This window comes from Streptomyces sp. NPDC057697 (assembly GCF_042799335.1).
Taxonomy (GTDB): Bacteria; Actinomycetota; Actinomycetes; order Streptomycetales; family Streptomycetaceae; genus Streptomyces.
In genome coordinates, this window is record NZ_JBHVJA010000005.1 from 1 (window position 1) to 57,671 (window position 57,671).

44 protein-coding genes, 1 tRNA gene and 1 rRNA gene (1 of these 46 running past the window's edge) are annotated in these 57,671 nt (G+C 71.2%); 29 read left to right on the plus strand and 17 right to left on the minus strand.

Translation table 11 applies throughout. The features are described 5' to 3' along the window. Nucleotides 1–149 precede the first annotated feature (149 nt). Both rrf and ACFVFH_RS15590 read left to right on the plus strand, forming a co-directional pair. Nucleotides 150–266: ribosomal RNA gene (rrf, locus tag ACFVFH_RS15585) — 5S ribosomal RNA — on the plus strand. A gap of 265 nt (nucleotides 267–531) precedes the next feature. Then, nucleotides 532–604: transfer RNA gene (locus tag ACFVFH_RS15590), tRNA-Thr, on the plus strand. A 53-nt stretch (nucleotides 605–657) separates the two neighbouring features. Here ACFVFH_RS15590 and ACFVFH_RS15595 read toward each other — a convergent pair. Continuing rightward, complete coding sequence (locus ACFVFH_RS15595) at nucleotides 658–3,303, minus strand: SpoIIE family protein phosphatase (protein WP_383768056.1); 2,646 nt, start codon at nucleotides 3,301–3,303, stop codon at nucleotides 658–660. A gap of 402 nt (nucleotides 3,304–3,705) precedes the next feature. On the opposite strand from ACFVFH_RS15595, the gene ACFVFH_RS15600 reads away from it, so the two are divergent. From ACFVFH_RS15600 to ACFVFH_RS15645, 10 genes are all read left to right on the plus strand, one after another. Then, a complete protein-coding gene (locus ACFVFH_RS15600) occupies nucleotides 3,706–9,135 on the plus strand; it encodes a HAMP domain-containing protein (RefSeq protein ID WP_383768059.1) in 5,430 nt (1,809 codons plus the stop codon). Nucleotides 9,136–9,380: 245 nt separating this feature from the next. Next, entirely contained in the window at nucleotides 9,381–10,055 is a 675-nt protein-coding gene (locus ACFVFH_RS15605) for a two-component system response regulator (RefSeq protein WP_383768062.1), read from the plus strand. A 239-nt stretch (nucleotides 10,056–10,294) separates the two neighbouring features. Beyond that, entirely contained in the window at nucleotides 10,295–13,063 is a 2,769-nt protein-coding gene (locus ACFVFH_RS15610; RefSeq protein ID WP_383768065.1) for a DNA translocase FtsK, read from the plus strand. A 203-nt stretch (nucleotides 13,064–13,266) separates the two neighbouring features. Beyond that, nucleotides 13,267–14,067, plus strand: a complete 801-nt coding sequence (locus ACFVFH_RS15615; protein WP_383768068.1) for a helix-turn-helix domain-containing protein — start codon at nucleotides 13,267–13,269, stop codon at nucleotides 14,065–14,067. Nucleotides 14,068–14,214: 147 nt separating this feature from the next. Then, a complete protein-coding gene (gene rimO / locus ACFVFH_RS15620) occupies nucleotides 14,215–15,684 on the plus strand; it encodes a 30S ribosomal protein S12 methylthiotransferase RimO (protein WP_383768071.1) in 1,470 nt (489 codons plus the stop codon). Then, nucleotides 15,681–16,376: a CDP-diacylglycerol--glycerol-3-phosphate 3-phosphatidyltransferase gene (gene pgsA, locus ACFVFH_RS15625; RefSeq protein ID WP_383768074.1), complete on the plus strand. Its 696-nt coding sequence runs from the start codon at nucleotides 15,681–15,683 to the stop codon at nucleotides 16,374–16,376. Before rimO ends, pgsA begins: the two co-directional genes overlap by 4 nt. After that, nucleotides 16,373–16,882: a CinA family protein gene (locus ACFVFH_RS15630; RefSeq protein ID WP_383768077.1), complete on the plus strand. Its 510-nt coding sequence runs from the start codon at nucleotides 16,373–16,375 to the stop codon at nucleotides 16,880–16,882. Before pgsA ends, ACFVFH_RS15630 begins: the two co-directional genes overlap by 4 nt. A 109-nt stretch (nucleotides 16,883–16,991) precedes the next feature. Next, entirely contained in the window at nucleotides 16,992–17,375 is a 384-nt protein-coding gene (locus ACFVFH_RS15635; RefSeq protein ID WP_093539383.1) for a helix-turn-helix domain-containing protein, read from the plus strand. A gap of 230 nt (nucleotides 17,376–17,605) precedes the next feature. Beyond that, nucleotides 17,606–17,797 carry a CsbD family protein gene (locus ACFVFH_RS15640; RefSeq protein ID WP_383768080.1) on the plus strand — a complete coding sequence of 64 codons (192 nt, stop codon included), beginning with the start codon at nucleotides 17,606–17,608 and terminating at the stop codon, nucleotides 17,795–17,797. Nucleotides 17,798–18,203: 406 nt separating this feature from the next. Continuing rightward, nucleotides 18,204–18,539 carry a hypothetical protein gene (locus ACFVFH_RS15645; protein ID WP_383768083.1) on the plus strand — a complete coding sequence of 112 codons (336 nt, stop codon included), beginning with the start codon at nucleotides 18,204–18,206 and terminating at the stop codon, nucleotides 18,537–18,539. Here ACFVFH_RS15645 and ACFVFH_RS15650 read toward each other — a convergent pair. The 3 genes from ACFVFH_RS15650 to ACFVFH_RS15660 all read right to left on the minus strand — a co-directional run bounded on the left by ACFVFH_RS15650 (nucleotide 18,487) and on the right by ACFVFH_RS15660 (nucleotide 25,113). Further along, on the minus strand, nucleotides 18,487–19,251 hold the full coding sequence (locus ACFVFH_RS15650) for an SDR family NAD(P)-dependent oxidoreductase (RefSeq protein WP_383768086.1): 765 nt from the start codon (nucleotides 19,249–19,251) through the stop codon (nucleotides 18,487–18,489). The two genes, ACFVFH_RS15645 and ACFVFH_RS15650, sit on opposite strands and share 53 nt — an antisense overlap. Nucleotides 19,252–19,331: 80 nt before the next feature. After that, nucleotides 19,332–20,132 carry a DNA-formamidopyrimidine glycosylase family protein gene (locus ACFVFH_RS15655; RefSeq protein ID WP_383768089.1) on the minus strand — a complete coding sequence of 267 codons (801 nt, stop codon included), beginning with the start codon at nucleotides 20,130–20,132 and terminating at the stop codon, nucleotides 19,332–19,334. Nucleotides 20,133–20,445: 313 nt separating this feature from the next. Next, nucleotides 20,446–25,113 (minus strand): DEAD/DEAH box helicase, encoded by a 4,668-nt coding sequence (locus tag ACFVFH_RS15660; RefSeq protein WP_383768092.1) that lies wholly within the window; start codon nucleotides 25,111–25,113, stop codon nucleotides 20,446–20,448. An 81-nt stretch (nucleotides 25,114–25,194) separates the two neighbouring features. Here ACFVFH_RS15660 and ACFVFH_RS15665 point away from each other — a divergent pair, with 81 nt between their 5' ends. The 3 genes from ACFVFH_RS15665 (at nucleotide 25,195) to ACFVFH_RS15675 (ending at nucleotide 27,378) form a co-directional block, all read left to right on the plus strand. Next, nucleotides 25,195–26,064, plus strand: coding sequence for an AraC family transcriptional regulator (locus tag ACFVFH_RS15665; RefSeq protein ID WP_383768094.1), 870 nt, complete (start codon nucleotides 25,195–25,197; stop codon nucleotides 26,062–26,064). Between the two features lie 142 nt (nucleotides 26,065–26,206). Then, nucleotides 26,207–27,076 (plus strand): AzlC family ABC transporter permease, encoded by an 870-nt coding sequence (locus tag ACFVFH_RS15670; protein WP_383768098.1) that lies wholly within the window; start codon nucleotides 26,207–26,209, stop codon nucleotides 27,074–27,076. Continuing rightward, complete coding sequence (locus ACFVFH_RS15675; RefSeq protein ID WP_072488388.1) at nucleotides 27,073–27,378, plus strand: AzlD domain-containing protein; 306 nt, start codon at nucleotides 27,073–27,075, stop codon at nucleotides 27,376–27,378. The genes ACFVFH_RS15670 and ACFVFH_RS15675 overlap by 4 nt, the downstream gene beginning before the upstream one ends. Before the next feature lie 163 nt (nucleotides 27,379–27,541). Here the strand turns inward: ACFVFH_RS15675 and ACFVFH_RS15680 are convergent, their stop codons facing one another. Then, nucleotides 27,542–28,456 (minus strand): hypothetical protein, encoded by a 915-nt coding sequence (locus ACFVFH_RS15680; RefSeq protein WP_383768102.1) that lies wholly within the window; start codon nucleotides 28,454–28,456, stop codon nucleotides 27,542–27,544. Nucleotides 28,457–28,536: 80 nt separating this feature from the next. Between ACFVFH_RS15680 and ACFVFH_RS15685 the strand changes: the two genes are divergently transcribed. After that, the gene (locus ACFVFH_RS15685; protein WP_093539374.1) at nucleotides 28,537–28,731 is read left to right on the plus strand and encodes a DUF3046 domain-containing protein; all 195 of its coding nucleotides are present in this window, start codon (nucleotides 28,537–28,539) and stop codon (nucleotides 28,729–28,731) included. 261 nt (nucleotides 28,732–28,992) lie between these two features. After that, entirely contained in the window at nucleotides 28,993–30,165 is a 1,173-nt protein-coding gene (locus ACFVFH_RS15690) for an AI-2E family transporter (protein ID WP_383769017.1), read from the plus strand. Nucleotides 30,166–30,217: 52 nt separating this feature from the next. Here the strand turns inward: ACFVFH_RS15690 and ACFVFH_RS15695 are convergent, their stop codons facing one another. Further along, nucleotides 30,218–31,144: a hypothetical protein gene (locus ACFVFH_RS15695; protein WP_383768104.1), complete on the minus strand. Its 927-nt coding sequence runs from the start codon at nucleotides 31,142–31,144 to the stop codon at nucleotides 30,218–30,220. Nucleotides 31,145–31,554: 410 nt separating this feature from the next. Here ACFVFH_RS15695 and recA point away from each other — a divergent pair, with 410 nt between their 5' ends. Beyond that, complete coding sequence (recA, locus tag ACFVFH_RS15700; RefSeq protein WP_383768107.1) at nucleotides 31,555–32,679, plus strand: recombinase RecA; 1,125 nt, start codon at nucleotides 31,555–31,557, stop codon at nucleotides 32,677–32,679. Between the two features lie 3 nt (nucleotides 32,680–32,682). Further along, on the plus strand, nucleotides 32,683–33,414 hold the full coding sequence (recX, locus tag ACFVFH_RS15705; protein WP_383768110.1) for a recombination regulator RecX: 732 nt from the start codon (nucleotides 32,683–32,685) through the stop codon (nucleotides 33,412–33,414). A gap of 358 nt (nucleotides 33,415–33,772) precedes the next feature. On the opposite strand, the gene ACFVFH_RS15710 is transcribed toward recX, so the two are convergent. Next, nucleotides 33,773–34,495, minus strand: coding sequence for a hypothetical protein (locus ACFVFH_RS15710; protein ID WP_383768114.1), 723 nt, complete (start codon nucleotides 34,493–34,495; stop codon nucleotides 33,773–33,775). A gap of 356 nt (nucleotides 34,496–34,851) precedes the next feature. Between ACFVFH_RS15710 and ACFVFH_RS15715 the strand changes: the two genes are divergently transcribed. After that, the gene (locus ACFVFH_RS15715; protein ID WP_383768117.1) at nucleotides 34,852–37,665 is read left to right on the plus strand and encodes an FtsX-like permease family protein; all 2,814 of its coding nucleotides are present in this window, start codon (nucleotides 34,852–34,854) and stop codon (nucleotides 37,663–37,665) included. Nucleotides 37,666–37,927: 262 nt separating this feature from the next. On the opposite strand, the gene ACFVFH_RS15720 is transcribed toward ACFVFH_RS15715, so the two are convergent. The 8 genes from ACFVFH_RS15720 to ACFVFH_RS15755 all read right to left on the minus strand — a co-directional run bounded on the left by ACFVFH_RS15720 (nucleotide 37,928) and on the right by ACFVFH_RS15755 (nucleotide 44,560). Next, entirely contained in the window at nucleotides 37,928–38,335 is a 408-nt protein-coding gene (locus tag ACFVFH_RS15720; RefSeq protein ID WP_383768120.1) for a rhodanese-like domain-containing protein, read from the minus strand. Then, a complete protein-coding gene (locus ACFVFH_RS15725; protein WP_383768122.1) occupies nucleotides 38,332–38,877 on the minus strand; it encodes a cysteine dioxygenase in 546 nt (181 codons plus the stop codon). The genes ACFVFH_RS15720 and ACFVFH_RS15725 overlap by 4 nt, the downstream gene beginning before the upstream one ends. A 268-nt stretch (nucleotides 38,878–39,145) precedes the next feature. Beyond that, on the minus strand, nucleotides 39,146–39,232 hold the full coding sequence (locus tag ACFVFH_RS15730) for a putative leader peptide (protein ID WP_311605579.1): 87 nt from the start codon (nucleotides 39,230–39,232) through the stop codon (nucleotides 39,146–39,148). Nucleotides 39,233–39,264: 32 nt separating this feature from the next. Further along, entirely contained in the window at nucleotides 39,265–40,878 is a 1,614-nt protein-coding gene (locus tag ACFVFH_RS15735) for an FAD-dependent monooxygenase (RefSeq protein WP_383768124.1), read from the minus strand. Nucleotides 40,879–41,206: 328 nt separating this feature from the next. Further along, a complete protein-coding gene (locus tag ACFVFH_RS15740; protein ID WP_383768126.1) occupies nucleotides 41,207–42,067 on the minus strand; it encodes an amino acid ABC transporter permease in 861 nt (286 codons plus the stop codon). After that, nucleotides 42,064–42,711, minus strand: a complete 648-nt coding sequence (locus ACFVFH_RS15745; RefSeq protein WP_383768128.1) for an amino acid ABC transporter permease — start codon at nucleotides 42,709–42,711, stop codon at nucleotides 42,064–42,066. Before ACFVFH_RS15745 ends, ACFVFH_RS15740 begins: the two co-directional genes overlap by 4 nt. Nucleotides 42,712–42,818: 107 nt before the next feature. Then, nucleotides 42,819–43,742, minus strand: a complete 924-nt coding sequence (locus tag ACFVFH_RS15750) for a glutamate ABC transporter substrate-binding protein (RefSeq protein ID WP_383768130.1) — start codon at nucleotides 43,740–43,742, stop codon at nucleotides 42,819–42,821. Nucleotides 43,743–43,774: 32 nt separating this feature from the next. Continuing rightward, nucleotides 43,775–44,560 (minus strand): amino acid ABC transporter ATP-binding protein, encoded by a 786-nt coding sequence (locus ACFVFH_RS15755; protein WP_383768133.1) that lies wholly within the window; start codon nucleotides 44,558–44,560, stop codon nucleotides 43,775–43,777. Between the two features lie 358 nt (nucleotides 44,561–44,918). On the opposite strand from ACFVFH_RS15755, the gene ACFVFH_RS15760 reads away from it, so the two are divergent. After that, on the plus strand, nucleotides 44,919–45,611 hold the full coding sequence (locus ACFVFH_RS15760; RefSeq protein ID WP_383768135.1) for a response regulator transcription factor: 693 nt from the start codon (nucleotides 44,919–44,921) through the stop codon (nucleotides 45,609–45,611). Nucleotides 45,612–45,626: 15 nt separating this feature from the next. Further along, entirely contained in the window at nucleotides 45,627–47,021 is a 1,395-nt protein-coding gene (locus ACFVFH_RS15765; RefSeq protein WP_383768138.1) for an ATP-binding protein, read from the plus strand. 270 nt (nucleotides 47,022–47,291) lie between these two features. Here ACFVFH_RS15765 and ACFVFH_RS15770 read toward each other — a convergent pair whose 3' ends face one another. After that, the gene (locus ACFVFH_RS15770) at nucleotides 47,292–48,290 is read right to left on the minus strand and encodes a TAXI family TRAP transporter solute-binding subunit (RefSeq protein WP_383768140.1); all 999 of its coding nucleotides are present in this window, start codon (nucleotides 48,288–48,290) and stop codon (nucleotides 47,292–47,294) included. Nucleotides 48,291–48,420: 130 nt separating this feature from the next. Here ACFVFH_RS15770 and miaB point away from each other — a divergent pair, with 130 nt between their 5' ends. Both miaB and ACFVFH_RS15780 read left to right on the plus strand, forming a co-directional pair. Continuing rightward, a complete protein-coding gene (miaB, locus tag ACFVFH_RS15775; RefSeq protein ID WP_383769020.1) occupies nucleotides 48,421–49,914 on the plus strand; it encodes a tRNA (N6-isopentenyl adenosine(37)-C2)-methylthiotransferase MiaB in 1,494 nt (497 codons plus the stop codon). A 137-nt stretch (nucleotides 49,915–50,051) separates the two neighbouring features. Further along, nucleotides 50,052–50,765, plus strand: a complete 714-nt coding sequence (locus ACFVFH_RS15780; protein WP_383768143.1) for a class III extradiol dioxygenase subunit B-like domain-containing protein — start codon at nucleotides 50,052–50,054, stop codon at nucleotides 50,763–50,765. Between the two features lie 74 nt (nucleotides 50,766–50,839). On the opposite strand, the gene ACFVFH_RS15785 is transcribed toward ACFVFH_RS15780, so the two are convergent. After that, nucleotides 50,840–51,097 (minus strand): antitoxin, encoded by a 258-nt coding sequence (locus ACFVFH_RS15785; RefSeq protein WP_383768146.1) that lies wholly within the window; start codon nucleotides 51,095–51,097, stop codon nucleotides 50,840–50,842. Nucleotides 51,098–51,309: 212 nt separating this feature from the next. Here ACFVFH_RS15785 and miaA point away from each other — a divergent pair, with 212 nt between their 5' ends. The 5 genes from miaA to ACFVFH_RS15810 all read left to right on the plus strand — a co-directional run. Further along, on the plus strand, nucleotides 51,310–52,248 hold the full coding sequence (miaA, locus tag ACFVFH_RS15790; RefSeq protein WP_383768148.1) for a tRNA (adenosine(37)-N6)-dimethylallyltransferase MiaA: 939 nt from the start codon (nucleotides 51,310–51,312) through the stop codon (nucleotides 52,246–52,248). Between the two features lie 107 nt (nucleotides 52,249–52,355). Next, nucleotides 52,356–52,793 (plus strand): hypothetical protein, encoded by a 438-nt coding sequence (locus ACFVFH_RS15795; RefSeq protein WP_383769023.1) that lies wholly within the window; start codon nucleotides 52,356–52,358, stop codon nucleotides 52,791–52,793. A 136-nt stretch (nucleotides 52,794–52,929) separates the two neighbouring features. Further along, complete coding sequence (gene dapF, locus ACFVFH_RS15800) at nucleotides 52,930–53,802, plus strand: diaminopimelate epimerase (RefSeq protein ID WP_383768151.1); 873 nt, start codon at nucleotides 52,930–52,932, stop codon at nucleotides 53,800–53,802. Nucleotides 53,803–53,976: 174 nt separating this feature from the next. Next, nucleotides 53,977–56,154 carry a RelA/SpoT family protein gene (locus tag ACFVFH_RS15805; protein ID WP_383768153.1) on the plus strand — a complete coding sequence of 726 codons (2,178 nt, stop codon included), beginning with the start codon at nucleotides 53,977–53,979 and terminating at the stop codon, nucleotides 56,152–56,154. A gap of 129 nt (nucleotides 56,155–56,283) precedes the next feature. After that, nucleotides 56,284–57,671 carry the 5' portion of a M1 family metallopeptidase gene (locus tag ACFVFH_RS15810; protein WP_383768155.1) on the plus strand. 67 nt of this gene lie beyond the right edge of the window, so 1,388 of the gene's 1,455 nt are visible here — the first part of the coding sequence; its start codon is at nucleotides 56,284–56,286; its stop codon lies beyond the right edge, outside the window.

Below are 57,671 nucleotides of genomic sequence, written 5' to 3' on the forward strand. Positions count from 1 at the left end.
GTTGATAGGCCAGATGTGGAAGCCTGGTAACGGGTGGAGCTGACTGGTACTAATAGGCCGAGGGCTTGTCCTCAGTTGCTCGCGTCCACTGTGTTAGTTCTGAAATAACGAACGGCCGTGTTGTTCCGGTGTTGTTTATTTCATAGTGTTTCGGTGGTCATTGCGTTAGGGAAACGCCCGGTTACATTCCGAACCCGGAAGCTAAGCCTTTCAGCGCCGATGGTACTGCAGGGGGGACCCTGTGGGAGAGTAGGACGCCGCCGAACTCCTTTTGTTGAAAAGCCCCGTGCCTTTGTGGCACGGGGCTTTTCTGCGTTTGCGGGGCCTTTCGGGCCGGCGTCACCAGGCCGGCGTCAGCGGAGTCGTCCGGCCGGGGTTCCGGCTGATCGAAGCCGGTACCGACCAGCCGGAACAGCCCTCGTGGGAGGGTGGCGCAGCTGCTGTGAGAGCCCGTCAGAGTCTCCTGCGGTCAGTGGTTTTGAGCATCCCCGAGTTCGGGGTATGCTTTACCTCGTTGCCACAGCGCAGCAGGCCCCAATAGCTCAGTCGGTAGAGCGTCTCCATGGTAAGGAGAAGGTCTGCGGTTCGATTCCGCATTGGGGCTCAGAAGAAGGAAAGGCCCCCGCCAGCAGGCGGGGGCCTTTTTCGTTGTGCCGATTATGCGGCGGGCGGTTCGGGCACGCGCATGGCGAGGATGGCCATGTCGTCCGAGGCGGGCTCGGCGGCGAAGCGTTCCACCGCCCGCAGAATGCGAGCCGCCACCGCGCCCGCCGTGAGGCCGGTACAGGTCGCCAGGACATCCGCCAGACCGTCGTCGCCCAGCATGCGAGTGCCCTCACGGCGTTCCGTGACGCCATCGGTGACACACAGCAGGACATCGCCGGGGGCCAGGGTGAACGACTGCTCGTACAGTTCGAGTTCCTCGATGACGCCCAGCAGCGGCTGGGGCTCGGCCGCCGCCTCGACCGAGCCGTCCTGACGCAGGCGCAGCGGCAGCGGGTGTCCCGCACAGACCACCTTCAGAAGCGCGCTGCCGTCCTCCTGGGGCCACAGCTCGCCGTACAGAAGGGTCAGGAAGCGGCTGCGGGCGCCCTCGTCCAGGATCGCGGCGTTGAGCCGCTCCAGGACGGCGGGGCCGCCGAAACCCTCGCGGGCGAGCAGCCGCAGGGCATGGCGGGCGAGGCCCGTGACGGCCGCGGCCTCCGGACCCGTACCGCACACGTCGCCGATGGCGAAGCCGTAGGCGCCGTCACGGATCGGGAAGACGTCGTAGAAGTCGCCGCCCACCTCGTTGCCCTCGCCCGCCGCGCGGTAGATGACCTCGATCTCGACGTTGGGGACCTCCGGCAGCCCCGGCGGCAGCAGGCTGCGCTGGAGGGACTGGCTGATCGCCATGCGTTCCGAGTAGAGGCGGGCGTTGTCGAGAGCGAGCGCGGCACGGCGGGACAGGTCCTCGGCCAGTTCCAGGATCTCCTGGCGGAAATGGTCGTCGGAGGGCTTCCCGAGCGTGAGCATGCCGATGACGCGGTTGCGGGCCACGAGCGGGAGGACCACCGTCTCCCCGCCCACGGCGGCCGCGGTGGCCAACGTCGTCCGGATACCGGAGCCGAGCCTCGCCGGTTCGCCGAGCCTGCCGCTCTCACCGAGACCGAGCGTGCGCATCGAACTGCGCAGGGCAGCCTGGTGGGCGGCCTCGGACGGAGCGGTCCAGACGCGGGCGCCGGGGGTCGGCACGGGGTCCGGCGGCGCGATCTTGGAGAGCAGCGCCTTCAGGCCGTCGATGCGCTCCTCGTCCTCGTGCAGGACGTAGGAGAGGTACGGCTCGGACGCCTGGTCGGCGATGGTGTACACCGCGCACCAGGTGGCGAGGGTGGGGACCGTCATCTGGGCCATCAGCGCCAGCGTCTGGTCCCGGTCGAGGGTGCCCGCGAGCAGGTCGGAGGCCTCGACGAGGAAGGAGAGGGAACCGCGGCGGAGACGTTCCAGCTCGCCCAGGCGGGCCGACTCGACGGCCAGCGCGATCCGGTCCGCGGCGAACTGGAGGCGCAGGGCCTCCTCGTTCGTGTAGCGGCCGGCGGCCTCGGCGGCGACGCCCAGGGAGCCGGTGAGCCGCCCCTCGACCTTCAGCGGGACAGTGACGACGGAACGCATGCCGGTCCCGCCGAGCAGCGGGACGGCGCCCGGGACGTTGTCGAGGTCCTCGTGGACGGCGGGCATCCGGGCGGAGCCGTACCGTCCGGTCCCGGCTTCCACCGGGACGCGGGCGAAGCGCTGGCGGGCGGAGGGCAGGCCCGTGGTGGCCCGTACCTCCAGTTCCGTCTCGTCGTCCGTGGCCAGCAGCAGGAAGGCCGCATCGGCGTCGAGCATGTCGCGGGCCCGCTCGACCGTGCGCTGGAGCAGGCCGTCGAGGTCGTCGGGGGCGGGGGAGCCGATGAAGATCTCGAACGGGTCCGTCTTGCCGCTCTCGGCGGCCGAGTCGGAGACCGGTGCGCGGGCCGGGGACTGGAGCACAGCCCGTTCGTAGTCACGGACGAGCAGACAGACGGTCGAGGGCTCGCCATGGGTGTCGCGAACCCGCAGGTGAGAGGCGTAGACCGGGATGGTCCGGCCGTCGGCGCCCCGGATCCCGTAACTGCCCTCCCAGCGGGAGAGCTGGAGGGCGTCGACGATGCCCGTGTTGGTGCCGGGGGTCTGGGGCCAGGCGGTGAAGTCGGTGAGCTGCTTCCCGATGACCTGATCAGCGGTGTGGCCGAAAAGGAACGAGGCGTCCTCGTTCCAGGCCGCGATGGAGCCGGTGCCGTCGATCTGGACGACCGCCACCCGGACGCGCTCGTCGGCGACGGGGAGCAGACCCACCGGCAGCAGCGGGCCCGCGGAGCGGATGCCCACCGGGCGCTCGGGGAGATCGAGCTGGAACCAGACATGTTTGCGGGTGGGTGAATACTCGACGCCCCAACGGGTGGCGAGCGCCGCGCAGAGCAGCAGCCCGCGGCCGTTCTCGCGGTCCGGGCTGCCGAAGTCCGGACCGCTGCTCTGGAGCGGTACCTCGCGTTCCGGGTAGTGGTCGGAGACCTCGATCCGGACGCCGTCCTCCGTGCGCAGACACAGCACGTCCGCGGCGGTGCCCGCGTGGACCACGGCATTGGTCACCAGCTCGCTGGTGAGGACGACCGCGTCGTCGGCGACGTCCGTGTAGCCCCACCCCTGGAGGGTGTCGCGGACGAAGGCGCGGGCGGTCGCGACGGAGCGTCCGACCGGGTCGAAGGTGGCGGCCGCGCGCGCGGTGATCACAGCACTCCCCATATGGTGTCTCGTCGCTTCCCCGAGTCCTGTGCCCGTTTCTCGCCGCTTCGATTCGCCTGCCAGGCTAGACGCTCGGTCTCGGTGCCGGATACACGAGGGGCGACTTCGGGCAGGAGCGACCAGGAACGGGCGTGTGACCGGACAAGTGTGGGCTTCTCCACAGAGGGATGTGGGACAACCTCTGGAGGTTGCACCCCGGCTGCGTCGGGCCTGGTACGTTTCAACGATTTGACGTCCGCATGGTCACCCGTCGACGGTGGGCTGTGGCGGTGAGCCAAAGAAGAACTGGGCAAGCTCCCAGATAAGACCCGAGCGATACGGTCAACCCCTGCGGGAGGGATCACGGTGGAGTCTGGCGTGGCGGCGCGGGGAACAGGCACGCGCACAAAAGGCGGACAGTCCGTGAAGAAACAGCGCAATGGAACCATCGACGTCGATGCGGCGGCCCTCAACAGACTGCTGGCGGGTCTGGTGGCGATGCGCGACGGGAACTTCCGCAGGCGTCTGACCGTCTCGGGCGACGACGTGATGGCGGAGATCGCGGCGGTCTTCAACGAGGTCGCCGACCGGAATCTCCACCTCACCGGGGAGCTGGCCCGGGTGCGGCGGGTGGTCGGACGCGAGGGCAAGCTCACCGAGCGGCTGGAGACGGGAGCCTGCGAGGGCTCCTGGGCCGCCGCGATCGACGCCTCCAACGAACTGGTCGACGATCTGGCCCGGCCGGTCTCCGAGGTCGGGCGGGTGCTGTCGGCGGTGGCCGACGGCGATCTCGAACAGCGGATGGAACTGCGCTCGCACACCTCCGACGAGACGGTACGGCCGCTGCGCGGCGAGTTCCTGAAGGTCGCCCGTACGGTCAACAGCCTCGTCGATCAGCTGTCGGCCTTCACCGAACAGGTGACGCGGGTCGCGGTCGAGGTGGGCACCGAGGGCAAGCTGGGCGGGCAGGCCCAGGTGCGCGGCATGTCCGGGTCCTGGAAGGACCTCACGGACTCCGTGAACACCATGGCGTACCGGCTGACCGCGCAGGTGCGCGACATCGCACTGGTGACGACGGCGGTCGCCAAGGGGGACCTGTCGCGGAAGGTCACCGTCCATGTGGCCGGCGAGATGCTCCAGCTGAAGAACACCGTCAACACGATGGTCGACCAGCTGTCGTCGTTCTCCTCCGAGGTGACGCGCGTCGCCCGTGAGGTGGGTACGGAGGGCGAGCTCGGCGGGCAGGCGACCGTGCCGGGCGTGGCAGGCGTGTGGAAGGACCTCACCGACTCCGTCAACACGATGGCCGGGAACCTCACTTCCCAGGTGCGCGGGATCGCCGAGGTGACCACGGCCGTCGCCAACGGCGACCTGTCCCAGAAGGTCACGGTGAGCGCCCGCGGCGAGGTCGCGCAACTGGCCGAGACCATCAACCAGATGACCGACACGCTTCGGCTCTTCGCGGACGAAGTGACCCGGGTGGCCAGCGAGGTCGGTGGCGAGGGCCTGCTCGGCGGCCAGGCGAAGGTGCCGGGCGCGGCGGGAACCTGGAAGGACCTCACCGACTCGGTGAACACGGTCTTCCGGAACCTCACGACCCAGGTGCGCGACATTGCGCAGGTGACCACGGCGGTGGCCAACGGTGACATGACGCAGAAGGTCACCGTGGACGTGGCCGGAGAGATGCTGGAGCTGAAGAACACCGTCAACACGATGGTGGACCAGCTCCAGTCCTTCGGTTCGGAAGTGACCCGGGTGGCCCGGGAGGTCGGCCTCGAAGGCCGGCTCGGCGGCCAGGCCGAGGTGCCGGGCGCGGCGGGGACCTGGAAGGACCTGACCGACTCGGTGAACGCGGCGTTCCGCAACCTCACGGGGCAGGTGCGCGACATCGCCCAGGTGACGACCGCGGTGGCCAACGGCGATCTGTCGCAGAAGGTCACCGTGGACGTCGCGGGCGAGATGCTGGAGCTGAAGAACACCGTCAACACCATGGTGGCGCAGCTGTCCAGCTTCGCGGACCAGGTGACGGGCATGGCGCGTGACGTGGGCACGGAGGGCCGCCTCGGCGGACAGGCCCGGGTGGACGGCGTCTCCGGCACCTGGAAGGAGCTCACCGACTCCGTCAACTTCATGGCCGGGAACCTGACTTCGCAGGTGCGGCAGATCGCCCAGGTGACCACCGCGGTGGCCCGTGGTGATCTGTCGCAGAAGATCGACGTGGACGCGCGCGGCGAGATCCTGGAGCTCAAGAACACCATCAACACCATGGTCGACCAGCTCTCCGCCTTCGCGGAGCAGGTGACCAGGGTGGCCCGCGAGGTCGGCACCGACGGGCGGCTCGGCGGGCAGGCGCAGGTGCCCGGCGTGGCCGGGGTCTGGCGTGATCTGACCGATTCGGTGAACGGCATGGCGGGAAACCTCACCGCTCAGGTCCGTAACATCGCGCAGGTCGCCACGGCGGTGGCGCGCGGTGATCTGTCGCAGAAGATCGACGTGGACGCGCGCGGCGAGATCCTGGAGCTCAAGAACACCATCAACACCATGGTCGACCAGCTCTCGAACTTCGCCGAGCAGGTGACCCGGGTCGCCCGCGAAGTGGGTACGGAGGGCATGCTCGGCGGCCAGGCCGAGGTGCAGGGCGTGTCCGGAACGTGGAAGGACCTCACCCAGTCCGTCAACGGCATGGCGAACAACCTGACCCTCCAGGTCCGCAACATCGCGGAGGTCACCACCGCGGTCGCCAACGGCGACCTCTCCAAGAAGATCACCGTCGACGCCAGGGGCGAGATCCTCGAACTGGTCACGACCGTCAACACGATGGTCGACCAGCTGCTCAACTTCGCCGACGAGGTGACGCGGGTCGCCCGCGAGGTGGGTACCGAGGGCATCCTCGGCGGTCAGGCCCGGGTGCCGGGGGCCACCGGCATCTGGAAGGACCTCAGCGACAACGTCAACCTGATGGCCAACAACCTGACCAGTCAGGTGCGGAACATCTCCCGGGTCTCGTCGGCGGTCGCCAACGGCGACCTGCGGAAGAAGGTGACCGTCGAGGCGCGCGGCGAGGTCGCCGAGCTCGCGGACACCGTCAACACGATGGTGACGACGCTGTCCTCGTTCGCGGACGAGGTGACGCGCGTCGCCCGCGAGGTGGGTACGGAGGGCGAGCTGGGCGGTCAGGCCCGGGTGCCGGGGGTCTCCGGCACGTGGAAGGACCTCACCGAGTCGGTGAACTCGATGGCGTCCAATCTGACCGGGCAGGTGCGGCAGATCGCGGCGGTCACGACCGCCATCGCCAAGGGCGACCTCACCAAGAAGATCGACATCGACGCGCGGGGCGAGATCCTCGAGCTGAAGAACACCATCAACACGATGGTCGATCAGCTGTCCTCCTTCGCCGAGCAGGTGACCCGGGTGGCCCGCGAGGTGGGCACGGAGGGGCAGCTGGGCGGTCAGGCCCGGGTCCGGGACGTCGACGGCACCTGGCGCGACCTCACCGAGTCGGTGAACGAGATGGCCGGGAACCTCACCCGTCAGGTGCGGGCCATCGCGGCCGTGGCCACCGCGGTGACCCGCGGCGATCTCAACCTGAAGATCGATGTGGACTCGGCCGGCGAGATCCAGGCCCTCCAGGACAACATCAACACCATGATCGCCAACCTGCGCGACACCACGGCGACCAACAAGGAACAGGACTGGCTCAAGGGCAACCTCGCCCGGATCTCCGGTCTGATGCAGGGGCGCCGCGACCTGGACGACGTGGCCTCGCTGATCATGAGCGAGCTGACGCCGGTCGTGTCCGCGCAGCACGGTGCGTTCTTCCTGGCCATGCCGGTCGGGGAGACCGGGGCGGTGGGCGCGGACAGCGACAAGGACGCCTCGTACGAACTCTGCATGCGGGGCAGCTACGGATACTCGGCGGGCTCCATGCCGACGTCCTTCCGGCCGGGCGAGACGCTCATCGGCACGGCCGCCGAGGAGAAGCGGACCATTCAGGTGGACAACGTTCCGCCGGGTTATCTGAAGATCTCCTCCGGTCTCGGGGAGGCTCCGCCCGCGCATGTGATCGTGCTGCCGGTGCTTTTCGAGGGCAAGGTCCTCGGTGTGATCGAGCTGGCGTCGTTCCAGCCGTTCACCCATATCCAGCGGGACTTCCTCAACCAGCTCGCCGAAATGATCGCGACGAGCGTCAACACCATCAGCGTCAACACGAAGACCGAGAAACTCCTCGAACAGTCGCAGGAACTGGCCGCGCAACTGCGCGACCGGTCGCAGGAGTTGGAGAACCGGCAGAAGGCACTCCAGGCGTCCAACGCCGAGCTGGAGGAGAAGGCCGAACTGCTGGCCCAGCAGAACCGCGACATCGAGGTCAAGAACACCGAGATCGAAGAGGCCCGGCAGGTCCTGGAGGAGCGTGCCGAACAGCTCGCGGTCTCGATGCGCTACAAGTCCGAGTTCCTGGCGAACATGTCGCACGAGTTGCGCACCCCGCTCAACTCGCTGCTCATCCTGGCCAAGCTGCTCGCGGACAATGCCGAGGGCAATCTCTCGCCGAAGCAGGTGGAATTCGCCGAGACGATCCACGGGGCCGGTTCCGACCTGCTTCAGCTGATCAACGACATTCTCGATCTGACGAAGGTCGAGGCGGGCAAGATGGACGTCAGCCCGACCCGGATCGCGCTGGTCCAGCTGGTGGACTACGTGGAGGCGACGTTCCGCCCGCTCACCGCGGAGAAGGGGCTCGACTTCTCCGTCCGGGTCTCGCCGGAACTGCCCGCGACGCTGCACACGGACGAGCAGCGGCTCTTGCAGGTGCTGCGCAATCTGCTCTCCAACGCGGTGAAGTTCACCGACAGCGGGGCGGTCGAGCTGGTGATCCGGCACGCCAACGAGGACGTGCCCAACGCCATCCGTGAGCAGCTCCTGGAGGCGGGCTCGCTGCGGGACGCGGACGCCGATCTGATCGCGTTCTCGGTCACCGACACCGGTATCGGGATCGCGTCCAGCAAGATGCTGGTGATCTTCGAGGCGTTCAAGCAGGCGGACGGCACGACCAGCCGGAAGTACGGCGGTACGGGGCTCGGGCTGTCCATCAGCCGGGAGATCGCCCGGCTGCTGGGCGGCGAGATCCACGCGGCCAGCGAGCCGGGTCGCGGCTCGACGTTCACGCTGTATCTCCCCCTGCACCCCAGCGAGTTGCCGCCGCAGGGCTACCCGCAGATCGGCCCCGGGGCGATCGAGGCCCATGGCGCCACGGTCGAGGAGGGACGCCTGCCGGAGGCCGGCGCGGGTGCCGATCCGGCGGCCGCGGCGTCGGACCAGGCCGGTGCCTCCGGTCTGACGCGGCGGCGCCGCAAGAGTCTGGGAAGCGCGGAGCGGCGGCCCGCGCTGCCGCCCCGGAGCACCGCGCCGTCCGCTCCGCAGGAGCCGTGGGCGCTCGCCGGGCAGGAGGAGCCGGAGGTCCGCAGGACGTTCAGGTTCCGTGGCGAGAAGGTGCTCATCGTCGACGACGACATCCGCAATGTCTTCGCGCTCACCAGCGTGCTGGAGCAGCACGGTCTCTCGGTGCTGTACGCGGAGAACGGGCGTGTGGGCATCGAAGTCCTGGAGCAGCACGACGATGTGACGGTCGTGCTGATGGACATCATGATGCCGGAGATGGACGGCTATGCCACGACGGCGGCGATCCGCAGGATGCCGCAGTTCGCCGGGCTGCCGATCGTCGCGTTGACGGCGAAGGCGATGAAGGGCGACCGGGAGAAGGCGATCGAATCCGGTGCTTCCGACTATGTCACCAAGCCGGTCGACCCTGATCATCTTCTTTCCGTGATGGAACAGTGGATGCGTGGAGAATGATCATTTGGTCGAGGAAGTCGCGATGAGTTGTTGATCGACTGTGCACACCCGGGTGTGAGAGGGCGTCATACGGGGAACCTTCTGGTCTCCCGCCGCGTTTCCGGTGTGTGCACAGTGACATCGCAGTGACAGGGTGTGTCGACGGGCGGGGTGCGGCTACGATGACCGGCACAAGGACGGACGGCGTAAGGGAGTCGTCCCCTGGGGCGGCGCCCGGTGCAATTCCGGGGCGAGGAGGACGGGCCATGGTGCAGAAGGCCAAGATCCTCCTGGTCGATGACCGGCCGGAGAATCTGCTGGCGCTGGAGGCCATCCTCTCTGCGCTCGATCAGACACTGGTCCGGGCATCGTCAGGGGAGGAAGCGCTCAAAGCGCTGCTCACGGATGACTTCGCGGTCATTCTGCTGGACGTCCAGATGCCAGGCATGGACGGTTTCGAAACCGCCGCGCACATCAAGCGGCGGGAACGGACCCGGGACATCCCGATCATCTTCCTCACCGCGATCAATCACGGTCCGCATCACACCTTCCGGGGATATGCGGCGGGCGCGGTGGACTACATCTCGAAGCCGTTCGACCCGTGGGTGCTGCGGGCCAAGGTCTCGGTCTTCGTCGAGCTGTACATGAAGAACTGCAAACTGCGCGAGCAGGCGGCGCTGCTGCGGCTCCAGCTGGAGGGCGACGGAAGCGGCCCGGACCACGACAAGGAGCCCGCGGGGCTGCTGGCCGAGCTCTCGGCGCGGCTCGCGGCCGTCGAGGAACAGGCCGAGGCGCTCTCCAAGCAGCTCGACGACGAGTCGGCGGACGCCGCGGCGGTGGCCACGGCCGCCCATCTGGAGCGCAAGCTGACCGGGCTGCGCCGAGCGCTCGACGCCCTGGAGCCCGGTACCGGAAGCGGCCCGGCCACCCTCTCCTCGTAAACGGTGGCGGCCGCGCCGCCACGCCGCAGGGGCGCTCCGGCGGTGTGAAGTCTTGCCGGGGGCGGGCGGTTGTCCGGCGCTCAGGTCCAACTGCCCCGTACGCCGGGCCGTTCGTCGGCCTGCGCGCCGCGCGCCCGGTCATGAGGTCGCGTCAGTTTGCCGCCTCCGGACAGCGACACGGACGGGTGAAGCGGCAGGCGCACGTGTTAACAGCCGTCGTCACCGGTAACCTCGGCACCATGGCCTCACGTACGTCCGGCAAGGGTTCCCAGGGCACGGCGGGCACCGCGAAGCGCGTCGGCCGTACCGCGGGGCCGGCCAAGAAAGCCGCGCCCGCGAAGAAGACCGCTGCCAAGAAGACCGCGCCCGCGAAGAAGGCTCCCGCCAAGAAGGCGGCGGCGAAGAAGGCGGCCCCGCCCAAGCCCGCCCCGTCGCCCACCGGCGGTGTCTACCGGCTGGCGCGCGCCGTCTGGCTCGGCACCGCCCACGCGGTCGGCGCCACGTTCCGCGGCATAGGACGCGGTGCCAAGGGGCTCGACCCGGCCCACCGCAAGGACGGCGTCGCGCTGCTGCTGCTGGGGCTCGCGCTGATCGTCGCCGCGGGCACCTGGTCGAATCTGCGCGGGCCCGTCGGTGACCTCGTCGAGATGCTCGTCACCGGGGCCTTCGGCCGGCTCGACCTCCTCGTGCCGATACTGCTCGGTGCCATCGCCGTGCGGCTGATCCGCTACCCGGAGAAGCCCGAGGCCAACGGCCGCATCGTCATCGGACTCTCCGCCCTCGTCATCGGGATCCTCGGACAGGTCCACATCGCGTGCGGATCGCCCGGCCGCGAGGACGGCACCACGGCGATGCAGAACGCGGGCGGGCTCATCGGCTGGGCGGCCTCCAAGCCGCTGATCTACACGATGGGCGAGGTCCTCGCCGTACCGCTGCTGCTGCTGCTCACCGTCTTCGGGCTGCTGGTCGTCACCGCCACCCCGGTGAACGCCATCCCGCAGCGGCTCCGGCTGCTCGGCACCAGGCTGGGCCTGCTCCACCCGGAGCCGGACTTCGACGCGGACGAGGAGAACGACGACGAGCGCTACGAGGAGCAGTGGCGCGAGCAGCTTCCCGCCCGCTCCCGCCGCCCCTCGGCCCGCCGCTCCGAGGCGCCCGACGCGTACGACCCCGACCAGGCCGAGGCCGAGGCGCTCTCCCAGCGCCGCCGGCCGCGCAGAACCTCCGCGCAGCCCGCGACGAACCGCACCATGGACGCGGTGGACGTGGCGGCCGCCGCTGCCGCCGCCCTCGACGGGGCCGTGCTCAACGGCATGCCGCCCTCGCCGATCGTCGCCGACCTCACCCAGGGCGTCTCCGTCGAGCGCGAACGCCAGGGCACACCGGTCCCGGGCGCCCGGGAGGGCGGGGCCTCCGCCGGGGGAGGGAAGCGGCCCGCGCCCTCGGGCGGCGTACCCGACCTGACGAAGCCCGTGCCCGACTCGCAGTCCCAGCCACTGCCGGCCCGCGCCGAACAGCTCCAGCTCTCCGGCGACATCACCTACTCGCTGCCCTCGCTGGACCTGCTGGAGCGCGGTGGCCCCGGCAAGACCCGCAGCGCCGCCAACGACGCGATCGTCGCCGCGCTGACGAACGTCTTCACCGAATTCAAGGTCGATGCCGCGGTCACCGGCTTCACCCGCGGACCGACGGTCACCCGGTACGAGGTGGAGCTCGGCCCCGCCGTGAAGGTCGAGCGGATCACCGCGCTCGCCAAGAACATCGCCTACGCCGTCGCCAGCCCCGACGTCCGGATCATCTCCCCGATCCCGGGCAAGTCCGCGGTCGGCATCGAGATCCCCAACACGGACCGGGAGATGGTCAACCTCGGCGACGTGCTCCGCCTGGCGGACGCCGCCGAGGACGACCACCCGATGCTGGTCGCGCTCGGCAAGGACGTCGAGGGCGGCTATGTGATGGCCAACCTGGCGAAGATGCCGCACGTGCTGGTGGCCGGTGCGACCGGCTCCGGCAAGTCGTCCTGCATCAACTGCCTGATCACCTCGGTCATGGTCCGGGCGACCCCGGACGACGTACGGATGGTGCTGGTCGACCCCAAGCGCGTCGAGCTGACCGCGTACGAGGGCATCCCGCACCTGATCACGCCGATCATCACCAACCCGAAGCGCGCCGCCGAAGCACTCCAGTGGGTCGTGCGGGAGATGGACCTGCGCTACGACGACCTCGCCGCGTTCGGGTACCGGCACATCGACGACTTCAACCAGGCCGTCCGCCAGGGCAAGGTCAAGCCGCCGGAGGGCAGCGAGCGCGAGCTCTCGCCCTATCCGTACCTGCTGGTGATCGTCGACGAGCTCGCCGACCTGATGATGGTCGCTCCGCGCGACGTGGAGGACGCCATCGTCCGGATCACCCAGCTGGCCCGCGCCGCCGGTATCCACCTGGTGCTCGCGACCCAGCGGCCCTCGGTGGACGTCGTCACCGGACTGATCAAGGCGAACGTGCCCTCCCGGCTCGCCTTCGCGACCTCGTCGCTGGCCGACAGCCGGGTCATCCTCGACCAGCCCGGCGCCGAGAAGCTCATCGGAAAGGGTGACGGGCTGTTTCTGCCGATGGGTGCGAACAAGCCCACCCGTATGCAGGGGGCCTTTGTCACCGAGGACGAGGTCGCGGCCGTCGTCCAGCACTGCAAGGACCAGATGGCGCCGGTCTTCCGCGAGGACGTGGTGGTCGGCACCGCGAAGAAGAAGGAGATCGACGAGGACATCGGCGACGATCTGGATCTGCTCTGCCAGGCCGCTGAGCTGGTCGTCTCCACCCAGTTCGGGTCCACCTCGATGCTCCAGCGCAAGCTGCGCGTCGGTTTCGCCAAGGCCGGCCGTCTGATGGACCTGATGGAGTCGCGGAACATCGTCGGACCCAGCGAGGGATCCAAGGCCCGCGACGTCATGGTGAAACCCGACGAGCTGGACGGGGTGTTGGCTCTGATCCGCGGGGAATCCGCCCCGTAGGTGAAGAGGGGCAACCCTTTCGCCGGGTCGGACGTCAACTTGGGGGAAGGGGCGGCAGAATTGTCCTTCCCGGGACGGTCCGGCGAATCGGACGGTGTTCGAGTCCGATGGAGGACAAAGTGCTTCCTCCCGGTTGCCCCACCCTTTCGTAACCCCCCTAGACTGAACACCCAGCAGGTGGCTCACGCTCGAAAGGCGCCCCCGTGTCCATCGGCAACTCCCCCGAAGACGACCGGCCTTCGATCGGTCGAGTGCTCCAGCAGGCTCGCATCGCCGCAGGTCTCACGGTCGAAGAGATCAGTTCGTCCACCCGGGTGCGCATCCCCATCGTGCACGCGATCGAGGAGGACGACTTCTCCCGCTGCGGCGGCGACGTGTACGCGCGCGGTCACATCCGTACGTTGGCGCGTGCCGTCGCGCTCGATCCGGAACAGCTGATCTCGCAGTACGACGCGGAACACGGCGGCCGCCCCGCACCCACGCCCGCGGCGCCGCTGTTCGAGGCCGAGCGAATCCGTTCCGAACCCCGTCGGCCCAACTGGACGGCGGCCATGGTCGCGGCGATCGTCGCCGTCGTCGGTTTCGTCGGCTTCACCTTCCTCAAGGGCGGCGACGACACGCCCCCGGCCACCCAGCTCGCCGAAGGCTCGGCACCCAGCACCAAGAGCCCCGAGCCGAAGACCCGGAAGCCCGTCGACCCCAAGCCGGCGCCTTCCGACAGCGCCATCGCCGCGGCCCCCAGGGACAAGGTGACGGTGCGGCTCGACGCCAGCCAGGGCAAGAGCTGGATCTCCGCCAAGGACCACAACGGGCGGCTGCTCTTCGACGGTCTGCTGCAGCAGGGCCAGACCAAGACCTTCCAGGACCAGGAGCGCGTCGACCTCGTCCTCGGGGACGCCGGTTCGGTCGAGCTCTTCGTGAACGGCAAGAAGGTCGAGGACAAGTTCCAGCCCGGCCAGGTCGAGCGGCTCTCGTACACGAAGGGCGACCCGGCGGTCGGCTGACCCGTACACGCACCGTTTCCCCCGGCCGCACGGCCCACACGGCGAACGCCCGGCAGATCCGCCGGGCGTTCGCCGTATTCGTTACTCGGTGTAACGGTGGAACCCTGCGCGGCAGGGCGAGTGCCGGGACAAAGTAGTCTTGAGCCCATGCCCGAACGCCGTACCGTCGCCCTTGTCACTCTTGGCTGCGCCCGTAACGAGGTGGACTCGGAGGAGCTCGCAGGCCGCTTGGCAGCGGACGGCTGGGAGCTCGTCCAGGACGCCTCCGACGCGGACGTCGCCGTCGTCAACACCTGTGGATTCGTCGAGGCCGCCAAGAAGGACTCCGTCGACGCCCTGCTCGAAGCCAATGATCTGAAGGACCACGGCAGGACCCAGGCCGTGGTCGCCGTCGGCTGCATGGCCGAGCGCTACGGCAAGGACCTCGCCGAGGCCCTGCCCGAGGCGGACGGCGTCCTCGGCTTCGACGACTACGCCGACATCTCCGACCGCCTCCAGACCATCCTCAACGGCGGCATCCACGCCTCGCACACCCCGCGCGACCGCCGCAAGCTGCTGCCGATCAGCCCGGCCGAGCGGCAGGACGCGGCCGTGGCCCTGCCGGGCCACGCACAGGAGGTGCCCCCGGCCCCCGAGGACCTTCCCGAGGGCGTCGCCCCGGTCTCCGGGCCGCGGGCGCCCCTGCGCCGCCGGCTGGGCACCAGCCCCGTCGCCTCGGTCAAGCTCGCCTCGGGCTGCGACCGCCGCTGCTCCTTCTGCGCCATCCCGTCCTTCCGCGGGTCCTTCATCTCGCGGCGGCCCTCGGACGTGCTGCAGGAGACCCGCTGGCTGGCCGAGCAGGGCGTCAAGGAGGTCATGCTGGTCTCCGAGAACAACACCTCGTACGGCAAGGACCTCGGCGACATCCGCCTGCTGGAGACGCTGCTGCCGGAGCTCGCCGACGTCGAGGGCATCGAGCGGATCCGGGTCAGCTACCTCCAGCCGGCCGAGATGCGGCCCGGCCTGATCGACGTGCTGACCTCGACGCCGAAGGTTGCGCCGTACTTCGACCTGTCCTTCCAGCACTCGGCCCCCGGTGTGCTGCGGGCGATGCGCCGCTTCGGGGACACCGACCGCTTCCTGGAACTGCTGGACACCATCCGGAGCAAGGCGCCGCAGGCCGGTGCCCGCTCCAACTTCATCGTGGGCTTCCCCGGCGAGACCGAGGCCGACCTGGCGGAGCTGGAACGCTTCCTCACCGGTGCCCGGCTCGACGCCATCGGCGTCTTCGGCTACTCCGACGAGGAGGGCACCGAGGCGGTCGGCTACGAGAACAAGCTGGACGCCGACGTCATCGCCGAGCGGCTCGCGCACATCTCGCAGCTGGCCGAGGAGCTGACCTCGCAGCGCGCGGAGGAGCGCCTGGGCGAGTCGCTCCAGGTGCTCGTCGAGTCCGTGGACGACGAGGACGGCGCCGTGGGGCGCGCGGCCCACCAGGCACCCGAGACGGACGGCCAGGTGCTCTTCACCACACGCGAGGGCCTGGTACCCGGCCTTATGGTCGAGGCAAAGGTCGTGGGCACCGAAGGAGTGGATCTGGTGGCCGAGTGTTCCGAGCTCGTGGAGGCAGCCAGATGACGGGAGCCCCGGCATCCGCGGCAGGCGGCTCCGGCGCGAAGCCGGTCCGCGGCGGCAAGCTGGGCACCGCGGCCGTCAATCAGGCCAGCCTGTGGAACATCGCCAATCTGCTCACCATGCTGCGGCTGGTGCTGGTGCCCGGCTTCGTGCTGCTGCTGCTGCACAACGGCGGGTACGACCCGGCCTGGCGGTCGTTCGCCTGGGCGGCCTTCGCCATCGCCATGATCACCGACCTGTTCGACGGTCATCTGGCGCGCACCTACAACCTGGTCACCGACTTCGGGAAGATCGCCGACCCGATCGCGGACAAGGCGATCATGGGCGCGGCGCTGATCTGCCTCTCGTACCTCGGCGATCTGCCCTGGTGGGTCACGGGCGTGATCCTCTTCCGGGAGATCGGCATCACGCTGATGCGCTTCTGGGTGATACGGCATGCGGTGATTCCGGCCAGTCGTGGCGGCAAGATGAAGACCCTGGCGCAGGGGACGGCCGTCGGGATGTACGTCCTGGCGCTGACCGGTCCGCTCGCCACCCTGCGCTTCTGGGTGATGGCGGTGGCCGTCGTGCTGACGGTCCTCACCGGCCTCGACTATGTGCGCCAGGCCGTCGTGCTGCGTCGCAAGGGGCTCGCGGCCGAGCGGGCCGCCGCGGCGGTCGCGGGAAGCCGCGGTTCGGCGGAGGCCGAGCGGTGACCGCCGCGGCCAGGGTGCTGGAGCTGCTCGGGGAGCGGGGGGAGACCCTTGCCGTCGCCGAGTCGCTGACCGGCGGGCTGGTCGCGGCGGAGCTGACGTCGGTGCCGGGTGCCTCGCAGTCCTTCCGGGGCTCCCTGACGGCGTACGCGACGCCCCTGAAGCGGGATGTCCTGGGGGTGGACGGCGCTCTGCTGGCGGAGCGCGGTGCGGTCGACCCGGAGGTGGCGCGGCAGATGGCTGCCGGTGTGCGCCGGGTTCTCGGGGCGGACTGGGGTGTGGCGACCACGGGGGTGGCCGGCCCCGAACCCCAGGACGGCAAGGCCGTGGGCACGGTCTACGTGGCGGTGGCCGGGCCGGAGGGCGTGGAGAATATGGCACGGCTGAGGTTGAACGGCGGACGGGCGGACATCCGTAGAGAGAGCGTACGGAGCGTGCTCGAACTGCTCTCCGCCGAACTCGGCAGGAACGCAAGGGCACAGGATACGGAACAGAACGGGGGGAATTGATGTTTGCAGCCCTGAGTGAACACGACATCGCTCCCCGCACGGCCGCGGCGCGAGGCGGTACGGTGGGGCGTGAAGGATGCGGCTACGCGGTCCGAGGAGGGAGCCACCGATGATTCTGCTCCGTCGCCTGCTTGGTGACGTGCTGCGTCGGCAGCGCCAGCGCCAAGGCCGTACTCTGCGCGAAGTCTCCTCGTCCGCCCGAGTCTCGCTCGGCTATCTCTCCGAGGTGGAGCGGGGGCAGAAGGAGGCATCCTCCGAGCTGCTCTCCGCCATTTGCGACGCGCTTGACGTACGGATGTCCGAGCTCATGCGTGAAGTGAGCGACGAGCTGTCGCTGGCCGAACTGGCCGAGTCGGCAGCAGCCAGCGATCCGGTACCTGTGCCGGTGCGCCCGATGCTCAATTCCGTCTCCGTGACCTCGGTGGCAGGTGTGCCGTCGGGCCGGGTGACCATCAAGGCGCCCACGGAAGCGGTGGATGTCGTCGCCGCCTGACCCTTGCGGTCCGGTGTGCAGTGAGCCCCGGTCGTCCCCTTGAGGGGCGGCCGGGGCTTTTGCGTGCGCGCGGTGAGGAGGGAGAGACGCGGTGGAGTGGCCGGGGCTGTTGCTCGGCGGCTGCTCCCGGGCGTCGGATCGGATGACTCTCGAATGACCATTTTGTTCTATTTGTGACATCGTGGGTCGTGCTGAACGGCAGGACCGTTCCCCTACCCGAAGGAGTCGCAATGGTTGACGAAGGCGCCAAGGACAAGCTCAAGGGCAAGGCCAAGGAGGCCATGGGCAAGATGACCGGCGACCGGCGCAAGCAGGCCGAAGGCAAGGCGGACCAGGTCAAGGGCCAGGCCAAGGAAGCCATGGGCAAGGCCGAGGAGCGCGCGAAGAGCATGAAGGACTCGCCGCGTCGCGACGACCACTGACCGCGTTCACCGGGCCCCCACGCGAAACGGTGGGGGCCCGGTGGTGCCATGGCGCCGCTCGTTCTGGATGCGGACCGGGGGATGCCGGGCGAGACTGCGGAGAGTGGAACGCCGGCCGGTGGGATCGCGGCGCGATCGCCTGCCCGGCCGCGTGCTGCACCGGAGGGCTCCTGGTCGGGGCTGGTTCGCGGTCCGGTGCCGGTGCTTGTCCGGTTCCGTGCCGGAGGGCTCCTCGCCGGGGCGGGTTCGCGGTCCGGTGCCGGAGGGCTCTTCGTCGGAGCGGGTGCCCGGGAGCCCCGGGTGAGCGTGCGATGGTCTGCGGCCGCGCCCGTCGCGCCGGTGGTGCGCCGATGCGCCCTCCCGCTGGGCGAGCGCGCCGCACTAGGTTCGGCCGGAGGAGGCAGCCATGGTACGGCGATGGGTGCCGGCGCTCGTTCTCGGCGGGGTGTGGTGGTGGGCCGTGCTGCGGCTCGTACTGGAACCGGCCCATGCGGGGCTCGTCGAGGGTGCGGTGGCGGCAGGTGGGTGGGGGCTGAGTCTGCTGCCCGTGCATGCGGCCGCGACTGCGGGGCCGGCGGCTGCGGGCGACGGCGGCGACGGGGCGGCGGCCTGGTGGTCGGTGGCCGGTGTGCGGTGGGCCGGCCGTTGGGCAGCTGCGGGGGCCCGATGTGCGGAGCGGGGGCGGCGGGCTACCAAGGCATGGCTACGCCGCCGTTCGGGCGGAGGATCTGGCCGGTCATGAAGGCCGAGGCGTCGGAAGCGAGATGGAGCACGGTGTGGGCCACGTCCTCGGGCTCGCCCACCCGCCCGAGCGGGGAGATCCGCGCCATCGTCGCCTCCACCCGCTGCTGGTGGTCGGCGTCGTGGCGGGCGGTCATCGGCGTACGGATCCAGCCCGGGGCGACGGCGTTCACGCGGATCGCGTGCGGCCCCAGTTCGGTCGCGAGCGTCTTCGTCAGCTGGACGACGGCCGCCTTGGCCACGCTGTAGCAGAACAGTCCCTGACCGGCGGAGTCGACCGCTCCCGAGGCCATGGTGATCAGTGAGCCGGGGGCGCCGCGCGCGATCATGGACCGGGCCACCGACCGGCAGGCGTGCAGCACCCCCTTGAAGTTGACCGCGAGGACGCGGTCGAGATCCTCGTCGGTGGTCTCCAGGACGCTGCTCGTGTGCATGATTCCGGCGACGGCGGCCAGGATGTCGAGATCGCCCGCCTCGCTCACCGCGGCCTCGACCCGGCTGCGGTCGGTGACATCGAGGAGGTGCACATAGGATGTGCCGCCCGCCTCGGTGATCAGCCGCCGGGTCTCCAGCAGGCCCTTCTCGTCGAGGTCCGCGCAGTGCGCGGTGGCGCCCGCGGTCGCGAGCAGGATGGCGCAGGCGCGGCCGATGCCGCCTGCCGCGCCGGTGACGAACGCGGAGCGGCCGGTGAGGTCGTACGCGGTGAGGGGCATGAGCGGACGGTACGACCGTATCTGACGGTGCGTCAACTGTTGTGGCGGTCCGGGAGTCCGGGAGTCCGGGAGTCCGGGCTTCAGGGCGTGGGGCCGGACTGGCAGCGCGGGCACCAGTAGGTGGGGCGGGTGTCCTGATCTGCGCTGCGGATGGGGGTGCCGCAGCGCAGACACGGGCGGCCGGCCCTGCCGTAGACCCAGAGCCGTTCCCTCGGGGCGGGGCCGCGCGGGGCCGTGCTCGTGGTCGTCCGGCGGGGGCGGTCGCGGTTGGCTTCGAGCAGTTGCTTGGCCGTCGTGACCAGGAGGGCGGCGGTGGGAGCGGCCAGGTCACCGACGGCGAGCCAGGGGGTGGCGCGGGCCAGGAAGCAGAGCTCGGACTTGTAGACGTTGCCGATTCCGGCCAGATTGCGCTGGTCCAGGAGGGCTTCGCCGAGGGGGCGGCCCGGGACGGCGAGCAGATTGCGCAACGCGGCGTCGGGGTCCCAGTCCGGGCCCAGCAGATCGGGGCCGAGATGCCCGACCGCCTTCTGCTCGTCCCGGGTGCGGAGGAGTTCGAGTACGGGCAGTCGGTAGCCGACCGCGGTGTGCTCCGCGTTGGCGAGGACGGCGCGGATCTGGTGGGCGGGGCCGCCGCGCCAGCGCTCGCCGGGGGCGTAGACGCGCCAGGCGCCGTCCATCCGGAGGTGGCTGTGCAGGGTGAGGCCGCCCTCGATGCGGGTGAGGAGGTGCTTGCCGCGCGGGACGACGTCCAGAACCGTCCGGCCGGTGAGATCGGCGGTGGCGAACCGGGGGACCCGCAGGTCGGAGTGGGTGAGGACCTGACCGGCGAGCGCGGTGCGCAGACGTCCGGCCGTCTGTAGGACGGTGTCTCCTTCGGGCATGCCTCCATGATGCGGGGTGGGGTGGGTGGGACGGGTGAGGCGAGCGTGGTGGGTGAGCGGGGCGTGAGTGTGGCTGTGCGTCGTGTTGTGGGGCGCGGGGTGGGGCGGGCGGGACGGGTGAGGTGAGCGGGGTGTGGGCGTGGGCGCGGATGTGCGTCGTGGTGTAGGCGGTGGGGCGTGGTCTAGGCGATGGGGCGGGGCGATGCGCCGGGCGTTGATGCGTCGGCTCGATGGTGGGGCGTGGCGATGTGCCGGGCGTTGGTGCGTCGGCGCGGTGGTGGGTGTGCCTGGGCGTGGCGGACGGGCCGGTGGTTCAGGCGCGGAGTCTCAGCCCTCTCGGGGTGGCGAGGAAACCGGCCGCTTCCAGCGTGCGACCGAGCGGGGAGGTCAGTGACGGGGCGCCGTTGGTGCGCTCCACCGTGACCGTGCCGAGCGCCCCCGCGCGGGCGGCCGCCGCCAGCGCCCCGGCCGCGGCGAGGAGGGCGGGGTCGTCCGGGTCGGTCGGCCAGGCGAGCAGGGTCTTGCCGCCGCGCTCCATGTACATCGCCAGCTCGCCGTCGACCAGCACCACCAGGGCGCCCGCCTTGCGGCCCGGCTTGTGTCCGGCGCCGTCCGGCGGCTCGGGCCACGGCAGGGCGGCGCCGTAGGCGTTGGCGGGGTCCGCCGCGGCGAGGACCAGGGCGTGGGGGGCGGCACCCGGCTCCGCACGATCGCGGGCGGTGGAGGTGGCGCGCAGCCGGTCCACCGCGCCGTCCATCGCGAACTGTGCCGCGCCCAGCCCTTCGACCACATAGCCCCGCCGGGCCTGGCCGTTGTCCTCGAAGGCGGACAGGACGCGGTACGTCGCGGAGAAGCCGCCCTCGACGCCCTCGGCCTGGACCGCGCCGCGCGTCACCACCCCGTGGCGGTCGAGCAGGGTGCGGGCCAGGGCATGGGCACGGTGTGTGGGGTCGGGCTCGATGGCGGGCAGCAGGGACCACCGGCCCGAGACGGTGGGCGGGCCGGTGCGGGACGTGGGACGGGCGGCGGCGGTGAGGGAGCCGTAGCGTCCGCGTGGGACGCTGCGTCTGGCGCGGTGGGCGGTCGACCCCGCTGTGCGGCCGGAACCGAGCAGCGAACGCAGCGGGGCGAGCGTGTCATTGGTGAGCCGGCCCGACCAGGCCAGCTCCCATACGGCGTCCGCCAGTTGCGGATCGGTGCAGTCCGGGTGGGTGGTGGCGCGGACCTGATCGGCGATCTGCCGGAAGAACAGTCCGTATCCACCGCTCAGGGCCGTCAGAACGGATTCGTGCAACGCGCTGAGCTCCAGCGGGTGCGGGGGCGGGAGGAGCAGGGGCGCGCTGTCGGCGAGGTAGAGCGACAGCCAGCCGTCCTTGCCGGGGAGCGCTCCGGCGCCGGCCCAGACGACCTCGCCGGTGGTGGTCAGCTCGTCGAGCAGCGCGGGAGTGTAGTCCGTGACCCGGCCCGGAAGGATCAGCTTCTCCAGCGCCGATGCCGGGACGGGGGCGCCCTGCAACTGTTCGATGGCGCGGGCCAGTCCGTCGATTCCGCGCAGGCTGTTGCTGCCGAGGTGCTGCCACTGCGGCAGGAAGCCGGCCAGCGCGGCGGGCGGGACCGGCTCCAGCTCGTGGCGGAGTGCGGCGAGCGAACGGCGGCGCAACCGGCGCAACACGGTGGCGTCGCACCATTCCTGGCCGATCCCGGCGGGATGGAACTCGCCCTGCACGATCCGGCCGGAGGCGGAGAGCCGTTGCAGCGCCCCGTCCGTGACGGCGGTGCCGAGGCCGAAGCGGGTGGCGGCCCCGGTGGAGGTGAACGGGCCGTGTGTACGGGCGTATCGGCCGAGGAGATCGCCCAGGGGGTCCTTCACCGGCTCGGTGAACGCCTCGGGGACACCGACCGGGAGCGCGGTGCCCAGCGCGTCGCGCAGACGGCCCGCGTCCTCGATCGCGGCCCAGTGGTCCGCGCCGCCGATCCGGACCCGGATGGCCCGGCGGGCGGTGGACAGCTCTCCGGCCCATGACCGTTCGGCGCCGCGCTGGGCCAACTCCTCGTCGGTGAGCGGGCCGAGGACCCGAAGGAGGTCGGCGACGCCTTCGACGTCCTTGATCCGGCGGTCCTCGGTCAGCCACTGGAGCTCCTGCTCCAGCTCGGTCAGGACGTCCGCGTCGAGCAGCTCGCGCAGCTCCGCCCGGCCGAGGAGCTCGGCCAGGAGGTGGGAGTCGAGGGAGAGGGCGGCGGCGCGCCGCTCGGCCAGGGGCGAGTCGCCCTCGTACAGGAACTGGGCGACGTAGCCGAACAGGAGCGAGCGTGCGAAGGGCGAGGGCTCCGGGGTGGTCACCTCGACCAGCCGGACGCGGCGGGCTTCGAGGTCGCCCATGAGTTCTGTGAGGCCGGGGACGTCGAAGACGTCCTGGAGGCATTCGCGGACCGCCTCCAGGACGATCGGGAAGGAGCCGAACTCCGATGCGACCTGGAGCAGTTGCGCGGCGCGCTGGCGCTGCTGCCAGAGCGGGGTGCGCTTGCCGGGGCTGCGGCGCGGCAGCAGCAGGGCGCGGGCCGCGCACTCGCGGAACCGGGAGGCGAACAGCGCCGAACCGCCGACCTGGTCGGTGACGATCCCGCCGATCTCGCCCTGGTCGAACGTCACGTCAGCCGCGCCGACGGGTGGCTGGTCGGCGTCGTACGAGAGGGGCGGCGAGGGCGCCGGATCCCGGCCCGGCCCCTGGGCGAGGTCCTGCGCGGGATCGAAGTCCAGGAGGTCCAGGCCCATCAGGTCGGCATCGGGGAGCCGCAGCACGATGCCGTCGTCGGCATGCATCACCTGGGCGTCCATGCCGTACCGCTCGGCGAGACGGGCGCTGAGCGCCAGCGCCCACGGCGCGTGCACCTGGGCGCCGAACGGCGAGTGGACCACGACCCGCCAGTCGCCCAGCTCGTCACGGAAACGCTCGACGAGGATGGTCCGGTCGTCCGGCACATGGCCGCAGGCACGGCGCTGCTCGTCGATGTACGACAGGGTGTTGTCGGCGGCCCAGGCATCGAGACCGGCGGCGCGCAGGCGTTCCCGGGCGTCGTCGGGCGACAGCCCGCCGATCTCACGGAGGAACGCCCCCAGCGCACGCCCCAGCTCCAGCGGACGGCCCAGCTGGTCGCCCTTCCAGAACGGCAGCCGGCCGGGGACACCGGGGGCGGGCGAGACCAGGACCCGGTCGCGGGTGATGTCCTCGATCCGCCAGGACGTGGTGCCGAGCGTGAAGACATCGCCCACCCGGGACTCGTAGACCATCTCCTCGTCGAGCTCGCCCACCCGGCCGCCGCCCTTCTTCGGGTCGGCGCCCGCGAGGAAGACCCCGAAGAGCCCCCGGTCGGGGATCGTTCCCCCGGAGGTGACGGCGAGCCGCTGCGCACCCGGGCGGCCTGTGACCGTACCGGCGACCCGGTCCCAGACCACGCGTGGGCGCAGCTCGGCGAAGGCGTCGGAGGGGTAGCGGCCGGCGAGCATGTCCAGCACGGCGGTGAACGCGGACTCGGGCAGCGAGGCGAAGGGGGCGGCGCGGCGGACCGTCGCCAGCAGGTCGTCCGCCTGCCAGCTGTCCAGCGCGACCATGGCGACCAGCTGCTGGGCCAGCACGTCCAGGGGGTTGGAGGGGACCCGGAGCGCCTCGATGGAGCCTTCGCGCATCCGCTCGGTGACCACGGCCGCCTGCACCAGATCGCCCCGGTACTTGGGGAAGACCACGCCGGTGGAGACCGCACCGACCTGGTGCCCGGCCCGGCCGACCCGTTGCAGGCCGGAGGCGACCGACGGCGGGGACTCCACCTGGATCACGAGATCGACCGCCCCCATGTCGATGCCCAGCTCCAGACTGGAGGTGGCGACGACGGCGGGCAGCCGGCCCGCTTTGAGGTCCTCCTCCACCTGGGCGCGCTGTTCCTTGGAGACCGAGCCGTGGTGGGCGCGGGCGAGCAGCGCGGGGGCGCCTTTCGCGGCACCGGACTCGGCCATGATCTCGGCGGGGGAGTGGGACTCGGTGAGCGTCTCGCCGGTGAGCCGCTCGTACGCGATCTCGTTGAGGCGGTTGCACAGCCGCTCGGCGAGGCGGCGGGAATTGGCGAAGACGATGGTGGAGCGGTGCTTCTGGACGAGATCGACGATCCGCTCCTCGACATGCGGCCAGATCGACGGCTTGTCCGCCTGTCCCGCCTGGTCGGGGTCGGTGGCGGGGGAGCCGCCGAGCTCGCCCAGATCCTCGACCGGCACCACCACCGACAGGTCGAACCGCTTGGTGGACGGCGGCTGGACGATCTCCGCCTTGCGCCGGGGCGAGAGGAAGCGCGCCACCTCGTCGACCGGCCGGACCGTCGCCGACAGGCCGATCCGCCGTGCGGGACGCGGCAGCAGTTCGTCCAGGCGCTCCAGCGAAAGGGCGAGGTGGGCGCCCCGCTTCGTGCCCGCCACGGCGTGCACCTCGTCGAGGATCACCGTCTCGACACCGGACAGCGCTTCCCGGGCGGACGAGGTCAGCATCAGGAACAGCGATTCGGGCGTGGTGATCAGGATGTCCGGCGGGCGGGTCGCCATCGAGCGGCGCTCGGCGGGCGGGGTGTCGCCGGAGCGGATCCCCACCCGGACCTCGGGCTCGGGCAGCCCCAGACGCACCGACTCCTGGCGGATGCCGGTCAGCGGGGACCGGAGGTTGCGCTCGACGTCGACCGCGAGCGCCTTGAGGGGCGACACGTACAGCACCCGGCAGCGCTTCCTGGCCTCGGCGGGCGGTGGCACGGACGCCAGGGCGTCCAGCGCGGCGAGGAACGCGGCGAGGGTCTTGCCGGAACCGGTCGGTGCGACGACCAGCACGTCCGAGCCCTCGCCGATCGCGCGCCAGGCACCCTCCTGCGCGGCGGTGGGCGCGCTGAAGGCACCCGCGAACCAACCGCGGGTCGCGGGCGAGAACGAATCGAGCGCAGAGCCGGCCATGTCCCCCATCGTGCACCCCGGCACTGACAACGGCCCCGGCGGCAGTCGGCGGACCCGCCCCGGAGCTGCGAGAATCCGTCCATGGGGGCGATACCGGAGCCGGGATCGAGGGAGTGGGCGAGGCACTGGCAGTACGCGGAACTGCCCGACCTCGACCTGCTCCGTGCCCGGTATGTGCGTCACACCTTCCCGCGCCACAGCCACGAGGGCTATGTCTTCGGAACCATCAGCCGGGGCGTGGAGGACATCGGTCTGCCGGGCGGCACCGTCCACGCCGGGCCCGGCACCGTCGTCATGATCAATCCGGAGGTGCCGCACACCGCCCGCGCGGGCGTGCCCGAGGGCTGGGTGTACGCCACGCTCTATCCGTCCTCGCAGGTGGTCAACGACATCGCGGCCGAGACGACGAGCCTGCGGGGCACGGTCGGATTCGCCGAGACCAGTGTCGTGGACCCGTACGCGGCCCGGCTGATCGACGAGGTCCACCGCGCGGCCGAGGAGGGCAACGCGCTCGCCGCCGACACCTTGCTGAGGATCATGGTCACACGGCTGCTCGACCGGCACGGCAGCACGCTGCCCGCCCGCGCACCCCGCTCGGCGGGAGCGCGCGACGCGGCGCGGGCCCGTGCGGTGCTGGAGGGCAGGATGGCGGCGCCGCCCACCCTGGAGGCGCTGGCCGCCGAGCTCGGCACCAGCCCGTTCGCACTGCTGAGGGCCTTCAAGAAGCAGTACGGGATGCCGCCCCACGCCTGGCTCACCGATGCCCGGGTGCGGGCGGCGCGGCGGATGCTCGACGCGGGGACGGCGCCCTCGGAAGCGGCCGCCGAGGTCGGTTTCACCGACCAGCCGCATCTCAACCGTCACTTCACCCGGATCGTGGGGGTGCCACCCGGCGCGTACCAGCGTGAACGTGCAAGAACGTACAAGACTGATCTCGATCTGCCCACGTAGCGTTCCGGTCGTGGCAGAACAGATAACACTCCCAGAGGGCGCCGACGCATCGGCAGGCGCACCCCGCGGCAGCACGAGCGGCCCCGGCGCCAAGCCGGACACGGCAGGCGCGAATCCCGACGCGGCCGGTACGACGCGGGACGTGACCGCTACGGCGCCGGACGCGACCGGTACGAAGCCGGACGCGGCCGTCGTGCGCGACGCGCTCGGTGTCGGCATAGCCGTGGGGCTCTCCGGCTTCGCCTTCGGTGTGACCTCGGCCGGCTCCGGACTGAGCCTGCTGCAGACCTGCGCGCTCAGCCTCGCCGTCTTCACCGGCGCCTCGCAGTTCGCCCTCGTCGGGGCCCTTGCCGCGGGCGGCAACCCGTACACCGCTGCCGCCGGGGCCTTCTTCCTCGGCGTGCGCAATTCGTTCTACAGCCTGCGGCTGTCGCAGCTCCTGGCGCTCCCCCGGGGGTTGCGCCCCTTCGCCGCCCAGTGGGTCATCGACGAGACGAGCGCCGTGACGCTGTCGCAGCCGACCCGGAGGACGGCTCGGATCGGCTTCGCCGTCACGGGGCTGACCTTGTACGTGCTGTGGAACCTGACCACCTTGCTGGGGGCCCTCGGTGCCGAGGCGCTGGGCGACACCGATGCCTGGGGGCTGGACGCGGCATCACCGGCGGTCTTCCTGGCCCTGCTCGCGCCGATGCTGAAGAGCACCGCCGAACGGGCCACCGCCGCCCTCGCGGTCCTGCTCGCGCTCGGCCTGCTGCCCGTACTGCCCGCGGGCGTCCCCGTCCTGCTGTCCGCGCTCGCCGCACCCGCCGTCCTCTTCCTGAGCGGACGCCGGAAGGGCACGGACCGGGAAACGGCCCCTACCAAGGGGAACGGGGGAACGGCCCCGACCAAGAAGGACCGGGGGAAGGACCCCACCAGGAAGAACCGGGAAACGCCCACCGCGGAAGGGAACCGGGAAGCGGCCGGCGCACAGGAGGGCCGGGGAACGGTCACCACGGAGGAGAACCGATGAACGTCTGGATCGCCATCGCGCTGACCGCCGTCGGCTGCTACCTCGCCAAGCTGCTCGGGCTGCTGGTGCCCGCCGGTGTGCTGGAACGCCCGCTCGCCCAGCGTCTCGCCGCGCTCCTGCCCGTGGCGCTCCTGGCCGCCCTCACCGCGCAGCAGACCTTCGGCGACGGGCAGCACCTGGCGCTGGACGCCCGGGGCGCCGGGCTCGCCGCGGCGGCGCTCGCACTGGTCCTGCGTGCGCCCTTCCTCGTGGTCGTGGGCTCCGCCGTGGCCGTCACCGCAGGAGTACGTGCCCTCGGCTAGGCAAGCCCGTACACGGGGCCCGCGTGCGGCTCGCCGTACCGGTACCGCCGCCGCACATGGAGGCCCGCGTGCGGCGGGGGCCCGGCCCACCGGTCCGGACCCCCGCCGCACGCGCAGGCCCCGAGCGCCGTTCGCCGTACGGTGCCGGCTCCGAGCCGGGGGTTCAGTCGAGGCTGCGCCCATGGGCGCGCAGCGTCAGGAGTGCCTTGAGCGTCACCAGGGGCCGCCCCTCCAGCGCAGTCCCTGGCGCCCACTGCCGCCAGTTGACCGGCCAGCCACCGTCCTCCCGCTGCTCGGAAGCGAGGTGATCGAGCGAGCGGGACAGCTCCTCGTCGGTGAACCAGCGACGGGCGAGCGACTCGGGCGTACGGGCGTAGTCGTACGGGAAGTGCTGCTCGCCCGGCGCGTATCCGGCCGCGACGGGGTACTCGGCGCGCCGCTCCGGATCCAGTACCGCGAGCCGCTGATCCCGCACCAGCCGCCCGAGCCGGTCGGCCGCCGCCTCGGCCCGCGCCCGGTCCGGAGCGCCGTCCAGGAAGGCGAGCGCCGCCTCGATCTCGTACGGATGGGACCGGTCCAGCGCGTCCACCGCGGCCCAGCAGAAGTCGGTGGCCCGGAACAGCCACGCGTGCCACACCGCGTTGCGATGCAGCAGCCCGACGACGGGCCCGGTGGTCAGCAGCTCCGCCGGAGGGTCGTCGACGATCGGGATGAACGGCGCGGCGGGATAGCCGCGCTGGGTCGGCAGGAGAGCCGGCAGCGCGCCCTCCTTGGTCGACACCTCGGTGAGGAAGCGGCAGATCCGCTCCACCCGCAGACCGTCGCAGCGCCCGATGGAGTCCAGCACGTTCAGCGCGTGTGCGGTGTGCAGTGGCTGACTGACGGGGCCGCGCAGATCGGGTTCGAGCGCGTTCCCGTAACCGCCGTCCTCGTTCAGATAGGCGGCGAGTGCGGTTTCCACGGCGTCCGCACTTCCTTGCAGGAAGTGATGGGCGAACCGCCGCTGTTCCAGGACGCGGGCCGTGAGCCAGATGAACTGCTCGGCGCGATTGAGGGGACTTGTTCCGGTTCCAGCCATGGACCGACCGTAGGCCGGTAAGCGCTCTCGGCAGGTCGTAGCGGCCCCGGCTGCACTCTCAGGAGCGCGATACTGGGGTCATGCGGTTGACGATTTTCTGGGAACGGATGGCGGACCACTTCGGCGCGGGGTACGCGGACTCCTTCGCGCGCGATCATGTGATGTCCGAGCTCGACGGCCAGACCGTGCACCAGGCGCTGGCCGCGGGGTGGGAGACCAAGGACGTCTGGCGCGGTGTCTGCACGGCGGTCGGCATCCCCGCCGACAAGCGCTGACACCGGGGCCGCACCGTGGGTCCGCCGCGTCGGACCCGCTCCGGTTCGCGGCACTCCGGCAGGCGGGCCCGCACCGATTCCCGGCCCGTCAGCAGCCGGACCTGTGCCGTTGTCCGGGGCGGGCGGTTGTTCGTCACGGTCGTAGGCGAGACTGGAACCGTGGCACCGACAGACGAGACAGCACAGACCCAGCCGCCCCCCACCCCGCCCGTCCCGCCGGCCGCGCCACCCGCCGCGCCCGCCGGAAACGGGTCGGTCCGCATGCCCGCGTGGCTGCCGCGCGCCATGGTGCTCGCCCTGGCGCTCTACGCCTGCTTCCGGCTCGGCAGCTGGGCGTTCGACCAGCTCATCGGGTTGCTGATCAACGTTCTGATCGCGTTCTTCCTGGCGCTCGCCATCGAGCCGGCGGTGAGCCGGATGTCGGCGCGCGGCATGCGCCGCGGCCTGGCCACCTTCCTGGTCTTCCTCGTGGTGCTGATCGCCGGAGTGGGCTTCGTCGTGCTGCTCGGCTCGATGCTCGCGGGCCAGATCGTCGACATGGTCGAGGAGTTCCCGAAGTATCTGGACTCGGTGATCAACTGGGTCAACCAGTCCTTCCACACCGACCTCTCCCGGGTCGAGGTCCAGGACAGCCTGCTCCACTCCGACTGGCTGCAGAAGTACGTCCAGAACAGTGCGACCGGAGTCCTCGACATCTCCACCACCGTGCTCGGCGGACTGTTCCGGCTGCTGACGATCTCCCTGTTCTCGTTCTACTTCGCGGCCGACGGCCCCAGACTGCGGCGCGCCCTGTGCTCCGTGCTGCCGCCCGCCAGGCAGGCGGAGGTCCTGCGGGCCTGGGAGATCGCGGTCGACAAGACCGGCGGCTACCTCTACTCGCGCGGACTGATGGCCCTCATCTCCGGGATCGCGCACTACATCCTGCTGGTGATCCTCGGAGTGCCCTACGCGCCCGCGCTGGCCGTCTGGGTCGGGCTGGTCTCCCAGTTCATCCCCACGATCGGTACGTATCTGGCGGGCGCTCTGCCGATGCTGATCGCGTTCACCGTCGACCCCTGGTACGCGGTGTGGGTGCTGGGCTTCGTCGTGGTCTACCAGCAGTTCGAGAACTACGCCCTCCAGCCCAAGCTGACCTCCAGGACCGTCGACATCCATCCGGCGGTGGCCTTCGGATCGGTCATCGCGGGCACGGCCCTGATGGGCGCCGTGGGCGCGCTGATCGCGATCCCGGCCGTCGCCACGCTCCAGGCGTTCCTCGGCGCGTACGTGAAGCGGTACGACGTGACGGACGACCCCCGGATGCACGGCCGGAGCGCCCGGCGCGGCGAGCCGGTGCTCACCCGGCTGCGCCGTTCCTGGCGGGCGCCCGGAAGCGCGGCGGGCGCGGGTGGGGACGGCGGCGCCGGGGAGCGGGAAGCTCCGGAGCACGCCTGAGGGGTCGATGTCTTTCGCGCCCCTTCACGACCGTGAGCTCACGCCTGTGAGTTCACGTCGGAGAGGTTTCGGCGTTCTCGTCCCGGGCGACGGCCTCCGGGCCGCCGTCCGGGACGACGCCTGAGCACGGGTCCTGCCGAGTGCCACAGCTCACTCGTGGTCGTGCCTCTCGATAGCGTCCGGCCGACGTCCGTACGTCCGCCAGCGCCCTTGCGTGGTCGACCGGCGGTGGCGAGAAGCGTCCGGGCGCCGACCGTACGTGCTCCGCCCAGCGGTCCTGCCAGAACTCCACCGTCCAACCAGGCCATCGCTGCGGCATCTCGTACGCCTCTGCCGACGCCCCGAGCACCCACCAGCCCACCAGGCGGCGCAGCGGATCGACGTGGATGCCGGCATCGGCCGACGTCGGCCGGACCCCGCACTCGGGGCCGCCCGCCAGCCGGTCGAGGAGCGCAGGCCCCTCCCGGACCGGATGGTCGCCGATGTTCGCCAGCACGTAGCAGTGCTCCGTTCCGATCGTCACCACCACAACCATCGGCTCGGGTTCGGCCAGCTCCTCGTCGTCCGGTCCGAGCAGTGGGCCCACGACGAGTCCCCCCTCACGAGCACGGACGTATGCGGGGTCCAGCCCCAGGTACGACCGCAGCTCGGCGGGGCCGTCGTACATCCACCTGACGTCCCACCCGGCCCATGCCTCCCGCAACAATTCCAGCGTGGCCGCCCTGTGACGCATCTCGGTGCTCGGCCCTTCCCAGGCGAACAGCATCAGCACCTTCCGGCCGAGGTCGACCAGTGCCGCACCCTGGCACTGCACGTCGTCCAGCCACCAGTCGGATGTTTCCAGGCGCCGGATCATCGAGAGGGCCTCCGCCGGCCCGGTCAGGAGGTCGAGGTCGATTCCTGCCGCTCCGAACCGCGACAGGTACAGCTCGTACTCACCGCTCTCGCTGACCACGACAAAGTTCGCACGATCCCCCATCCGCACAGGATGACCACGACCGGTACCGGGGCGCCACCGGATCGGCCGTTCCCACGGGGACACGGCCCGGGGCCGCCGCTCGACCCACCGGACTCGTCCGGCGAACGATCAAGGCCACCTGCCGGCCGCTACCTGCCCTGCCCAGCCCAGCCCTGCCCAGCCCAGTCCTGCGGTGTCGCCCGCCGCGCGCCGCCCGCCGACGGTCGCCGGGGTGCCGGGTGCCGGCCGGTCCGGCGTGGTGCGCTTGACACTGAAATCGAACATCCATTCTCATGGGATTCCGGCCGGGTTTTCCCGGGCCCGACCGTGGAGTTATCCACAGGCCGGGAGGACGTCGAGGCCCATTGTCAGTGGCAGGGGTTAGCGTCTTTGACGTGAAGCGATCGACTCAAGCAAATCGGGTGGAACCCATGGCAGGAACCGACCGCGAGAAGGCGCTGGACGCCGCACTCGCACAGATTGAACGGCAATTCGGCAAGGGCGCGGTGATGCGCCTCGGTGAGCGGCCGAACGAGCCCATCGAAGTGATCCCCACCGGGTCCACCGCCCTCGACGTGGCCCTCGGTGTCGGCGGCCTGCCGCGCGGCCGTGTGGTGGAGGTGTACGGACCGGAGTCCTCCGGTAAGACGACGCTGACACTGCACGCGGTGGCGAACGCGCAGAAGCTCGGCGGCTCCGTCGCCTTCATCGACGCGGAGCACGCGCTCGACCCCGAGTACGCGAAGAAGCTCGGCGTCGACATCGACAGCCTCATCCTGTCCCAGCCGGACAACGGCGAGCAGGCCCTTGAGATCGTGGACATGCTGGTCCGCTCCGGTGCCCTCGACCTGATCGTCATCGACTCGGTCGCGGCGCTCGTGCCGCGCGCGGAGATCGAGGGCGAGATGGGCGACTCGCACGTGGGTCTGCAGGCCCGTCTGATGAGCCAGGCGCTCCGCAAGATCACCAGCGCGCTCAACCAGTCCAAGACCACCGCGATCTTCATCAACCAGCTCCGCGAGAAGATCGGCGTGATGTTCGGCTCGCCGGAGACCACGACCGGTGGCCGGGCGCTCAAGTTCTACGCCTCCGTGCGCCTCGACATCCGCCGGATCGAGACGCTGAAGGACGGTACGGACGCCGTCGGCAACCGCACCCGCGTGAAGGTCGTCAAGAACAAGGTCGCGCCGCCCTTCAAGCAGGCCGAGTTCGACATCCTCTACGGCCAGGGCATCAGCCGCGAGGGTGGCCTGATCGACATGGGCGTGGAGCACGGCTTCGTCCGCAAGGCAGGCGCCTGGTACACCTACGAAGGCGACCAGCTCGGCCAGGGCAAGGAGAACGCCCGTAATTTCCTCAAGGACAACCCCGATCTCGCCAATGAGATCGAGAAGAAGATCCTTGAGAAGCTGGGCATCGGGGTCAGGCCCGACGACGGCACCCCGTCCGGTGCGGACGCGGCAAACAGTGCGGCCGCTCCGGCCGACAGTGCGAAGTCGGTGCCCGCTCCGGCCGGTAAGACCAAGCCGGCCAAGACCGCGGCGGCCAAGAGCTAGACCGTGACGCGTCGCACGGAGTGGCCGGTCAGCGCCACTGACCCTCACACCGGTCCCGGCCATGAATTCACCGCCGGGCACATGGCCGAGTCCGCGGATGCGTACGAGCCGGAGGCCGGTGCGGGCCGTGACCGGGGCCCGGACGCCGGATTCGGAGAGGGGACGGGCCGACGTGCCCGCTCCCGTACCAAGAGCAGCGGCTCCCCTTCCTCGTCGAGGGCCGAGAAAGGGGAGCCGCGAGACCCGGTCGAGCAGGCGCGCAACATCTGCCTGCGGCTGCTCACGGGGACGCCGCGCACCCGGAAGCAGCTTGCCGATGCGCTCCGTAAACGGGAGATCCCGGACGAGGCGGCCGAAGAAGTGCTTTCGCGCTTCGAGGATGTCGGGTTGATCGATGACGCGGCGTTCGCGGACGCCTGGGTGGAGTCCAGGCACCACGGACGCGGACTCGCCCGCCGCGCTCTCGTCCGTGAGCTGCGCACCAAGGGGGTGGAATCCGCCGTCATCGACGAGGCGGTCGGGCAGCTCGATTCCGAGCAGGAGGAGGCGACCGCCCGCGAGCTGGTCGCGCGTAAGCTGCGCTCCACTCGCGGCCTGGACCGCGACAAGCGGTTGCGGCGCTTGGCGGGCATGCTCGCGCGCAAGGGGTACGGGGAGGGCATGGCCCTGCGCGTGGTGCGGCAGGCACTGGAGGAAGAGGGCGAGGACACGGAGGGTCTGGACGAGCCCTTCTGACCGCTGTACCGGACGTGCCAGATGTACCGGACGTGCCAGACGTACGGGACGACAGCCTGTGCTGGACGTACCGGACGACGGCTTGCGGTCGGCATGACGGTCGGAGGACGGGAATCCGGACGGGGGAGGGGCGTCGGTCGGGGCCAGCCATATGGGACCGGCGATAAGCAGCCGCCGACGGGGGAACACAGCGCCACGGGGGCGGGGTACGGGCGGCGGGGGTATCTGGGCGGTGGTGTGAGGCAGCAGGAGGCCGGACGGGGGGACGGAGGACGGGGGAGCCGTGCGGGCAGGGGCGAGGGGGAGCGCCTCGGCATCGTGGCCGTGCGGGGTGAGGGCCGTGAGGGGAGAGCGGTGATCACTGCCCGGCGTGGGCGGCACGGGTGATGGTGGCGTCGATCAGGGCGAGTGCGTCCGCCGCGGTGCGGCCGGGGCAGCGGTTCCAGGGCCCGATCAGCCCGGTCCAGCCCTGGGAACGAAGCTCGGCGACGAGCCAGGCACCGGCCCGGTCCACGGTGTCGAGGGAGCCGTACCCCAGGCGGTGCGCGGTGAGGAGGGCACCGCAGATACACCGGGCGCCGCGGGCGTTGCGGAGCCGGTACGGGGTGTTCTGCCAGCCCCACTCGGTCAGGATCCGCCGCGCGTGGGCGAGGTGAGTGGAGGGCCGAACCTCGGGCTGGCCGATGCGGCGCCACGAGTGGAGCCGGTCCGGGAGGATCGCGCCCAGCCGCCCGGGAAGCGGCCGTTCACGCGGTGCGGCCGCGGGCAGGGCGCGGACGGAGTCGGCGATGAGCTGATCGACCGGCACGGACAGCAGATCGCGCCAGTCGGCAGAGCGGTGGTCCGGCAGTGGCTCCACGACGCCTCGGCCGGTCGGCCGCACGGGGCCGGGCGCGGACGGCTGCCGCACAGGGGCAGGGACGGCGGGGGAGGCGGAGGGGACCCCGACAGGGATGGACGGACGCATGGGGGCGGGGGCCGTGGCGTCCCAGCCGGTGACGATCTGCTGCCACGCCTCCGTGTCGTGGAGGCGAGCGGCCTGGGCATCCAGTTGATCGGGGGTGAGCGTGGGGGTGGGCATGGGTGCGTGGTCTCCGTCCCGTCGGTCCTTGGTAATGAGGTGAATGTCCGCTCGGTACGGGGACCGCTCCACCGGGGCGTGGCATTCGGGTGTGTTGCGGCGGGTCGAGGGGGAACCGCCGCAGGCATATGGGGGTAGCCCCCCGCACGAACACACGGGAACGCTCCAGTGCGCGGGCCTCATGCACGGAGCAGGGTGTGACGCATGCCGGAACTGCCGCACATCCCGGCCCCAGCGACGGTCGGGACTCGGGTCGGGACTCCGGCCGGGGCTCGGGGCGGGGCCCCGGTCCGGACTCCGGCTTCGCCGACGACCTCGACCCCGAAGCACGACAACAGAAGAGAGATGGACGTCCGATGATGCTGCGCTACGCCTTACAGACGATCCGGGACCGCAAAGGCGGCTTCCTCGGCGCCTTCCTGGCTCTCATGTGCGCCGCCGCACTGATCACCGCCTGCGGCACCCTGCTGGAGACCGGCCTGCGCGGGCGGATCGCCACCGAGCGCTATGCCGCCGCGCCGCTCGTGGTCTCCGCCGACCAGAACGTCCACCGCACCACGATCAAGCACAAGGGCAACGGAAAGACCAAGGTCAAGCACAAGGCGAAGCCGGTGGCCGAGCGGGCCTGGCTTCCCGCCGACGTTCTCGACCGGGTCAGCGCCCTGGAGGGCGTGGGCAAGGCCGTTCCCGAGCTGACCTTCATGGCCCAGCCGATGAGCAGCCTGCCCCTCGGCGGCCAGGCCACGAGCAGCGGCCCTGCGCGTGGTCACGCCACGAGCAGTGGTCCCACGCGTGATCAGGACACGTCTGACCAGGACACGCGTGAACTGGACACGGGTCGTCATGACACGCGTGAACTGGACACGGGTCGTCATGACACGCGTGAACTGGACACGGGTAATCAGGACACGGGTCGTCAGGACACGCGGGTCCAGTCCGTGAGCAAGGCAGGGTCCCGGTCCGAGCATCGGTCCGAGCCCCGGCCCCTGGCGCATGTCCCCGGTCGCCCCTCGTACGGGCACTCCTGGGCCTCCGCCCCGCTCACTCCCTTCCGCCTCGTCGCGGGCCGCGCCCCCTCCGCCGATGACGATGTGGTGATCGACCGTGTCCTTGCCGCAGAGAACGGTCTGAAGCCGGGGGACCGGCTCGTCGTCCAGTCCACCCGTGCTCCCCGCCCGTACCGCATCAGTGGTATCGCGGCTCCGGCCGGCCGGAGCGACCTCCGGCAGCAGTCCTCACTCTTCTTCTCACCCGGCGAGGCGGAGCGCCTGGCGGCCCGTCCCGGCCGGATCACCGCTGTCGGAGTGACCCCCGCGCCCGGCACCGACCTCGCGCGGCTGAAGGAGCGGGTCGAGCAGGCGCTCAAGGGCACCTCCGCCCAGGTCGCCACCGGCGAGGACCGGGGTCCCGTCGAGTTCCTGGACGCCGCAGGCGCCCGTATCAAACTGGTTTCCATGGGAGGCGCCATGGGAGGTACGTCGCTCCTGGTCGCGATCCTCGTCGTGGTCGGCACCTTCGCGCTCTCCATCCAGCAGCGCCACCGCGAACTGGCCCTGCTCCGTGCCATCGCCGCCACCCCGGGCCAGATCCGCCGTCTCCTCGGCCGCGAGGCTCTCGTCGTCGGCGCCGCGGCCGGAGTCCTCGGCGTGCTCGCCGGACTGCCCCTCGCCGGCTGGCTGCATGGTCGATTCATCGACATGGGTGCCGTCCCGGTCACCCTGGAACGCACCGCGGGCATCTTCCCGGCCTGCGCGGCGCTCGCCGTCACCCTGCTCGGGGCCTGGGCCGCGGCGAGGATCTCCGGCCGCCGTATCGCCCGCATCCGGCCCGCCGAGGCCATGGCCGAGTCCGCCGTCGGGCGTCGCCCGGCCCGGGGCCGGATCGTGGCGGGCCTGGTGCTGCTCGCGGGCGGGGCCGCTCTCGTCGGCGTGCTGAGCGTGCTGCGTACCGAGGCCGCCGCGACCCCCGTCACCTTCCTCGCCGTCGTCGTCTCGGCCACGGCCGTCTCGCTTCTGGGGCCCTATCTGGTGAGGTTCGCGTCCCTGCTGCTCGCCGGACCGATGCGGGCGGCTGGCGCGGGAGGCTCCCTGGCGACCGCGAACATCCGGGGGAACTCCGCCCGGATGGCTTCCGTCGTCACCCCGCTCACCCTGCTCATCGGGATGACCTGCACGGTCCTCTTCGTCCAACCGACCCTCGGGGACGCCGCCCGCGACCAGGCGCGCGACGGCGTCCGTGCCACCTGGGTACTGGCCGCGCAGGGACCGGGCATCCCGTCCGAGGCCGCCGGGGCGGTCCGCGGGGCGCCGGGTGTCACGGCCGCCACGGAGGTCGTACGGACCACGGTGCGCGTCGGTCTCGACAAGTACCAGGCCCAGGGCGTCACCCGGGCCGGACTCGCCCGCACATGGGACCCGGACGTCATGAGCGGATCGCTCACCGCATTCGTCCGCGGCCGTGACACCGCCGCGATCAGCGAACTCGCCGCCGACCGGCTCGGCCTCCGCCCCGGCAGTGCGCTGAGGCTCCACCTCGGCGACGGCACCCCCGCCACCCTCACCGTCGCCGCCGTCTACCGTCGCGGTCTGGGCTTCGGCGACCTGACACTCCCTCACGACCTGCTCGCCGGACACATGGACAACCCGCTAGCCGCCACCGTTCTGGTCGCCGGGCACGGCAGCCATGACGGACTCGCGGCCGCGCTGCGGCAGTTCCCCGGCGTCTCCGTGCTGTCACCGGAGACCGCCGACCGGCTCCAGGCGGACCGTGTGCAGGAGAACGCGGCGGTCAACTACCTGGCCATGGGCCTGATCCTGGCCTTCACCGCCATCGCCGTCGTGAACACCCTGGCCATGTCCGTGTCCGAACGCATCAGGGAGTTCGCCATGCTGAGGCTGGCCGGCGCGACCCGGCGCCAGGTCCTGAGAATGCTCCGTGCCGAGGCTCTGGCGGTGCTGCTGATCTCCACGGCCCTCGGCAGCGGCATCGCCCTGGCCGTACTGACCGCCTTCAGCATCGGCATGACCGGCAGTGCGGCACCCAGCGTGCTGCCCCTGCTGTACGCGACGGTGGTGGGCGCCGCCGCACTGCTGGCACTGGCCGCCACGGCACTGCCCGGCCGGCTCGCGCTCAGGGTCGGGCCGGTGGAGGCGGCCATGTCCCGACAGTGACCACGGAGGCCCGGCGCGGGTGGTGCGATGGTGCGATGGTGTGGTGCATGGCCTCGGCGAACTCCCGCACCGCACCACGCCGCCGGGCCCATCTCGCCTCGCCGGACCCATCCCGCCGCCGGGCCGATCCCACCCCGCCGAGCTCACCCCCGCCGCCGGACCCATCCCGCAGCACCGCCCCGTTCGTCGCACGGGGCTCCAGCCGTCGTACCGGGCTTCAGCCGTCGTACGGGGCTTCAGCCGTCGTACCGGGCTTCAGCCGTCACACCGTGACCGGCAGCCCCGCCGCTCGCCACGCCTGGAACCCGCCGATCAGATCCGTCGCCCGGTGCAGCCCCAGCTGCCTCAGGGAGGCGACGGCGAGGCTCGACGCGTAGCCCTCGTTGCAGATCACCACGATCCGGAGGTCGTGACTCACCGCCTGCGGGGCCCGGTGGCAGCCCCGCGGGTCGAGCCGCCACTCCAGTTCGTTGCGCTCGACGACCAGCGCGCCCGGAATCAGTCCGTCCCGCTCCCGCAGCTCCGCGTACCGGATGTCCACCAGCAGGGCGCCGTCCGCTGCGGCGGTGGCCGCCTCCTGCGGGCCGACCCTGACGAATCCGGCCCGGACCCGTTCCAGCAGCTCATCGATGCCGACCGGCTCCGTACCGTCCTCGAAGCCGGTGCTCACTGCCAGTCCTCCGGCCGCTCGACCTGTTCGAGGCGGAGCAGGTCGCCCGTGCGGCTGTAGCGCCGGATCCTCGGCAGTGGTGGATAGTACGCGTGGACGGAGACGGCGTGTTCCGTGGCGGACTCGTTCAGCACCTCGTGGACGTGGTGACGACCGAAGGCCCGGCCCTGTCCGGTGGCCAACTCCCGGCTCCGGTCGATGCCTTCGGTGAGTTCCAGGGTCTTCCAGCCGTCGGTGGGCAGCCGGGCGGCCAGTGACAGCTCCTTGAGGGTGCCCGCCGCCGTGGTGAAGGCGCCGACCGAGTCGGCGTGGTCGTGCCAGCCGGTGCCGGTGCCGGGTGGCCAGCCGATCAGCCAGGCCTCGCTGCCGCCGGGGCCTTCGAGCTGGACCCAGGTGCGCCCCTCGGGATCGAGGGGGAGCGAGGCCACGGCCTCGGCGTCGGCGGCGACACGACGGACGAAATCGAGCAGTTCCGCCTCCGTCGGTCCGGAACCACCGGCGGCGGACGACAGCCGCGCGGACCCGGAATCGGGGGTGGGCACGGAGGGTGAGGCAGGGGTGGACGACGGCCGCGCGGACCCGGGACCGGAGGTAAGCACGGAAGGTGAGGCAGGCGTGGACGACGGCCGCACGCTCCCGGTACCGGGGGTGGGCACGGAAGGCGAGGCAGGGCTGGACGACAGCCGCGCGGACGCGGGAGCAGGCGTGGGCACGGAGGGTGAGGCAGGGGCAGACACGGAGACCGTCCTGAGGGTTCGCGCGGATGCCCGCCCGCACGTCAGCGCGCGAGGCGGGGCAGGGAAGGGCGATTCAGCAGGACGGCCGACACACGCAGCCCGCATAGCGGACGAGGTCCATATGGACCCTCCGCCACAGGCGCACATCGGTGTCGGTCACGGTTCGGAGTACACCATGTGCGTCCGCAGCGGTCAATTGATGCCCGCAGTCTGGTCGGAACGTACGGAGGCGTGCCCCGGCCCGCCCCGTACCGTCTCCGCCGCCGCCAGGAGGTCCCGGGGCCGCACCCCGCCGAACGACGCCACGAGGTGGCCGTCCGGCCTGATCAGGAGCACGGTGTGGGCCGAAGCCCCCGGGTAGCTCTCGGTCACCAGCAGCTCGCCCTTCATCGGCAGCGCGTCGACCGCCGCGGCGAGGCGCGGCATGACACCGGCGGTCATCCAGTGCCGCCGGTCCCACACCCCCGTGCCGGGCGCCACCAGGACCACCAGCAGATGCCCCTGCCCCAGCCGCTCCCGCAGCCGCACGGTCGTCCCGTCGGGCGCCGTCACCCGCACATCGGTCACCGGCGCACCGGGGGGCGTACCGACAGAGGTGTGCGCCTCGGCGCGTGGGGGCGCAAGGGGCGAATGCGAGTACGAAGGGGGCGCACCGAGGGGGCCGCACCCCAGATGCCCATCGGTGAGGAGGGAATCGTGCCCCCGTGCGCTCCCCGGGACCAGCGTCCGCAGTCCGCCGCCGCCCCGCAGTATCGGCAGCGACTGGTCCGCCGCGCGCAGCCGGGAGGCGACCGCGGCCCGCCGTTCGGCCTGGTAGCTGTCGAGCAGGGCGTCGGCGGGGCCGTGGTGCCAGGCCTGGGCCAGCTTCCACGCCAGGTTCTCGGCGTCCCGCAGTCCCTCGTCGAGCCCCTGGGTGCCCAGCGCGCCCAGCAGATGGGCGGCGTCCCCGGCCAGGAAGGCCCGGTCGGCCCGCCAGCGCAGGGCCAGCCGGTGGTGCAGCGTGTAGACGCCCGTGTCCAGCAGTTCGTACGGCGGTGTCTCGCCGCACCAGCCCGCCAGGGTGTCCCGGACCCGGGTGATCAGGGCGTCCGGGGTGACGAGCTCGCCACGCGGCGGCAGCAGCCAGTCCAGCCGCCAGACGCCGTCGGGCAGCGGACGTGCCGTCACCTCGGCACCGCCGGTTCGCCACGGCGGCAGCCGGTGCAGCACGGCCTGTCCGGGCCAGGGGAGCTCGGTGCGCAGCGCCGCGACGGCATGCCGCTCCACCGCCGTGCGCCCGGGGAACCGGATGTCGAGCAGCTTGCGCACGGTGGACCTGGCGCCGTCGCAGCCCACCACGTAACTCCCGCGCCACCAGGTCGCGTTCGGTCCCCTGGTGTGCACGGTGACGCCGGCCGGGTCCTGCTCCAGCGTGTCGATCCGGCTGTACGGGGCCACCCGTACCAGCTCCTGCGCGGCCACCGCGTCCCGCAGCCCGCGCGTCAGGACGTGCTGCGGCAGATGGACGGGGGCGGGCAGCGGATCGCCCCCGGGGGAGTCCTCGCCGAGCGACAGCTCACGCACCAGCTGCTTGCGCCGCATCGACCGCCACCCCGACCACTGCGTCCCCTCGTGCCGGAGCGCCTTGCACCCCAGCCGCTCCGCCAGGGCCGCGGTGTCCTCGCGCAGCACGACGGTGCGGGCGGGGCGCGTCTCCTCCTTGCCCGGATCCTCGTCGAGGAGGACCGAGGGAACCCCCTGCGCCGCGAGGGCGAGCGACAGCGCCAGACCGACGGGCCCGGCGCCGACGACGATCACCGGGTCCACGGGACGGCACCTCGAATCCGTACGAACGGCGCCGAGGCGGCGGACGGGACGGGCGCGCGGCTCGAATCGGGGCAGGGCGGCGGAGGGAGTGTGGCGGCGGGGGCAGGGGGCGCGATCACAGAACGTATGCAACCTACTGCCGGTGCCCGCGTCAAGCGACACCGGACGGCGGCGAGGGGCGGTGGCTCGTCCGCCACCGCCCCTCGGAACACCGTGCGACGAGCCGTAGGACGGCGCGCCCGTCATCGACGGCGAGCGACGGCGTACCGGCGGCCCCGGGTGCGCCCCCCGTGCGTGCTGCCGGTGCCGCGCGTGCGCGTCGGTGGAATCAGCCCGGCAAGTCGGCCGTGTTCCCCGAGCCGGTGGGCACGGCGGTCTTGATTCCCGACCGGGTACGCCGTCCGCGCTTCTCGATCCAGGTGGCGAGCGCCGAGAGCAGGAGGCACATGCCGACGTAGATGGCGCCGATGACGACGATGGTCGACACGTACGGGTACTGCCCGTTCACCTGTGTGTTGGAGGCGATCAGACGGGCGGTCTGCAACAGCTCCGGGTACAGGATGATGAAGCCCAGCGACGTGTCCTTGAGGGTGACGACGAGCTGGCTGATGATCGTCGGCAGCATGGCGCGTACCGCCTGCGGGATCAGCACGCCGACCATGACCTGGGTCTTGCGCATGCCCAGCGCGTAGGCCGCCTCGCCCTGTCCCCTGGGCACCGAGTTGATGCCCGCGCGCAACACCTCGGCCTGGACACAGCCGTTGTAGACCGACAGACCGAGTGCCAGCGCCCACATCGAGTAGTCGGTGAGGAAGCCGACCCAGATCGCGTAGATGGTGATCAGCAGCGGGATCGAGCGGAACAGCTCGATGAAGGCGGTGGCCAGCCAGCGGACCGGCTTGTGGTCCGAGAGGCGGCCCACCGCGAGGAGCACCCCGAGGATCAGCGAACCGACCGCGGCCAGACCGAAGGCCTTCAGCGTGGCGAGCACGGCGTCGGCGATGTTCTGCCGGATGCCGGCGTAGTTGAAGATGTCCCACATCTCCGGGGCCAGATGGCCCTTGTCGGACAGCCGCACGACACTGATCACGAGCAGTGCCACGATGGCCAGGGCTCCGACGACCGCGTAGAGCCGGTTGCGGACGGTGGCCTTGGGACCCGGTGTGTCGTAGAGAACGCTGGCACTCATCGGGCGACCTCCATACGACGTTCGATCAGCCAGAACAGACCGCTGATGGCAAAGGTGACGACCAGATAGCCGAGGGCCACCCAGATGAAGACGGGGGTGATGGCGTAGCCGCGGTCACTCATCAGCTTCTGCCAGCCGAACAGCTCCGTGACGCTGAAGGCGCCGGCGATCGCCGAGTTCTTGGTGAGCGCGATGAAGATGCTGCTCAGCGGCGGGATGACGGTCCGGGTGGCCTGCGGCAGCACCACGATCCGCAGCGTCTGGGAGAACGTCATGCCGATGGAGCGGGCCGCCTCGGCCTGTCCCAGCGGAACGGTGTTGATACCCGAGCGGACCGCCTCGCAGACGAACGACGAGGTGTAGAAGCCGAGTGCCAGCGAGCCGAGCAGGAACGGGCTCATGCCCGGGAAGAAGATCTCCGGTACGACGAAGAAGGAGACCAGGAAGAGGAGAGTCAGCGGGGTGTTGCGCAGCAGTGTCACCCAAGCGGTGCCGAAGATCCGCAGCGGGGGCACCGGCGAGACCCTGAGCCCGGCGACGACCACTCCGAGGACCAGCGCGATGACCGAGCTGACGGCGGTGATCGACACGGTTCCTATGAAGCCGTCGCGAAACTCTGGGAAATTGTCGAGCAGTACATTCATGAGGTCTCCGCGTCGGCGGGCAGCGGCATCGGGGCAGGGGAGGGGGTGCCCCGTACGCGTCCGGGGAGGCGGACACGCGCACGGGGCACTTCAGCCAACCGGCTACGTCAGTAACGCTCGACGGCCGGCGGGGCGGTGTACTTCGAGCCGGACAGACCCAGCGTGGCCTCGTAGATCTTCTGGTAGCTGCCGTCCTTGACGTGGTTCTCCAGCGAGGTGTCGATGGCGTCGCGCAGCACCTTGTCGTCCTTGTTGAGACCCACGCCGTAGGGCTCCTCGGTGAACGGCTTGCCGACGACGCGGAGCTTGCCGGAGTTCTGCGCCGCGTAGCCCTTGAGGATCGAGTCGTCGGTGGTGACCGCGTCGACCTGCTTGGTCAGCAACTGCTGGACGCAGTCGGAGTACTTGGCCAGTTCGACGACGTTCGCGCCGTACTCCGGCTTCTTGATCTCCTGGAGCGGCGTGGAGCCGACGATGGAGCAGACCTTCTTGCCCTTCACCGAGTCCTTGCCGGTGATGGACTTCTCGTCCTGGCGCACCAGCAGGTCGGCGCCCGCCATGTAGTACGGGCCGGCGAAGCCGACCTGCTTCTTGCGCTCGTCGTTGATGGTGTACGTGCCGACGAAGTAGTCGACCTGCCCCTTGGAGATCGCGGTCTCACGGATGCCCGAGTCGACGGTCTTCCACTCGATCTGGTCCGCCGAGAAGCCCAGGTCGGCGGCGATCATCTTGGCGATCTCGATGTCGAACCCGGAGCGCTCCTTCGTCGACTGGTCCTCGAAGCCGAGGTAGGGCTGGTCGGCCTTGGCACCGATGATCAGCTTGCCGCGCTTCTTCGCCGCCTTGAAGGTCGGCGAGTCCAGGTCGACGCCCGTGGCGACCGTGTACTTCGGCAGCTCGGGGGCACCGGAGGCGCCGGGCTTGGTCCCGGTCGGCTTGTCACCGGCCGAGCCCTCCTTACCACCACAGGCGGTCGCTGTCAGGGCGAGCACGGCGATGGCCGCGACGGCGGCCGACTTGCGGAGATTCATATGAACTTTCCTTATGCCGTAGGTCGTTGTCGTCAGTGGTGAAGGATCTTCGACAGGAAGTCCTTGGCCCGGTCACTGCGCGGGTTGCTGAAGAACTGGTCGGGAGCGGCCTCTTCGATGATCTTCCCGTCGGCCATGAAGACGACCCGGTTCGCGGCCGAGCGCGCGAAGCCCATCTCATGGGTGACGACCACCATCGTCATGCCGTCCCGGGCGAGCTGCTGCATGACCTCCAGCACCTCATTGATCATCTCCGGGTCGAGCGCCGATGTCGGCTCGTCGAAGAGGATCACCTTCGGGTCCATCGCCAACGCCCGTGCGATGGCCACGCGTTGCTGCTGCCCGCCGGAGAGCTGGGCCGGGTACTTGTCGGCCTGCGTCGCCACGCCCACCCGGTCGAGCAGCGAACGGGCCTTGTCCTCGGCGGCCTTCTTGTCCGTCCTGCGGACCTTGATCTGGCCCAGCATCACGTTTTCGAGCACCGTCTTGTGCGCGAAGAGATTGAACGACTGGAAGACCATGCCGACGTCGGCCCGCAGCCTGGCCAGCTCCTTGCCCTCCTGGGGCAGGGGCTTGCCGTCGATCGCGATGGCGCCCGAATCGATCGTCTCCAAGCGGTTGATCGTGCGGCACAGTGTGGACTTCCCGGACCCGGAGGGCCCGATGACGACCACGACCTCGCCACGGGCGATGGTCAGGTCGATGTCCTGGAGCACATGCAGCGCGCCGAAGTGCTTGTTGACGTTGCTCAGTACGACAAGGTCGTTCGCCGCGGGCGCGGCGTCCTCGGCGCCCTTGGTCACTGAAACTCCGCTCATCGGCTTCTTGCTCCGTCCTCCTCGATTGGGAAGGACCCTAGTGACGGGGTGCTACCAGCGTCATTACATCTGAGCGGAAATTGAGGATAACGATCCGGCGGCAACCGGACACTCCGTGTGAACGGGGTGCGGGCTGTGACGCACGTGGCGTACCGGGTGGATAACAGATGGCCGGATGCGGCGGGCGGGCCTTGACTGACCTGCCTCTCATCGGAGTGGATGCCCTGGTACGCCATGACGTGAAACGTCTCGGTACGGGGAAGTGACCGGGAGCGTACGAGAGACCGCACCGAAGCTTCTGCCGACGCGTACCGGCACCGCGCGATCGAGACCGTCGGGGACCCGGAGAGGGAGGCCAATGAGACTGCTGCTCGTCGAGGACGACAACCATGTCGCGGCCGCGCTCTCCGCCATCCTGGCCCGGCACGGATTCCGGGTCGTGCACGCGCGCAGCGGCGAGGAGGCCCTGCAGGCACTGCTGCCCGCGGACACGGAGCCGTTCGGCGTCGTCCTCCTCGACCTCGGCCTGCCCGACCAGGACGGCTACGAGGTGTGCGGGAAGATCCGCAAGCGCACCTCCACCCCGGTGATCATGGTGACCGCGCGCGCCGACGTCCGCTCGCGGATCCACGGCCTCAACCTCGGCGCCGACGACTACGTGGTCAAGCCGTACGACACCGGCGAGCTGCTCGCCCGTATCCATGCCGTCAGCCGGCGCAACACGAGCGGCGAGGACACCGTGCCCACGCCCGTCGCCGCGCTGCGCCTCGGGCACGTCCACATCGAGCTGCCGACCCGCCGGGTCAGTGTCGACGGAGCCGAAGTCCAGCTCACGCGCAAGGAGTTCGACCTGCTGGCGCTGCTCGCCCAGCGCCCCGGAGTGGTGTTCCGCCGGGAGCAGATCATCAGCGAGGTGTGGCGCACGAGCTGGGAGGGCACGGGGCGCACACTCGAAGTGCACGTCGCGTCCCTGCGCTCCAAGCTGCGGCTGCCCGCACTGATCGAGACGGTGCGCGGGGTCGGCTACCGCCTCGTCGCCCCGTCCGCGTAGAGGCGCACGTCCCAGGTGCGTACCCGGCTGCTTCCCCTGCTCATCGTGCTCATGGCCGGTGTGCTGCTCGCCCTCGGCTTCCCGCTGGCCGTCAGTGTGGCGGCGGCCCAGCAGCAGCGCGTCGTGATCGACCGCATCGACGACACGGCACGCTTCGCCGCGCTGGCGCAGTTCGTCACCGAACGCGGCGACGGCTACGACGAGCGCCGGCGCACCCTGCGGAGCGAACTCGGCACCTACGCCTCGGTGTACGGCATCCGCGCGGGTGTCTTCTACCGCGACGACAGCGCCATGGCGAAGGCCCCCGCGGTCTGGCAGCTCCCCATCGAGGGGGAGGGGCGCCGGGCGTTCAAGGAGGCCCTGCTGGGGCGGCGCAGCCACGATCCGCCGCAGGTCTGGCCGTGGCAGGACGGCAGGGTCGTCGTCGCCTCGCCCGTGGTGCGGGACGGCGACGTCGTCGCCGTGGTGGTCCTCGACTCGCCCACCGCGGAGATGCGCTCGCGCACCCTGCGCGGCTGGCTGCTGATCGCGGCGGGCGAGGCGGTCGCCATGCTGGTGGCGGTCGGCGCCGCGATCCGCCTCACCGGCTGGGTGCTGCTGCCCGTACGGACCCTGGACGCGGCCACCCACGACATCGCCAGCGGGCGGATGCGGTCACGGGTCGCGGCGTCCGGCGGGCCCCCGGAACTGAGACGCCTGGCCCGGTCGTTCAACGAGATGGCCGACAACGTCGAGGACGTGCTGGAGCAGCAGCGCGCCTTCGTCGCCGACGCCTCGCACCAGCTCCGCAACCCCCTCGCCGCGCTGCTGCTGCGGATCGAGCTCCTCGCGCTCGAACTCCCCGAGGGCAACGAGGAGATCGCCTCCGTGCGCACGGAGGGAAAGCGCCTCGCGCAGGTCCTGGACGACCTGCTCGACCTGGCGCTGGCCGAGCACGCCGCGGCCGATCTCCAGCTCAAGGACATCGGCGCGCTCACCGGGGAGCGCGTCGCCTCCTGGCGGCCGGTCGCCGAGGCGAAGGGGGTGGTTCTCCGGGCGGACGGCGCCTGCGCGGTGACCGCCTGGGCGGACCCCGTCGCGCTGTCGAGCGCCCTGGACGCGATCATCGACAACGCCCTGAAGTTCACCCCCGCCGGTGAGGAGGTCGTCGTCACGGTCGCCTCCGGCCGCGACCACGTCACCATCGTCGTCGCCGACCGCGGACCGGGTCTCACCGCGGCGGAGCGGGAACGCATCGGCGACCGCTTCTGGCGCAGCACCCAGCACCAGAACATCCGGGGCTCCGGCCTCGGGCTCTCCATCGCGCAGGCCCTCCTGGCGGCCGGCGGCGCCTCCCTCGGCTTCGCGGCCCACGAGCCGCACGGCCTGCGGGTCACGGTCTCGGTCCCGCGCAACGGCCCGCAGGGCTGAACGCGCCGGAGAAGCGGCACGTGGAACGGGAAGCAGTACGCACGACGCACAAGGCGCAGCGCGCACGACGCAGAAGTAGCAGCGCGCACGACACACAAGAAGCAGTGCGCACGACGCACAAGAAGCAGTACGCACGACACAGAAGACGCAGCGCGCACGACACAGAAGACGCAGCGACGGAGAAGGAGAAACACGCGGGACGGGAAGAAACACGCAGGACGGAGAAACGGAGAACGGGAATCGCCCGGCGCGCGGGAGCCGCGGAGAAGCTCAGGGTTTGACCGAGCGGTAGTAGCGGCTGGCCCCCTCGTGCAGCGGCAGCGGATCGGTGTAGATCGCCGTGCGCAGATCCACCAGCTGGGCCGCGTGCACCTCGCGCCCGATCCGGTCCCGGCTGTCGATCACGGTCCGGGTGAACGCCTCCGTCATCGCCGCGTCCGAACGCTCCGTGGTCACCAGCACATTGGCGACCGCGACCGTCGGCACCGCCTCGTCCTGCTGCGCGTTGCGATAGGCGTCGGCGGGCATGGTGGCCGAACGGTAGTAGCGCGCGGACCCGCCCACCGCCTGGAGCCGCTTGATCAGCGAGGCCTCCAGGGGCACCAGCCGGATCGCGAACCGGTCCGACAGCTCCTGCACGGCGGACGTGGGCAGCCCCCCGGACCAGAAGAAGGCGTCCAGCCGGTCGCCCTCCAGCTCCTCCGGCATGGTGTCGATGCCGGAGGCCACCGGCCTCACGTCGTGCGCGGGATCGAGCCCCGCCGCCGCCATCAGCCGGTCGGCGACCAGCCGCACCCCCGAACCGCGCTGCCCCACCCCGACCCGCTTGCCACGCAGGTCCGAGACCTTGTGTATGTCCGAACCGCGCGCCACGACCAGCTGGACGTAGTCGTCGTACAGCCGCACACAGCCCCGCAGCCGCCCGGCGCCGGGCTTGCCGTCGTTGAGATAGGTGGCGAGCGCGTCGGCGGTGGCGATGGTGAAGTCGGCCTTGCCGGTCGCCACCCGCTCGATGTTCTGCTGCGATCCCTCACTCGTCTGCAGCCGTATCGACACCTTGGGCAGGTCCCGGGCCAGATCCCCCCGGAGACGCTCGCCGTAGCGCTGGTAGACCCCGCTGCGCACGCCGGTACTGAAGGTCAGCGTGCCGGTCGGGGCCGGCTGCCCGAGCGGCAGCAGCCACCACAGCAGCAGCCCGAGCACGACGACGACGGCGGCGCACGCCTGGAGAACGCGCCGCCCGCCGATACGGGAGAGTGCCTGGAGCATGGCGGCGATCCTGCCAGCCCGCCCCGGCGATGACCAGGGCCGCTCCCCGACCGGCGGCCGCCCATCATCGGGGCCCGGCCGGAGCCCTTACCCTGGACGGGTGAGCGGCAACGACGTGGCTGGTGGAGTAGTGGACGGTTTGAAAACGTACGAGGTGCGCACCTACGGGTGCCAGATGAACGTCCACGACTCCGAGCGGCTGTCGGGGCTGCTGGAGGGCGCGGGTTACGTACGTGCCGCCGAGGGCTCCGACGGCGACGCCGACGTCGTCGTCTTCAACACCTGCGCGGTCCGGGAGAACGCCGACAACAAGCTCTACGGCAACCTCGGCCGGCTCGCCCCGATGAAGACCAAGCGGCCCGGGATGCAGATCGCCGTCGGCGGCTGCCTCGCCCAGAAGGACCGCGACACCATCGTCGAGCGGGCCCCCTGGGTCGACGTCGTCTTCGGTACGCACAACATCGGCAAGCTGCCGGTGCTGCTGGAGCGCGCCCGGATCCAGGAGGAGGCGCAGATCGAGATCGCCGAATCCCTGGAGGCGTTCCCCTCCACGCTCCCCACCCGGCGCGAGTCCGCCTACGCCGCATGGGTCTCGATCTCCGTCGGCTGCAACAACACCTGCACCTTCTGCATCGTCCCGGCGCTGCGCGGCAAGGAGAAGGACCGCCGTACCGGCGACATCCTCGCAGAGATCGAGGCCCTGGTCGCCGAGGGCGTCTCGGAGATCACCCTGCTCGGCCAGAACGTGAACGCCTACGGCTCCGACATCGGCGACCGCGAGGCCTTCTCCAAGCTGCTGCGCGCCTGCGGGAGGATCGAGGGGCTGGAGCGCGTCCGCTTCACCTCGCCGCACCCCCGCGACTTCACGGACGACGTGATCGCCGCGATGGCCGAGACGCCGAACGTGATGCCGCAGCTCCACATGCCGATGCAGTCAGGATCGGACCGCGTCCTGAAGGCGATGCGCCGCTCCTACCGGCAGGAGCGCTTCCTGGGCATCATCGAGAAGGTGCGCGCCGCGATGCCGGACGCCGCCATCTCCACCGACATCATCGTGGGCTTCCCCGGCGAGACCGAGGAGGACTTCGAACAGACCATGCACGCCGTCCGTGAGGCGCGCTTCGCCAACGCCTTCACCTTCCAGTACTCCAAGCGCCCCGGGACCCCCGCCGCCGAGATGGAGGGGCAGATCCCCAAGGAGGTCGTTCAGGAGAGGTACATGCGCCTGTCGGCCCTCCAGGAGGAGATCTCCTGGGAGGAGAACAAGAAGCAGGTCGGCCGGACCCTGGAGATCATGGTCGCGGAGGGCGAGGGCCGCAAGGACGGCGCCACCCACCGCCTCTCCGGCCGCGCCCCCGACAATCGCCTGGTCCACTTCACCAAGCCGGACGAGGACGTACGCCCGGGTGACGTGGTGACCGTCGAGATCACCTACGCGGCGCCGCACCACCTGCTTGCCGAGGGCGCACCCGTGGCCGTGCGGCGCACCCGGGCCGGGGACGCCTGGGAGAAGCGCAACGCCACCGAGGCCGCCGGGCCGACCGGTGTGATGCTGGGGCTGCCCGGCATCGGAGCCCCGGCGCCGCTGCCGGCCGCGGCGGCCCCCGGCTGCGGCTGCGACTGACGTCGGCCGGTCGGCCGGCCCCCGGCTGCGGCTGACGTCCGCCAGTCCGGTTGCCCCCGGCTGCGGTTGCGGCTGCGACTGACGCCCCCGGTCCGGCGGCCGGACACGGCTCGGGGCCACGCAGTACGCTGCCCCCCATGCTTGTCGCCGCCGCTGTCTGCCCCTGCCCCCCGCTGCTGGTGCCCGAGCTGGCCGCCGGCGCCGCGCCCGAGCTCGACGCCGTGCGCGACGCCTGCGCCGAGGCCATCGGTGTGCTCGCGGCCGCGCGCCCGGACCGGCTGATCGTGGTCGGGCCCGCCGAGCGACCGGGGCGTGGACCGCATCCCGAGGGGGCCACCGGCACCTTCAAGGGCTTCGGCGTCGACCTCGGTGTACGGCTGGGGCGCGACCGCGGTCCGGTGGCCGAGGACACGCTCCCGCCGTCCCTCGCCGTCGGCGCCTGGCTGCTGGCCCATGCGCAGTGGGCCGGTGCGCCGGTCGAGGGACTGGGCGTGGGCGAGCCGCTCGAAACCGGCCGCTGCACCGACGCCGGAAGGAACCTGGCCGCCGCGGCGGACCGCGTCGCGCTGCTCGTGATGGGTGACGGCAGCGCCTGCCGCACGCTCAAGGCCCCGGGCTATCTCGACCCGCGCGCCGAGGGCTTCGACGCGGCGGCCGCCCGCGCGCTGGCCGCCGCGGACCCCGAGGCGCTGATCGCCCTGGACTCGCCGCTGGCGTACGAGCTGAAGGCCGCGGGCCGGGCCCCCTGGCAGGTGCTCGCGGGCGCGGCACAGGGGAAGGACCTGGCCGGGCGGCTGCTGTACGAGGGTGCTCCGTACGGCGTGGGTTATCTGGTCGCCGCCTGGTCCTGAGCCCGGGGCGTGCCGAGGACGGCCGTGCGGCGGCGTCGCTCCACGGCCGTCCGTCGGGCCCGGTCAGTCCATGGTCAGGAAGCGGGCGGCGTACCACCCTCGTTCTTGGGCGTACCGCCCTCGTCCTTGTGCGACAGGCGCTCGACCGCGTCCTTGGCCTTCCGCGTGCCGGACTCGATCTTGTCGCTGTACTTGCCCTTGGTCTTTTGGTCGACCGTCCGTGCGGCCTTGTCGAGCCCTTGGTCGATCTTGTCCCCGTGCTGATGCGCGAGTTCGCCGACCTTTTCCTTGGCGGGGCTCAGCTTGGCCTTCAAATTGTCCAGGAAGCCCATCGGGCACCTTCCCTGCTGGGGGACTACGGTCGGACGCTTTTCAAACCATGAAAAAACGCCCATATTCACTTCGAATTCTACTGGCGTACCGGACGCCGCGCGTCGCCCGGGTCGTCGCGGGCGGTGTGGCATGGCACTCGGTTTCCCCCCGCCGGGACGGGGCAGGTTCACTCGTTTCGGGAAGTGGCGCGGAGGTTTGCGAGACTGTGGCGGTGAGAAGCTCAGCTCCCGCACCGCGGGTCATCACCGTCGTCGGCCCCACTGCGGCCGGAAAGTCCGATCTGGGGGTATTCCTTGCTCAGCAGCTCGACGGCGAGGTGGTCAACGCCGACTCCATGCAGCTCTACCGCGGCATGGACATCGGCACCGCGAAGCTGACGCTCGACGAGCGCGGATCCGTCCCGCACCACCTGCTGGACATCTGGGACGTCACCGAGACCGCCAGCGTCGCCGAGTACCAGCGGCTGGCCCGCGCCGAGATCGACCGGCTGCTCGCCGCCGGCCGGACCCCCGTCCTGGTCGGCGGCTCAGGGCTCTACGTGAAGGGCGCCATCGACGCCCTGGAGTTCCCCGGCACGGACCCGGACGTACGGGCCGGGCTGGAGGCGGAGCTGGCGGAGCGCGGCTCCGGCGCGCTGCACGCCCGGCTGGCCGCCGCCGACCCCGGGGCGGGCCGGGCCATCCTGCCCAGCAACGGCCGCCGGATCGTCAGGGCCCTCGAAGTCATCGAGATCACCGGCAAGCCCTTCACCGCCAACCTCCCGGGTAACGATGCGGTGTACGACACCGTCCAGATCGGTGTCGACGTGGCCCGCCCCGAACTCGACGAACGGATCGCCCGGAGGGTCGACCGGATGTGGGCGGCCGGTCTCGTGGACGAGGTGCGCGCCCTGGAGGCACAGGGCCTGCGCGAGGGACGGACCGCGTCCCGGGCGCTCGGCTACCAGCAGGTGCTCGCCGCCCTGGCCCAGGAGTGCACCGAGGACGAGGCGCGGGCCGAGACCGTGCGCGCCACCAAGCGATTCGCCCGCCGCCAGGACTCGTGGTTCCGCCGCGACCCGCGCGTCCACTGGCTCAGCGGCGCCGTGGAGCACCGCGGGGAACTCCCGGGCCAGGCGCTGGCGTTGGTCGAACGAGCGGTTACAGCCTGATCACGTGATGGCATCGGGAAGCCCTGCCCGTCATTTCGGTGACCCGGAGCGTGCCATCATCGAGCATCGATCGACCAGTGGAGTCCGAGTTGGGAGGGCGCGTGGCGATGGAGGCCGGCCCTCGCGACACTGAACAAGACGCACCGGACGCGCTGCACGGAGCAGGCGGTCTGAGCCCCGACGGGCCGGACGAGCTCGAAGCGACCCCCGAGGTCGAGGTCGAGCTGCGGCCCGCGCGCAAGCTGCGGATCTGGCAGCTCGCACCGATCGTCATGCTCGCCGCGGTGGGATCGCTGATGTTCGCCTTCCCGCTGGCCTTCGAGTTCGGCGACGGCGGCGCGGTCGTGGCCATGCTCGGCCTGCTGATCAGCTGCTGTGCCGCGGGCTGGGGCATGATGGCCGCCCGCCGGGTGGGCTACACCTGGCCCGGACTGCCGCAGCGGGGCTCGGGCGAGCGGTCCGACTGGCGGGTGATCGCCCTGTACGTCGCTGTCGGCGGCGCCCTGGTCGCCCTCGCGATCTGGCGCGTGGCACGGCTCCGCTGACTGCCGGAGCGGGCCCCTCGCGCGGGTCCCGCCGTCACGCCGGATCGGGCCCTCCCCCCAGGTCCCGCCGTCACGCCGGAGCCCGCGCGGCGGCCCGGGGCCGCCGGTCGCCCGCGTCATTTCGTACAGTTGCTCCGTGAGCACCTCGCAGATCGCCTTCCTCAAGGGTCACGGCACCGAGAACGACTTCGTGATCGTTCCCGACCCGGACAACGCCATCGACCTGCCCGCCTCCGCCGTGGCCCGGCTCTGCGACCGCCGCGCCGGTATCGGCGGCGACGGGCTGCTGCACGTCGTGCGCTCCGCCGCGCACCCCGAGGCGCGGGCCATGGCGGACGAGGCCGAGTGGTTCATGGACTACCGCAACGCGGACGGTTCGATCGCCGAGATGTGCGGCAACGGAGTGCGGGTCTTCGCCGGTTACCTCCAGCGTGCCGGGCACGCCGAGGCCGGCGACCTCGCCGTCGCGACCCGGGGCGGCGTCAAGAAGGTCCACCTCGCCAAGGACGGCTCCATCACGGTCTCCATGGGCCGCGCGCTCCTGCCCGCTGACGGCGTCACGGTCAGCGTCGGCGGCCGCAGCTGGGAGGCCCGCAACGTGAACATGGGCAACCCCCACGCCGTCGCCTTCGTCGACGACCTGGCCTACGCCGGCGACCTGCTCTCCGTGCCCCCCTACAGCCCCGCGTCCGTCTACCCCGAGGGCGTCAACATCGAGTTCGTCGTGGACCGCGGACCGCGCCATGTGGCCATGCGGGTCCATGAGCGCGGCTCCGGCGAGACCCGCTCCTGCGGCACGGGCGCCTGCGCCGTGGCGGTGGCCGCGGCCCGCCGCGACGGCGCCGACCCCGCCAGGACCGGCACGCCCGTCACGTACACGGTAGATCTGCCCGGCGGCACCCTCGTGATCACCGAGCGGCCGGACGGCGGGATCGAGATGACCGGACCGGCCGTGATCGTCGCCGAGGGGCTGCTCGACGCCGCCTGGTTCGACGCGCCGACGGACTGAGGAACGCCCGCCGGGGGTGGCGGAAACCCCCCCGAAGCTTCGCTCGAATGGGTGATCCCTTTCACGCTGGGCGAGAGCTGGACTCCGCCACGTGGTGGGCTCGGTAGCATCAAGCACCGGCCCGGAGGCGCGACCGCGCCCTCCCACCGCCGGTCGACGTCGCCGGAGGTGCCCATGAGTGCAGAGGCCACCAGCCCAGGTGCCCCCATCCGCAGGCGGGGCCGCCCCCGGATCGACCTGCGCAGGCTCGGCCGCGTCGCGCTGCTCGGCCCCGTCTCCCGCGACCGGCTGCCCGACGCCATCGGCCATGTCGCCGAGGCCCACCGCGCCCACCACCCCGACGCCGACCTCTCGATCCTGCACCGGGCCTACGTACTCGCGGAGTCCTCGCACCGCGGCCAGATGCGCAAGAGCGGCGAGCCGTACATCACGCACCCGCTCGCGGTCACGCTGATCCTCGCTCAGCTCGGCGCCGAGACGACGACGCTCACCGCGTCGCTGCTCCACGACACCGTCGAGGACACCGATGTGACCCTCGATCAGGTGCGGGAGCAGTTCGGCAACGAGGTCTGCTACCTCGTCGACGGCGTCACCAAGCTCGAAAAGGTCGACTACGGAGCGGCCGCCGAACCGGAGACCTTCCGCAAGATGCTGGTCGCCACCGGGGACGACGTCCGGGTCATGTCGATCAAGCTCGCCGACCGGCTGCACAACATGCGCACCCTCGGCGTGATGCGCCCCGAGAAACAGGCCAGGATCGCCAAGGTCACCCAGGACGTGCTGATCCCGCTGGCCGAACGGCTCGGCGTGCAGGCCCTCAAGACCGAGCTGGAGGACCTCGTCTTCGCGATCCTCCACCCCGAGGAGTACGAACGCACCCGCGCGCTGATCGCCGCCGCGTCCGCGCGGACGGACGGTTCCGGCACCACCCCCGACCCGCTCGCGGCCATCGCGGAGAACGTCACGACGGTGCTGCGGGAGGCCGGCATCCCGGCCGAAGTCCTCATCAGGCCGCGCCACTTCGTCTCCGTGCACCGCGTCGGCGTCAAACGCGGCGAACTGCGCGGCACCGACTTCGGCCGACTGCTGGTGCTCGTCGGCGAGGACGCCGACTGCTACGCCGTCCTCGGCGAGCTGCACACCTGCTTCACCCCGGTGATCTCCGAGTTCAAGGACTTCATCGCCGCCCCCAAGTTCAACCTGTACCAGTCGCTGCACACCGCCGTCGTGGGCGAGGACGGGGCAGTCGCCGAAGTCCTCATCCGTACCCACCGGATGCACAAGGTCGCCGAGGCCGGGGTCATCGCCCTCGGCAATCCGTACGCCGCGGACGGCACCGCCGGGACCCAGAGCGCCGAACCCGCGGACGGGGAGCGCGCCGACCCCACCCGGCCCGGCTGGCTCTCCCGGCTCCTCGCCTGGCAGCAGTCCGCCCCCGACCCCGACACCTTCTGGACCACGCTCCGCGCCGACCTGGCCCAGGACCGGGAGATCACGGTCTTCCGGACCGACGGCGGCACGCTCGGGCTGCCCGCCGACGCCAGCTGCGTCGACGCCGCCTACGCGCAGTACGGGGACGAGGCGCACACCTGCATCGGCGCCCGGGTCAACGGCCGGCTGGCCACCCTCGGCACCGTGCTCAGCGACGGCGACACCGTACAGCTGCTGCTCGCCGAGGACGCCGCCTCGGGCCCCTCGCCCGACTGGCTCGACCACGCCCGGACCCCCGCCGCCCGCATCGCCATCACCGGCTGGCTGGACACCCATCCCGAGGACACCCGGAGCCCGCACGGCGGCCGTCCCGCGGGGGCCGGGCCCGAGCAGCCGTCCCAGGGCCACAGCAGGCCCGGACCGCGGCCGCAGGAGACCGCCGCCGGGACCGCCGCGGCCCCGGACGGCGCCGCGACCGCCGTGGTGGACCGGCCGGACGCGACCGTACGGCTCGCGGGCTGCTGCACCCCCGCACCGCCCGACGCCGTCACCGGATTCGACGTGCGCGGCGGCGCCGTCACCGTGCACCGGCTGGGATGCGCCGCCGTCACCCGGATGCGGTCCCTCGGCCGGATGCCGGTCGAGGTGAGCTGGGAGGACGACATCGAGTGCCGGGTCACACTGGTCGCCGAGTCCTTCGGGCGCCCCCGGCTGCTCGCCGATCTCACCGAGGCGATCGCCACGGCGGACGCGGCGATCATCTCCGCCACCGTCGAACCGCCCAGCGAACAGCGCGTCCGTCACACCTACACCCTGCAACTCCCCGACCCGGCCGGGCTCCCGGCCCTGATCCGCGCCATGCGTGATGTGCCCGGGGTCTACGACGTGAGCCGCGCCCGGCGCCCCGCGACCATGGCCTGAGGACCGTCACCGGCCACCCGCCGGGGACCGCGGGACGGCCCCCTGGGCCCATCCGCCGCAGCGATCTCGTTCGAGTGGCGCGGCGCGCGCCGCGCCTGCCGAGCGGGAGGTCGCTGGTAGCGGTAGTCCATGCCGTTCATCTCCCGCCGTCTGCGGGCCGCTCTGCTGGCCACCGCATCAGCCACCCTCGTCGCAGCCGCCGCGCCCTCACCCGTGCCGCTCGGCATCGGCGATCCACTCTTCCCCCACCTCGGCAACCCCGGCTACGACGTCCGCGCCTACGACATCGGACTGACCTACCACGGCGACAACAGCAAGCCGCTGGAAGCCGTCACCAGGATCGACGCGCGGACCACCGAGCCGCTCGACCGGATCAACCTCGACTTCACCCGGGGCACCGTCCACTCCGTCGAAGTCAACGGACTGCGCGCCGACTTCGCCGTCGCCGACGAGGACCTCGTCATCCAGCCACTGGGCCGGCTGCCCGCCGGGGTGCCGCTGCACATCACCGTCCGGCACACCAGCGACCCCACCGGCGACCGGGACAGCGGCGGCTGGCTGCGCACCGCCGACGGACTGGCCATGGCCAATCAGGCCGACGCCGCGCACCGGGTCTTCCCGAGCAACGACCACCCCGCCGACAAGGCGTACTTCACCTTCCGGATCACCGCGCCCGACGACCTCACGGTGGTCGCCAACGGGCTGCCCGCCGGCACGGCCCGGCACGGCGCCGACACCACCTGGACCTACCGCACCGAGCACCCCATGGCCACCGAGCTGGCCCAGGTCTCGATCGGGCGCTCCGCCGTCCTGCACCGGACGGGACCGCACGGGGTGCCGGTGCGCGACGTGGTGCCCGCCGCGGACCGCGAGCGCCTCGAACCCCGGCTCAGCAGGACCCCCGCCCAGATGGAGTGGATGGAGCAGCAGGTCGGCCGCTACCCCTTCGAGGCGTACGGACTGCTCGTCGCGGCCACCGAGACCGGTTTCGAGCTGGAGACCCAGACGCTCTCGCTCTTCGAACGCTCCCTGTTCACCGAGGCCGGCTACCCCGACTGGTACCTCGACTCGATCATGGTCCACGAGCTCGCCCACCAGTGGTTCGGCGACAGCGTATCCCCGCAGGACTGGTCCGACCTGTGGCTCAACGAAGGACACGCCACCTGGTACGAGGCGCGCTACGCCGAGGAGCAGGGCGGCAAGAAGCTGGCACTCCGGATGCGCGAGGCCTACACCATGTCCGACAGCTGGCGCGCCGCGGGCGGCCCCCCGGCCCGCCCCGACGCCCCGGAACCCGGAGAGAAGGTCAGCCTGTTCCGGCCGGTGGTGTACGACGGCAGCGCGCTGGTCCTCTACGCGCTGCGCCAGGAGATCGGCGAGAACGCCTTCGGCCGGCTGGAGCGGAGCTGGGTGCGCGGGCACCGGGACTCCAACGCCACCACCGGGGACTTCGTCCGCCTGGCGTCCCGGACCGCGGGCCGCGACCTGACCTCCTTCCTGGACGGCTGGCTGTACGG

Bases quoted from the DNA above. Each gene is read 5' to 3' on its own strand.
- ACFVFH_RS15595 (WP_383768056.1), bottom strand. From the start codon at position 3,303: ATGGGGAGTGCTGTGATCACCGCGCGCGCGGCCGCCACCTTCGACCCG.
- ACFVFH_RS15655 (WP_383768089.1), bottom strand. From the start codon at position 20,132: ATGCCCGAAGGAGACACCGTCCTACAGACGGCCGGACGTCTGCGCACC.
- ACFVFH_RS15740 (WP_383768126.1), bottom strand. From the start codon at position 42,067: ATGAGTGCCAGCGTTCTCTACGACACACCGGGTCCCAAGGCCACCGTC.
- ACFVFH_RS15755 (WP_383768133.1), bottom strand. From the start codon at position 44,560: ATGAGCGGAGTTTCAGTGACCAAGGGCGCCGAGGACGCCGCGCCCGCG.
- ACFVFH_RS15695 (WP_383768104.1), bottom strand. From the start codon at position 31,144: ATGGGGGATCGTGCGAACTTTGTCGTGGTCAGCGAGAGCGGTGAGTAC.
- ACFVFH_RS15680 (WP_383768102.1), bottom strand. From the start codon at position 28,456: ATGGCTGGAACCGGAACAAGTCCCCTCAATCGCGCCGAGCAGTTCATC.
- ACFVFH_RS15785 (WP_383768146.1), bottom strand. From the start codon at position 51,097: ATGGGCTTCCTGGACAATTTGAAGGCCAAGCTGAGCCCCGCCAAGGAA.
- ACFVFH_RS15635 (WP_093539383.1), top strand. From the start codon at position 16,992: ATGATTCTGCTCCGTCGCCTGCTTGGTGACGTGCTGCGTCGGCAGCGC.
- ACFVFH_RS15645 (WP_383768083.1), top strand. From the start codon at position 18,204: ATGGTACGGCGATGGGTGCCGGCGCTCGTTCTCGGCGGGGTGTGGTGG.
- recA (WP_383768107.1), top strand. From the start codon at position 31,555: ATGGCAGGAACCGACCGCGAGAAGGCGCTGGACGCCGCACTCGCACAG.
- ACFVFH_RS15760 (WP_383768135.1), top strand. From the start codon at position 44,919: ATGAGACTGCTGCTCGTCGAGGACGACAACCATGTCGCGGCCGCGCTC.
- ACFVFH_RS15750 (WP_383768130.1), bottom strand. From the start codon at position 43,742: ATGAATCTCCGCAAGTCGGCCGCCGTCGCGGCCATCGCCGTGCTCGCC.
- ACFVFH_RS15605 (WP_383768062.1), top strand. From the start codon at position 9,381: ATGGTGCAGAAGGCCAAGATCCTCCTGGTCGATGACCGGCCGGAGAAT.
- ACFVFH_RS15690 (WP_383769017.1), top strand. From the start codon at position 28,993: ATGCCCGCGTGGCTGCCGCGCGCCATGGTGCTCGCCCTGGCGCTCTAC.
- ACFVFH_RS15665 (WP_383768094.1), top strand. From the start codon at position 25,195: ATGGGGGCGATACCGGAGCCGGGATCGAGGGAGTGGGCGAGGCACTGG.
- ACFVFH_RS15770 (WP_383768140.1), bottom strand. From the start codon at position 48,290: ATGCTCCAGGCACTCTCCCGTATCGGCGGGCGGCGCGTTCTCCAGGCG.
- ACFVFH_RS15795 (WP_383769023.1), top strand. From the start codon at position 52,356: ATGGAGGCCGGCCCTCGCGACACTGAACAAGACGCACCGGACGCGCTG.
- ACFVFH_RS15805 (WP_383768153.1), top strand. From the start codon at position 53,977: ATGAGTGCAGAGGCCACCAGCCCAGGTGCCCCCATCCGCAGGCGGGGC.
- ACFVFH_RS15710 (WP_383768114.1), bottom strand. From the start codon at position 34,495: ATGCCCACCCCCACGCTCACCCCCGATCAACTGGATGCCCAGGCCGCT.
- ACFVFH_RS15715 (WP_383768117.1), top strand. From the start codon at position 34,852: ATGATGCTGCGCTACGCCTTACAGACGATCCGGGACCGCAAAGGCGGC.
- pgsA (WP_383768074.1), top strand. From the start codon at position 15,681: ATGACGGGAGCCCCGGCATCCGCGGCAGGCGGCTCCGGCGCGAAGCCG.
- ACFVFH_RS15640 (WP_383768080.1), top strand. From the start codon at position 17,606: ATGGTTGACGAAGGCGCCAAGGACAAGCTCAAGGGCAAGGCCAAGGAG.
- ACFVFH_RS15780 (WP_383768143.1), top strand. From the start codon at position 50,052: ATGCTTGTCGCCGCCGCTGTCTGCCCCTGCCCCCCGCTGCTGGTGCCC.
- ACFVFH_RS15660 (WP_383768092.1), bottom strand. From the start codon at position 25,113: ATGGCCGGCTCTGCGCTCGATTCGTTCTCGCCCGCGACCCGCGGTTGG.
- ACFVFH_RS15610 (WP_383768065.1), top strand. From the start codon at position 10,295: ATGGCCTCACGTACGTCCGGCAAGGGTTCCCAGGGCACGGCGGGCACC.
- ACFVFH_RS15675 (WP_072488388.1), top strand. From the start codon at position 27,073: ATGAACGTCTGGATCGCCATCGCGCTGACCGCCGTCGGCTGCTACCTC.
- ACFVFH_RS15745 (WP_383768128.1), bottom strand. From the start codon at position 42,711: ATGAATGTACTGCTCGACAATTTCCCAGAGTTTCGCGACGGCTTCATA.
- rimO (WP_383768071.1), top strand. From the start codon at position 14,215: ATGCCCGAACGCCGTACCGTCGCCCTTGTCACTCTTGGCTGCGCCCGT.
- ACFVFH_RS15650 (WP_383768086.1), bottom strand. From the start codon at position 19,251: ATGCCCCTCACCGCGTACGACCTCACCGGCCGCTCCGCGTTCGTCACC.
- ACFVFH_RS15685 (WP_093539374.1), top strand. From the start codon at position 28,537: ATGCGGTTGACGATTTTCTGGGAACGGATGGCGGACCACTTCGGCGCG.